The following is a 57,671-nucleotide window of genomic DNA, read 5'->3' on the forward strand; positions in this document are numbered from 1 at the left end:
GACCGGTTTACGTTATTGTCACAAGGCATTACCCAAGGATCCCGGCAACGTCTGATGAAACAATTCAAACAGCTCGATGCCTGTCTTCTGTTCGGGACGGCGAGTTTCTGGGAAGGGGTCGATGTACCGGGTGACGATTTGAGTTGCCTTGTCATCGTTCGTCTGCCGTTCGCCCCACCCGACCAACCGATCGTCCAGGCCCGTTCGGAACAGATTGAGCAACAAGGAAAATCATCCTTTTTTGAATACAGTTTACCGCAAGCAATCATTCGCTTTAAGCAAGGATTCGGACGTTTGATTCGGACGACAAACGACCGGGGTGTCGTGTTCGTCTTTGATCGGCGGATTGAAACGACCCGCTACGGAAAACGGTTTGTGTCGAGTTTACCAAGTGTGCCAGTTTTAGCGAAACCGTTGGATGAACTGACAGCCGAACTGGAATTGTTCTTAAATGATACGGATTGAGTCTATCCAGATAAGCATTATCGCATTATAATAGATGTAGAAAAATGAGGGAGGACAATAAGATGGATTCGAAAATCGAGACGCTAGCAACAGTCAAGGTCAATCGCCATGATGATACGTACAAGATTGTAGATGTATTGAATCGCACGTTAAAAACAGAGGATTTGATGTTTGGTCTGGCACTGGACGAAAAAGATAAGGAGCAGATGGTCTTTACCATCTACCGCACATGAATTGGAAGATCGTCCTCGGTCTTGTCGGCTTCATCCTTCTCGTCACGTTAATCGGTACAGGGATTTATCAATTTACGGTGGCGGAAGCCAAAGACCGTGAACAAACAGTTGTCCAGGAAGCGGAAACACGTTTGAAAAAAGAGATCGCACCCGACGAAATCAAGTTTGAACATGTATTCAACGGTGAAACCCAATACAGTGTCTTTACGATTCAGCAAGACGGAGAAGCCTTGCGGGCATTCGTTCCGAAAAAAGGAAAAATCGAAACGAGACGGGTGGCGGATGGGATGAAGATTGCAGACGTCATCCAAAAAGCCGGTAACCCAGCAAACATCGTCTCGGCCAAATACGGGTTCGACCAACGGGCATTGATTGAAATCGTCACCAAAACGAAGTCAGGATACGACTATTCGTATTACACCTATCAAGAAGGATCGTTCCTGAAACGATTACGGATCAATTAAAAAAGGAGTGTGCGAGATGTTATCAAAACGTGTACAACAATTGACACCGTCAACGACATTGGCGATTACAGCAAAAGCAAAAGCCTTACGGGAAGAAGGACAAGACATCATCGGTTTAGGGGCTGGAGAGCCGGACTTCAATACACCGGAATTCATCATCCAAGCAGCGTTTGCGGCGGCTGAAGCCGGAGATACAAAATACACGCCGTCCGGCGGAACCGTTGCCTTGAAAGATGCCATCATTGAAAAAACGCGTCGCGACCTTTGGTTATCGTACGACCGTTCGGAAGTGATGGTTGCGTCAGGAGCAAAACATGCCTTATCGACGTTATTCCAAGCGATTCTCGATCCGGGTGACGAAGTGATTGTCCCGGCACCTTACTGGGTCAGTTATCCGGAACAAATTAAATTAAGCGACGGTGTTCCTGTCATTTTAGAAACGACGGAACAGTCACGGTTCAAAGTGACACGCGAGTTGCTCGAGCAACACATTACACCCAAAACAAAAGCGCTCATCTTGAACTCTCCGTCTAACCCGACCGGAATGGTCTATACGAAGGAAGAACTCGAGATGGTGGCAGATGTGGCGATGGCGCATAATCTGCTTGTGATCAGTGATGAGATTTACGAAAAGCTGCTTTACAATGGTGTCACGCATCTATCGATTGCGACGTTACCGAATATGCGCGAACGGACAATCATCGTCAATGGGGTGTCGAAATCCCATGCGATGACAGGATGGCGGATTGGTTATGCGATTGGACCAAAAGACATCATCAGTGCGATGACGAACCTTGCGAGCCATTCGACATCAAATCCGACATCGATTGCCCAGGCAGCGTCTGTTGCCGCCTACGCCGAAGGAGACGCTCCGGTCGAGGCGATGCGGGTCGTGTTCGAAGAACGCTTGGAGCAGATTTATGATCGGTTGATTCAAATTCCCGGTTTAACGTGTCTGAAGCCGGAAGGTGCTTTTTATCTGTTCCCGCATGCATTGCGGGCAGCCGAAATGTGCGGTTTCTCAAACGTTGACGACTGGTGTACCGCTGTCTTGTCGGAAGCGAAAGTCGCCTTGATTCCAGGGTCCGGCTTTGGCGCACCAGAATATGTCCGGTTATCATATGCGACAGACCCGAAACGGGTGCTGGAAGCATTAGACCGGATCGAAGGATTTATCACGGCGCATACGGCCGTTTAATAGAGAGAGGATGTTGACTTTTGAAAGCAATGATTCGTGATGTAGAAAAGCACGTCGGAGAAGAAATCACGATCGGATGTTGGTTAGCAAACAAACGATCGAGCGGTAAAATCGCGTTTCTTCAATTACGTGATGGTTCCGGCTTCATGCAGGGAGTCGTCGTGAAGGAAACGGTTGGCGAAGAGTTATTTAAGACCGCTAAAGGATTAACACAAGAGTCTTCGATGTGGGTGACAGGGGTCATCAAATCAGATGGGGGACGGACAGCGATTGGTCATGAGATGGAAATCACGGCAATTGAAGTGATTCATGAAGCGATCGATTATCCGATCACACCAAAAGCACACGGAACGGACTTCCTGATGGATAACCGTCATCTTTGGTTGCGTTCAAAACGCCAACATGCCGTCATGGTCGTTCGAAACGAACTGATCCGTGCCACATACGAATTCTTTAACCAAGAAGGATTCATCAAAGTCGACCCGCCAATCCTGACAGGAAGCGCACCGGAAGGAACAACGGAATTGTTCCATACGAAATACTTTGATGAAGATGCGTACTTGTCACAATCAGGCCAGTTATACATGGAAGCGGCTGCGATGGCGCTTGGAAAAGTCTTCTCGTTTGGTCCGACCTTCCGTGCTGAAAAATCAAAAACGCGCCGTCACCTCATCGAATTTTGGATGATGGAGCCGGAAATGGCGTTTTATGATCACGAAATGAACCTGGAAGTCCAAGAAAACTACGTCTCGCATCTCGTCCAGTCGGCACTGACAAACTGTCGTGCTGAACTGGAGTTGTTGGAACGGGACTTGACAGTCTTGGAAAACATCAAAGCGCCGTTCCCACGCGTCACGTATACAGAAGCAATCGCGATGTTGAAAGAACAAGGTTTTGACGACATTGAATTCGGAGACGATTTTGGTGCGCCGCATGAGACGGCAATCGCCAACACGTTTGCGCGTCCGGTCTTCATCACGCATTGGCCAAAAGACATCAAACCGTTTTACATGAAAGAAGACCCGGAAAACCCGGGATTCGTCTTATGTGACGATTTGATTGCTCCTGAAGGATATGGTGAAATCGTTGGTGGTTCACAACGCGAGGAAGATTTCGAGAAGTTACGTGCCGGCATGAAAGCACATGATTTAGATGAGACGGGTGCCTATAAGTGGTATCTGGAAACACGTAAGTATGGATCGGTCCCACACAGTGGTTTTGGTCTTGGACTCGAACGGACAGTGGCCTGGATTACAGGTGTCGAACATGTACGTGAGACGATTCCATTCCCACGTCTGTTGAACCGTTTGTATCCGTAATAGTGATTAAAATCGACCCATCCCTCGGACGGGTCGATTTCTTGCTTATCATAAAGAATCGAGGAAGAGCCATGGATCATAATTTAATTCAGCTCTTTGAGGAAGGAACGGTTGTGCTTCCCAAACGGCTGTTTACGGAAGCAAAACGCCTCGGCATCAGTTTCGTTGAATTTACATTGATTGGACAACTGTTTGCTTGTCGCGCTGAAGGCATGGAAATGCCTTCGCCGGAAGAGTTAAGTAATCGGCTTGGATTATCCGAGACGGAAACCATCGAGACGACGCTGGGTCTCTTGCAAAAAGGATTGCTGGCGATGGAGAACATCGGAGGATCAGAACGGTATTCATTGGTTCCGTTATATGAAAAACTGATGGCGCCACCTGAACAAGAAGCACCGAACTTTGATACGATCAATCCGTCCGTTTTCCAACACTTTGAGCGAGAACTGGGGATGATGTCACCGTTTCAGATGGAGCAAATCATCCAGTGGTTGACGATTGAGAACATTGCGGAAGAACTTGTTCTCGCGGCCTTGCGGGAAGCGGTCTACCATAACGTCCGGAAGATGACGTATATCAATCAAATTCTGCGGACATGGGAACGCGAAGGGATTAAAACACTGGAAGACTTAGCGACGAGAGGGAGCTGACGGGGATGTTACGCAAAGCAGAGATTGAACGAATTGAATCGACCCTGGAGGAGATGTTTCCGGAAGCTTTCTGCGAACTGGTTCATCAAAATCCGTTTGAGCTTGTCGTTGCGGTTGCCTTAAGTGCGCAGGCGACAGACGTTTTAGTCAACAAAGTGACACCGGATTTGTTTGCTGCATTTCCGACACCCGAACGATTAGCCGTTGCACCAGTCGAAGAAATTGAAGCAAAAATCAAACGGCTTGGTCTGTATCGCAATAAAGCGAAAAACATCAAAGCATTGGCCGGACAGCTGCTTGCGTTACACGATGGTGAAGTACCGACCGACCGGGCGGGGCTTGAAGCGCTACCGGGCGTCGGGCGGAAAACGGCGAACGTCGTGTTGTCTGTTGCGTTTGACGTGCCGGCATTCGCCGTCGATACACATGTCGAACGGGTCTCGAAACGACTGGGTATCTGCCGCTGGAAGGACAATGTCACCCAAGTCGAACAGACATTGATGAAACGGTTTAAACGGGAAAGATGGTCGAAATTACACCACCAATTTATTTTTTTCGGCCGCTATCACTGTAAAGCACAACGTCCAAATTGCTTGGAGTGTCCCTTGCTGGATATGTGCCGTGATGGAAAAAAACGGACAAAAGGACTGGTTCCGCCTCTTGAGAGCGAATAACAAAAAGCGTCCCGCAATTCACTGCGGGACGCTTTTAGGTGTGGATCATCCGTTCCAGGGCGTATCGGACCATTCACGCCGTTTTTTCGTAATCGGGACTTTTTTGAAACCCCAGTTCCGGAAATCTTGATCGGGACTGTCCCGACGAATGTAAATCTTGTTTTTAATCGCTTTAAAAATTCGGTTTTCGTCCCCGTAATGGACAAACCGTGGTTTTACCTCAATGACTCCACGACGGACGCGGGAGAGGGGGAGGCAGACAAGATCGGCAATCTCAAGACCGGATTGGTAGAGATCGCTGTCTTTTTCAGCAAAAATGAAACCTTTGATCTTTTGACGGCTCTTCTCCACGTCGAGATGCACCGTTCCGGAATTAAAAATATCGAAAAATGCTTTTTGAATCAGCAGGTTTTGATAATCATCCCGACTTTCAAGGACGACCCGGGCACTCGTCGCTTCCGTTTCTTCTAAAAACGCGTAAAATGATTTCATCAGATGGGCAAAAGCGACGACATAAGGATCTTTTGGCGTTGAGTAAAATTCTTGCAACTTTTGTTTATCGACTTCGACGCTGACGATCGTACAGTCGATATCGACCAAGAAGTCCGGCAAGGCGACCCAGAAATGACGCAACATGTCGATTGTGATACCATCTTCTTTTCCGTAAGGATGCTCTGCTTTTAAAATTTCTTTGAGATGAAGCGGGATGTGCGGATCTTCAAATACCGACGACTTGAATTCCATCAATCGTTTACGCAACGGACTTGGTTCCCCCGTTTCATCCGAATCGATGGCGTACTTGTATTCCATTAAAACACCCGTCAAATTAAACTGTGTGTTCCCTTTTGGCGTTCCAGTCTCGTCGACGAACATGACGTACTTTTTTGCCGTTGGATTCGACGCCCGAGGAATCAATTTTGATTCGTGGCGCGAATTTGATTTTGATGTGGCCAATCCTACTCCTCCTCGCACGGTTCGGCAGGAACAGTCCAAGCTGTCTGCTACCCTAACTCATTGTTTACGACAAGTGTAACAAAATTTCCTGCTCAGAAACAGAATTCATCGGATTATTGCATCAGCTGGTCGATATAACGAACCGATTTGATGGTCTCATTAAATCGTTTTAGGCTGGTTTTGGGTTGAAACGCTTGAACGGAAAGTTGTTTCAGTTGATCGACGGCACTTTCGACCATCGCCGGACGTAAATACGGACTGTTCTGTGCATTTTGCTGCCAGGCTTCAATCAGGATGTCTGCTTGCTCCACGAAGGGAATGACGTCTTTTTGAAAGTCGTATTCGTGACCATTCCGACCTGCTTGATAAATACGTTCGATATCTTGAAGTAACGGTTCTATTGTCATTTGTTTTTAACTACTCCTCTCGGCCGATACGATACAATCACATATCATGGTACAATAAACGCGTTAGGAGGGGAATCCTTTTGAATTACCCGAATGGTAAAAAATTTCAAAAACCGGTTGAACCGCATGGTATTGCCATCCAAAGTGCACGTTCAACAGGTTCGACATTCTCGAACCGGGGAATGAAGCTCGAAAAACTCATTAATGAAAGCAATATGTTTTATCTGACCCATAATCGGGCAATCATTCACAAGAAACCGACCCCCCTTCAAATCGTCCAAGTCGATTATCCGAAACGGTCTGCTGCCGTCGTCAAGGAAGCCTATTTCAAGCAACCGTCGACCACCGACTACAACGGCGTATACCGTGGAAAATATATCGATTTTGAAGCGAAGGAAACCAATCATAAAACGTCTTTTCCCCTGAAGAACTTTCATCCGCACCAAATTGAACATATGCGTCAATGTGTGGCACATGGAGGAATTTGTTTTGTCATCATTCGATTCAGTATGTATAATGTGCAATATGTGTTGTCTGTCGAGCATTTGTTCCCCTGGTGGGAGCAATTGGAAACCGGAAGAAAGTCGATTCCGTTGGCAGACATCGAACACCACGGGATCAAATTAGAGACAGGTGCGTTTCCTGCGATTGATTATTTACCAGCAGTGGACGAGTTATATTTCACTTGAGAAACTTTACAGATTGAAGGAGAAGGATAGCATATGGAAAGAAGTCGTGTCGCGCGTCGTGAAGAAACGAAGACGTCAGCCAAACAAACGAACCGGACAAAACGTCCGAAAAAGAAAAAGACAGGCGGAGCCGGTGGAAAAGGACCGCTTTGGAAAAAGTTATTACTCGTCGCCACCGGATTATTTATCGTCATGATGTTAGCGGGTGGCGGATTTGCCGCGTATGCGATTGCCACAGCACCGGAGCTCGATGAATCAAAGCTTCGGGATGCCCTTCCGTTGAAAATTTACGCGAGCAACAAAGAAGAGATTAAAAAAGGCGGAACGAGTCGAGAATATGTATCGATCAAAGAAGTCCCGGATGTCGTCAAAGACGCATTCATCGCGATCGAGGATCGACGTTTTTATCAACATAACGGGATTGACTTCCGTCGACTAGGCGGCGCCATCATTGCCAACATTACAGACGGTTTTGGATCAGAAGGTGCTTCGACCATCACGCAACAGGTCATCAAGCAGTCTTTCTTGAGTTCAGATAAAACCATCACCCGTAAAGTACAGGAACAATGGTTGGCGATCCGTTTAGAACGGGATTATACAAAAGAACAGATTCTTGAAATGTACTTGAACAAAAACTATTACGGTCAAGAATCGTACGGGATTCAAACGGCCTCAAAAGCGTACTTCAACAAACCCGTTGATAAACTGAACTATGCGGAAGGTGCGATGCTTGCGGGTCTGCCCCAGCGTCCGTCTGCCTACGATCCGATCAACGGTGACCCGAAGTTGACGAAAGGACGCCAAACACAGGTCCTCGATGCGATGCTGACGACCGGCGTCATCACACAGAAACAACGTGATCAAGGCGTCGAACAACCAATTTCGAAATTGATTGATCCGGCACCAAAATCGACGGATGATGCCGCATACGACAGTGTCATCTTCGACATGGTCTCGCAAGAATTGGAAGATGTGTTTGGTCTTGAAGGAAAAGACATCTACGGTCAAGGATTAAAAATCTACACATCGATTGATAAACCGATGCATGATTACATGAACGAAGCAATCAAAAAAGACCAAGTTGTTCAGTTACCGGATTATGCGGAGGCTGCTGCGACTGCTGTTAATACACAAACAGGTGAGATTCTAGGGATCGTAGATGGTAAAAATCCCGGGACAGGCACGTCGCGCCGTAACTTTGCCAAAGAACCGCATCAACCTGGATCATCGGCAAAACCATTTTTCGCATATGGACCAGCGATTGAAAATGAGAAGTGGTCAACGGCGAAAATGTTGACGGACCAAGAAACCGAAGTCAACGGGAAAAACATCGGGAACTACTACGATGGATACCGGGGAACAAACACGATTCGGAACTGGCTCAAAATTTCAGCCAATACACCGGCAATTCAAACGTACCAACAAATCGGAGACGATGCGGTGGAGAGTTTCGCTGCTAAATCCGGATTGAGCTTAAAAGAGGATGAATCGATTTCACCGGCATATGCGATCGGTGGGATGAAACACGGATTCAATACGACTCAGATGGCGTCCGCCTACGCCACACTCGGTAACGGCGGAGATTATATCAAACCGCACATCATCAAGACGATTGAATACAGTGACGGCTCAAAAATCAAATCACCCGTCAAACCAAAAAAAGCAATGGAAGATTATACGGCATACATGTTAACGGACATGTTGCGTGATGTCTTAAAACCAGGTGGAACCTTCCCAAGCGCTGCGCTTGCGTTTGACGCCGCCGGTAAAACCGGAACGACGAATGCTTATAAAGATGTTTGGTTCGCCGGTTATACGTCGGATGTCTCGATCAGTGTTTGGACCGGAACAACTAAATCCGGCAACAACAATGAGTTAGGATTAAGTGGACCAACCAACAGTACGATGGCTCAAAACATTTGGAAAGATTTCGTCACGAAAACACGTGATCGGACGCCGGCACCTTTCGAACAACCAAGTTCGGTTCTCAGCATCGGTGATGAACTGTATGTCAAAGGAACAAAAGAACCGGTTGTCGAAAAAAAGGCCGTACCAGCTCCGACTGGCTTACAAGCATCTTACAATGAAGAATCGGAGTCTGGTGAATTGACTTGGAGTTACAATGATTCAGCATTACGGACAAACGGCTACGACAGTGTGTCATTTGAAGTATCGATGACGGATCCCGACGGACAGCAGTCGGTTCTTGGTACAAGTTCAACGAATCGAATCGGCATCAGCGGACTGGATCCGGGACGGACGACGTTTACCGTCGTCGCTAAAGCATCCGGCGAGCAGTCCGGACCGGTCTCGACGACAGTGACAGTTGCTGAAGTCGAAACGGAAGAGCCGACAGAGGACGAACCAACGACGGACGAACCGGCAACGGACGAACCGGCAACGGACGAACCAACGACGGACGAACCGACGACGGATGAACCGACGACGGACGAACCGACGACGGATGAACCGACGACGGATGAACCGACGACGGACGAACCGACGACGGATGAACCGACGACGGACGAACCGGCAACGGATGAACCGGCAACGGATGAACCAACGACGGACGAGCCGGCTGATGATGAAAACAGTGGAGCATCCACGCAATCAGAAAACAATCGTCCGGCAAATGGAAATCAAGGTCGGGGCAATGATAATGCACCGGCACCGGAAGAAACCGAATAAGCAATTGAATATTGACAGGTCAAATGACCCGTTAAGATGAACAAGACCGAAGAAGCGAATGAGTTTCTTCGGTCTTGCTTCTTTTTTTTTGTATAATGGGAAAGAGGAAGGACGTGGGGCAATGGAATCGAGACAATCACTTGTCACCTATTTAGAAGAGTTAAAAACCGATCGCGCCTTCATGGAGCGCGTCACATATATGAAAACAATGGAAGCGACACCCGGTCGATACGCTGCATTTCCAAACGAAATGCCGGAACGCTTGCGGCAGGCTCTAGAAAAGCGGGGCATTACGTCGTTGTACCGTCACCAAGAATTAGCTTTCCGGACTGTACAAGGTGGGGAATCAACCGTAATCGTCACACCAACGGCATCCGGGAAGACGTATTGTTTTAACTTACCGATTTTAAGTCATCTGTTAGCGAATCCGAATGCCCGGGCGTTGTATCTGTACCCGACCAAAGCTTTGGCACAGGATCAAAATAGTGAACTGCTCGAACTGATTGATGATCTCGAAGCTCCAATCCGTTGTTTTACGTACGACGGCGATACTTCCCCGACAATCCGGACAAAAGTTCGGAAAGCCGGCAATATCGTCATTACGAATCCGGATATGTTACACTCGGGCATTTTGCCGCATCATACGAAGTGGATTGAGCTGTTTGAAAACTTATCGCACATCGTCATCGATGAACTGCATACGTACCGAGGTGTCTTCGGAAGTCATGTCGCCAATGTCATTCGCCGGCTCCGCCGCATTTGCCGTTATTACGGGAGTGATCCGATTTTTATCATGACAAGTGCGACGATTGCCAATCCACAAGAGTTGGCAGAACGATTGACCGAAAAAAAGGTTCAGTTGATTGATGACAATGGAGCGCCGACCGGACGGAAACATTTTATCGTCTATCAACCGCCCATCGTCAATGCCCAACTCGGGATCCGGCGTTCGGCCACACTTGAGACCAAGCAGTTGGCTTCCCGCTTCATCAAAAAGAAATTTCAGACGATTGTTTTTGCCCGGTCCCGTGTCCGGGTCGAAGTGTTGTTGACGTATTTGCGAAGTCTCATTCGCCACGAACTCGGTCCGAAATCGATTGAAGGATACCGAGGCGGTTATTTGCCGAGTGAACGTCGCGATATTGAAAGACGTCTTCGCAAGGGTGAAATCACCGGAATCGTCTCGACCAATGCCTTGGAACTTGGCGTCGACATCGGTCAACTGCAAGTCTGTATCATGAACGGATATCCCGGAACGATTGCTTCCTTGTGGCAACAGGCGGGACGAGCAGGGCGTCGTCAGGACGATGCGTTGATTATCTTAGTGGCATCGTCCGGAATTCTCGATCAATACGTTGCCGAACGACCGGAACTCTTTTTAAATCAATCACCGGAAGCTGCTCGTTTGGATCCGGACAATTTAATCATTGCCGTCGATCATATCAAGTGTGCGGCATTCGAACTCCCGTTTCGCCAAGGCGAATCATTTGGTACCTTGGAGACGGAAGATATCTTGGAATATCTCGTGGAGGAACGTGTCTTGAATCAACGGGGAGAACGCTATTATTGGATGAATGACGCGTTTCCCGCGCATGGCATTTCGTTACGCTCGAGTGATCAGGAAAATGTCGTCATCGTCGATCAAACCGATGTCCCGAATCGTGTGATCGGCGAAATGGATACGTTTAGTGCGATGACATTGTTGCACGATGAGGCGATTTACCTTCACGGCGCCGACCAGTATCAAGTCGAGGTCTTGGATTTTGAGGAGAAAAAAGCATTTGTCCGTGCCGTAGATGTAGATTATTACACCGATGCCAATTTTTCCGTCGAGTTGTCTGTTTTGGATGAAGATGAAAGTTATACGAACGGAGCGTTCAGTGTGGCGCGGGGAGATGTCAGTGTCCGGGGAATGGCGACGATGTTCAAGAAAATCAAGTTCGGAACCCATGAAAACATTGGCTCTGGACCGATTCATTTGCCGGAGCGGGAAATCCACACGACCGGCGTCTGGTTTTCATTGCCGGAAAGTGCGACATCAAGCACGGAACTGGAACAAGTGCTCGAAGGAGTGGCCAACAGCCTGCGTCGCGTTGCCCCGCTGTATTTGATGTGTGATGCAAGTGACGTTTTTGTCGTTCCACAAGTCAAGGCAACGCATACTCAAAAACCGACGATCTATCTGTATGACCGTTATCCGGGGGGAGTCGGTCTCGCCGCATCGATATACAAGCAACGTCACATCATGTTACGGGCAGCACGGGACTCGATTGAAACGTGTCCCTGTCAGGATGGTTGTCCGGCGTGTATCGGGATGATCGGTCTCGCTGACGAAAAAGAACGGACGATCCGAATGCTTGCTGAAATGGAGACGGAATTATCATGAAAAATAAACTGAGACGGATGTTGAAGACGACGGAGTCAGAACCAAAAGAAAAACCGTCACCGACGAAACAGGAACAACAGGCAACAGCGGAACAAGCGGCTTGGTTGGAAAAAGGAGCCGATATTCTCACCTTTGAAGAGGAATGGATCGTACGCATTGATCACCGTTATCCGCTGACAGCTCAGCATGGACATCGTTCGTTTGAAGCGGTGTTTGAATCCCTTCAGCTTCCGCATCCACCACTCGCACTCGATGTCCCGCTGGAACAAGTCATTTTTTTCGATACAGAAACGACCGGATTAAAAGGGACCGGCACAACGATTTTTTTACTCGGCTTCGCACGTTTTGAAAAAGGCGACTTGTTGATGCGGCAATATTTTTTACCGCATCCGCATTATGAAGCGGCTTTGTACCACCATTTTCTGCATGATATCGGGGAAGATGTTCGCTTTGTGACCTACAACGGAAAGAGTTTTGACTGGCCACAAATCAAGACCCGTCATGTATTTGTCCGAGAACGGGTCCCCCGTCTGCCGAAAGTAGGACATTTAGACTTACTTCACGTCTGTCGGCGGATGTTCAAAGGATTGTACGATTCGTATCGACTGACACGGATGGAGGAACGAATCGGATTTGAACGGACAGATGATTTACCTGGATTTCTGGCACCGATGCATTATTTTCAATATGTCGAACATCAAAATCCGGCAATCATGGAGGGCGTTCTCGAGCACCATCTCCATGACTGCCTGACTTTAGTCAGTCTGTACGATGAATGCAACCGGCTCGTGACGCACCGGCAAGACGCGTCGTCACAAATCCGGGAGAACATCGCTGTCTGGTTAGCCGACTTAGGCATCCATGAGCAATCGGTCAAACACTTTGGACAGGCGGAAGAACTGACGGCTCAAGGGTGGTTGCGGCAGGGTTTTTTATACAAGAAACTCCGCCAATACGAAGAAGCCGTCGACTGTTTTCAAAAAAGCGAGACATATGAAGGGTATATCGAACTGGCCAAATGGGCCGAGCACATTGCAAAACGACCCGACGTTGCTTATGATTATACTGAACAGGCAAGAAAGATGTTAGAGCAGCACCAGTTATTGTCTTCGCGACGCGAACGCTTGATCACGGAATTGAATCATCGAAGTTTACGTCTGCAAAGGAAGTGTCAGCAATGAATGTTGTGGCAGTCTCCGGCTATAAGCCAAACGAACTGGGGATATTTGATCAAAAACACCCCGGGATCAAGATTTTAAAAGCCGCCTACCGGGAACATCTGATCCGTTTGATTGAAGAGATGGGGACGACGTGGTTTATTACGAGTGCTGCGCCTGGATGTGAGCTGTGGGCATGTGAAGTCATTCTTGAATTGAAGGAAGATTATCCGGACATCCGTCTAGGGATTTTGTTGCCGTTTCTGGAACAAGAGGCGAAATGGAAAGAACCGGTTCAAGCGCAATATCGTGCCGTGTTAAATCAAGCCGATTTTGTGGATGCGATCAGCCAGAAGCCTTACGAAAATCCTTCTCAGTTTCGAAATAAAACCGAATTCATGATTCAAAAGAGTCAGGGATTGTTATCCGTGTTTGATGAGGAACACGGAGGGTCCGCTAAGTATTTGGTGGAACGTGCTAAACTAGAGATGGAACGGTCCGATTATCAGCTGTTCTTGATCACACAAGACGACTTGGCGATGATGGAGCAGGAACAGAACTACAATGATCAATGGGAGTGAAGCGTATGTATAAGCCGTTATTGACAGCAGATGATATTTACAAAAAGGAATTCAAGACAGGGCTTCGAGGGTACGTCATCGAAGATGTGGATGGTTATTTGGATCAAGTCATTAAGGATTACGAAGGGTTTGAGCGAGAAATCGATCGTTTAAAACGTGAATTGGAAGAAACGAAGGCGTCTTCTTCTGTCGGGATCAAACGGGAAGAGCGTCGTGTTGAACCAGAAGTGGCGCCGGCACCTGCCAATCCCTCGAACTACGACATGTTACGCCGGATTTCGAATTTGGAAAAAGCCGTGTTCGGTCGTCCGCACAACGAAGAATGATGGCGGTCTTTTCCGCGACACGCCAACAACCAAAAAGGACTTCTCGATCAGGCGAGAAGTCCTTTTTGGTTCGCCTTACGATCGATTGAGAAGATCCTCTGCACGAGGTAAATCTTCTTTCACGACATAGACGGCAACCCGATCATCTAAATTTTTGCTGAAGCGGCGGAAAAGAAAAGACGTTTTGATGCCACGTTCGATGCGTACTTCAAGACCGGCTTGATCCAACCGGTCATAGTCACGTGCCAAGCGTTCCCCTTTTTCTCCAAATTCTTCACCGAGCAGAACCCAACGTAACGATTCTTTTGTGCGTCGCAAAACGATCACAAGAAACGCAAGAACAAGCACGGCAATCAATATTAAACGTATTGTGTTCACATCCATAAATCTCTTCACCTCATCTTTATCATACGTCCTTAACGGGCATAAAGTAAACGTTCAAGATAACGCGAAAATGGATTGATTTTTAATCCTTGTTGACGATACGCAATATATCCATCCGGACGAATCAAATAAAGTCCCGCTTGTTTAATCCCGAACTTCCGTGCGAGTTCACCGCCTTGATCGACGACACCATCGTCCTTCAGCTCTTGATGAATGGGGACGGTTTCGAACAAATCGGGATAGGAATAAGCCAGTTCTTTAAACGGTAGAAGGGTCGCGTCATCCGATTGACGCGGTAAAAAGAGCAACAGCAGGAAATTGCGGTCCGCCCGTCGTAACAAAAGTTCATTTTTTTTCGTTCGCGGATTCACGACTTCGCTGTACGGCATCGGCTCACCGGGACGTGGTGTCAGAAGCGGGAACCGTCCTTGTGTGACGAACAGGTGGGACGCTTGGTAGTTGCTGTTGAGTTGCGCGATTCGATTGGTGACATAATGATGGAGTGGCGTGATTTTTAAACTGTTTCGAATGACTTTTTCTTGTAAGGGCAATAAAAAAGGCACATTGATTTGCAACAGTTCGGTGGCGAGATTGGTTGAGCGTAAAATACCGCGCGCCGCTTCCCTGCGTTCGACACTGTAAGAATCGAGTAAAGGAAAACTGGCCTTAAACCGGTGAACACACCATAACTTCCATGCCAAGTTCATTGCATCGGCAATACCGGTATTCATGCCTTGCCCGCCGACGGGCGAATTGATGTGGGCGGCATCTCCAATTAAGTAGATGCGGTGGTGACCAAACTTCTCAATAATTCGATTGTGGACGCGGAACATGGAGTACCAGTGGACTTTCTTAAGCGTAAAAGGTACTTTAGCCCGGTTTTTCAAGAAATCTTCGATGGCTGCGTGGTCGGTTGGAACCGCTCCATTCGATAAGTTGCCGGTAATTCGGAATAAATTGGATTGGAGCGGGAACGATTCGATGACACCATGATCGGAAAAGAAGATATGCACTTCTTCAGACGACAACGGCCAATCGACCTCGATGTCCGCAAGTGCCCACGACTCTTTAAAGGATTTGCCGCTGAACGGCAGTCCAAGTTCACGCCGGACAAAGCTGTTGGCCCCGTCCGCTCCGATGATAAAGGAAGCATCGACGGTTTCGGTGACATCGTCTTTTCGAATCGAGGCACTGACGAACGTCGGGAACTGTGCAAATCCGGTCAATTCGGTTTCGCGTTCCACCTGATGTCCATCTTCTTGCAAGCGTGTTTCAAGAATGCGTTCGGTTTCACTTTGAGGCAATAAGGTAACGAATGGAAACGGTGTGTTTAAATCGGTAAAGTCAAGCTTCGCTTGCCAAGCCCCGTTAACGTATAAGTTCCCTTGATTAATTTTAATAGCATTCTCCATTAGAGCATCGGCTACACCAAGACGTGCGAACAATTCAAGCGACCGGGCCTGAATACCGATGGCCTTTGAAACGACCGACGGACCGCTTGCCCGTTCGATGATGCGAAACGTCAATCCATACCGTGACAAGGCAAGCGCCAATGTCAAACCGGTTGGTCCAGCACCAATGATCAAAACATCTATTTTTTTCTTCACGGATAGCCCCCCTTATTTTACTTCTTAGCCAAAACTCGCTACCATTAAACTATCGACTTGGCGGGCAACCGTCTGAAAGGATGAGACCAGTGAACGAGCAATTATTTACGACAGAACGATTGATGAGCAACTTCAGAGAATACACACGCCAAAACGAAGCCCACATGACAACCATCCAAGCCCTCAATGCCTATTATAAGGTAGTGGCGGGATCGATTTTAGCCGACCGAATTGCTAAAAATGCCGATTTGATTGTCCGGATGCGTCATTTGGAAGAGGCTTATCAGAAAGTCGCGCAGGAAACACGATGAGTGACTTTCAGCTCAGTGATGTCAAACGAGCTTTTGAATCGTCGACGGAACGGCTCCCGAAAAACGCAGCAGCGGTATTGGTCCCACTGATCGAACGAGACGGGGAAGTCCATGTCTTGTTTCAAGTCCGTGCCAAAACGTTACGCTCGCAACCCGGTGAGATTGCCTTTCCGGGCGGACGGATTGATCCCGGAGAACAACCGCGGGAAGCGGCCGTGCGAGAGACAACGGAAGAGTTGAACCTAACGGAAGAAAACATCGAAGTCATCGGCACACTTGAACCGTTGGTCACACCCAACCGTTCAATCATCTATCCCTATGTCGGGATACTAACGGCGACGGACATTCACCCGTCACCGATGGAAGTCGATCATATCTTCTTCGTATCGCTTGCCGATTTACTGGCAGCAGAACCGATTCAGGGAGAGATGGAGTGGCGGATTCGTCCGGGCAAGAAAGTACCGACCGAACGGATGGCGAATCGTGACGCTTATTTGGACCGGACATACAAAACCGTTGAACATTTTTATGAACATGAAGCCTATTTGATTTGGGGACTGACGGCGAAAATCTTGCGGCAGATGTTGCGGACCTTAACGCAATACTAGCTTTTTCAACAGTTCTTTTATATGATTAAGAATATCTGAACGTGTCAGGAGATGAGTGAGATGGAAGAAGAAGAGCTATTTGATTATATCGTCGGTGATATGGTGAAAACAAAAGAAGGATGGGTCGCAGAAGTGACGGCAGTCTTGACGAATACTGTCGTAGGAGACCTTTCGCATACGAAAAACTTTGAATCACTTGGTTTTGAATTCGAGAAACAAGTTCTGATCAAATCGGAAATCGAATTATTAGAACGGAAATCAAAATAAGTAAGGAACCGGACAGATTGTTTCTGCCGGTTTTTTTTGTTGTCTGAAGGAAGGAAAAGCAGGTTTCATAATAGGAAAATGAGGGAAATTTTACAAAGATAATAACGAACTCAGATGAAATGTGTTTACAAACTAAAGATGGTGGAGGGATCGTGTGTGATTGAATTCAAGGAAGTCGGTAAAACCTATCCAGACGGAACAAAAGCGGTCCAAAAATTGAATTTTACAGTTGAAAAAGGCGAGATTTTTTGTTTGATTGGACCTTCAGGTTGTGGCAAGACCACGACAATGAAAATGGTCAATCGGTTAATCGATCATACGGAAGGCCAGATTTGGATTAACGGGCAACCGATCATGTCGATTGACGAGCATGAACTGCGCCGCCAAATTGGTTATGTCCTGCAACAGATTGCCTTGTTTCCGCACATGACAGTCGAAGAAAACGTATCGGTCGTCCCGCAATTGTTGAAGTGGGATAAAAAGAAGATTGACGAACGTGTCAAAACCCTGTTTCATCTGACCGGTCTGACTGAAAACCTGAGAAAAAAATACCCGAGCGAACTGTCGGGTGGTCAGCAACAACGCGTAGGTGTCATGCGCGCCTTGGCAGCGGAACAAGACGTCATTTTAATGGACGAACCGTTTTCTGCGCTCGATCCGATCTCACGGGATCAATTGCAAAATGATTTATTACGGTTAAATGATGAGCTCGGAAAAACGATTCTGTTTGTCACGCACGATATGAATGAAGCGTTGAAACTCGGAAGTCGGATCTGTCTGATGAATGACGGCGAAATTGTCCTTATTGGAACAAAAGAAGACATTTTAGCAAGTGAAGACCCGTTCGTGAAGGAATTCATGGGTCAAGTTAGGGGGATCGTTCAATGACAGGTTTGTTGGAAACGTATCAAGACCGGAAAGCCGAACTGTTGCAAGCCTTGATTGAACATATCCAATTATCGGTCCTATCCCTCGTGATTGCCTGTTTAATTGCAATTCCACTTGGCATTTATCTATCCCGTAACAAAAAAATGAGCGAATGGTCGATTGGAGTCACGTCTGTCATTCAGACGATTCCTTCGCTCGCTTTGCTCGGTCTGATGATTCCCCTTGTCGGGATCGGGACCGTTCCTTCGGTCATCGCCCTTGTCTTATATGCACTTTTACCGATTGTCCGCAATACGTATACGGGATTAGCAGAAGTGGATCCTTCGATCAAAGAGGCGGCACGCGCGTGCGGGATGACACCGACGCAAAGTCTGTTGAAGGTTGAACTTCCGCTCGCGTTACCGGTCATGATGGCCGGGGTGCGAACAGCGATGGTCTTGATCATCGGGACAGCGACGATTGCAGCACTGATCGGCGCAGGAGGACTGGGATCGATCATCCTGCTCGGGATTGACCGCAATGACAACTATCTGTTATTGCTAGGGGCGATTCCGGCAGCATTGTTAGCCCTTTTATTTGACGGTTTATTACGACAAACGGAAGTGGCGACGAAGAAACGCCAAAAAGGGCGCTTGATTGTCGCGGTTGCTTTAATTGCGACGCTCATCATCACACCGTTTGCGCTTGGACGTACGGAACGACCTGACTTGGTCGTCGCCGGAAAACTGGGCGTTGAACCGGAAATTTTGATGAACATGTATAAATTGGTCATCGAGGACGAAACCGATTTAAATGTTCAAGTAAAACCGAATTTCGGAAAAACAACTTTTGTTTATAAAGCCCTGCAATCGGGTGACATTGATCTGTATCCGGAATTCACGGGAACGGTTTTAGCCAGTCTGACAAATGAAAAACCGGTTTCAAATGAAAAGCAAGCTGTTTTTGAACAAGCACGGGACGGTCTGGTCAAACAAGACTTGGCGTTACTCCCGCCGATGAATTACAACAATACGTATGCGGTAGCCGTTCCGAAAAAGGTTGCCGAACAGTATGACTTAAAAACGATTTCTGATTTACAGCAAGTTGCCGGACAGTTAAAAGCCGGATTTACGTTAGAGTTCAAAGATCGTCAAGACGGATACAAAGGAATCCAAGAGAAGTATGGCGTCAACTTTGAAGAAGTCGTGACGATGGAACCAAAATTACGCTACAAAGCGATTGAGTCGGGGGATATCCAAGTCATCGATGCCTATTCGACCGATCCTGAGATTGCGAAGTACGATATGGTCGTATTAGAAGACGATCAACAGTTGTTCCCGCCGTATGAGGGGGCGCCGCTGTTACGACAAGAGACACTGGATGAATATCCGGAAGTTGAGCAGGCACTGAAACAGTTAGACGGAAAGATTTCCGATGCCGAGATGTCACAAATGAATGAAGCTGTAGCTTATGGCGGAAAAACAGCCAACCAAGTGGCACGCGAGTATCTCGAGAAAGAAGGAATCATCCAATGAAGTTATTATTGATCAGCAATCCGATGGCCGGAACCAATCGGGCCGGATTGCTACAAGAGGTGATTGATCCCTTGGCCGCCATGTTTGATGAAATTGTCATCCGACAAACGAAACAGGCGTTGGACGCCCTGCAATTTGCCGAAGAATCAAGCGACTTCGACGCCCTCGTTGTCATTGGTGGAGACGGCACGGTGTTTGAAGTCATCAACGGAATTGCGAAACTGGAAAAACGTCCGATTCTTGGCATTATTCCAGGCGGGACGTGTAATGATTTTGCAAGAACGTTAGGGTTGCCAATGGTGCCACGGCTCGCCGCGGAAATGATTGCGACCCAGCAAATCGTTGAGGTGGACCTTGGACAAGTAAATGATACGTATTTCCTGAACTTCGTCGGCTTAGGCCTCGTGGCAGAGGCCTCGATCGGCATTGATACGGAAGAAAAGGCGCGTCTCGGGAAGATGGGCTATTATCTTTCGACCATCCGTTCGAGCATGGAAGCTGAACCGTTTTCCTATGAACTGGAGTTAGCGGAAGGACAGAAGATGACCGGAGAGGCTGTCTTGATTTTAGCGGCGAACGGCGAATCGTTAGGCGGGATTGAAACGAACTTATCCCAAGGCGCCTACAACGACGGGAAACTGGATCTTGTAATCGTTGATGAAGTCAATTTGACGACGATCCGTGACGTCATCCTGCAAAAAATTGGTTTAACCAATGAACCATCCTTTACACATCTGTTGACGAGCGGATTTACCTTAAAAACGGACTCACCCAAAGTCATTGATACGGATGGTGAAAAAGCGATGCATTCACCGATTGAAGTAAAAGTTTTGCCGGAATTCTTAAAGATGTACAGTGGACGTGTCAGTCCTTTGAACTAAGGTGAGGGGAGTAAAAGCTTCACCATCACACAACCGGAGACCCTTGTCAGTCAGACAGGGCGTCTCCGGTTTTTTGATTTTTTTACGGAAATAAGAATGATTCATCGCGAATACGCGGTTATGCTTTGACGCTTTAAAGAAAATGTTTGATAAAGGATGACTTCCGGCGTGAACTTTTGTACAATGGAAAAGTATTTTTGAAAAGGAGGTCGAGCACCATGAAAGGAAATGCATGGGCTTCGAAAGTCGGTTTTATTTTAGCAGCGGCAGGATCAGCAATTGGTCTGGGGGCAATCTGGAAGTTCCCGTATACGACAGGAACAAACGGTGGGGGCGCATTTTTATTGCTGTTTTTAGCGTTTACCTTGCTACTTGGATTACCTGTTCTGATCGCTGAGTTTTTAATTGGACGTACAAGTGGGAAAACAGCATTACGTGCCTTCTCCGAACTAGGTCATAAAAAATATACCTTCATTGGTGTTCTTGGCGTCATTGCTTGTTTTTTGTTGCTTTCATTCTACAGTGTCATCGGAGGATGGGTTTTGATCTACACGGTCCTCGGTTTTTCCGGCAGTCTGACCACGATGAACGGCGAGGCCTTAGGAGAGTTGTTCGGAACAATTTCCGCTTCTCCGCTGTACGCCATCACCGGACAGTTGGTTTTCCTGATCATCACATGTGTCATCGTCTTACGCGGCGTCCAAGCTGGAATTGAAAAAATGAGTAAAATCATGATGCCGTTACTGTTTCTCTGTTTCATCGTTCTTGTCGTCCGCTCGTTGACGCTTGAAGGAGCAGGGGCAGGTGTCCGTTTCTTCATTGAACCGGACTTCTCAGCGCTCAGCCGGACATCGGTCCTTAGTGCGTTGGGTCAAGCGTTCTTCTCCTTATCATTAGGGGTGTCAGCGATGCTGACATATGCCTCTTATATGAAAGAGCGGGGACAAATCAATCGTTCGGCAGTCTGGATCGTCTCGCTGAACATCGTCGTCTCATTGTTGGCCGGATTTGCGATTTTCCCGGCTGTCTTCGCATCGGGTCTCGACCCGGCGGAAGGACCGGCGCTGTTGTTCATCGTGTTACCGACGGTCTTCAGTCAAATCCAATTTGGTTCGATCTTCTTGTCGCTGTTTTTCCTACTATTCGCCTTTGCTTCGATCACGTCGTCGATTGCGATGTTGGAAGTAGTCGTCTCGTCCATTACAGACCGGAAACCGTCTGCGACGTTTAAAGACAAAAAACGCAATACGATCATTGCAACCGGATTGATTGCGCTCATCGGGATCCCTTCAGCACTTTCCTTTGGACTCGCAAGTGAGTTGACATGGATGGATAAAACGATTTTTGATTGGATGGACTTTACGGTCTCGAATATCCTGATGCCGATCGGTGCGTTGCTGATTTCGTTTTTTGCCGGATTCAAGTTGGACCGTGCCTTGGTCGAACAGGAGCTGGTGACGAGTCCGATGATGAAACGGATGCTTCCTTTCTGGCGTTTTAGCGTCTGTTACCTGAGTCCGATCGCGATTTTGATCATCTTAATCTGGCCGTTGTTCGGTTCGTGATACTTCAAGAAAAAAAACGTGTTCCAACAGCTGATCTGCAGTTCAAGCAGATCAGCTGTTTTTTTTTTGTCTGCCTACGCACCGGCTCTCAGAAATCAAACTTGAGACGGATGTAACGGTGGATAGATTATGGTGAAATAAGAATAGCGGGAGGACTAACATTTCGCGAAAACGGGAAACTTTTTGTTATATGATCCGTAATGGTAAGATATAAGTAACGACACATCTAACACACAGGATAAATAGATGGATCAACTGAAAGAGGTGATGAGATGAAGTCTTCTACATGGTGGGTACTTGGTTCCATCGGTCTGATGTTCGTGTTTCTTCAAGTTGCAGATGCACTGGACTTCTCCGGTATCTTCATCGCGTTAGGATTGTGGTTCATTTGGAGCGGATACCGTGCGAAACCGGGCAAACGTTACCGGACAGAGCGAAAATCAACGGAACTTAAACGAAAAAACGTCAAAAAGAAATTACTGTTGGATGATGAAGATGAGTTTGTCGGCAGTGTCATCTTAAAACCGGAACAGGCGACGCGGCGATTTGAAGAAACGGATGATCTGGAACTGCAAGTGTTGCAGCGTACGGTCGAGGAAGGATTTGTCAAACTACAGTCGTTTGATCAACTGATTCCGTCCATCCGTGACAGTGAAGTCCGTTCTGAAATGCGAATCGTATCCCGTGAGGCGCACGTCTTATTTGAAGAATTGTTCACCTCGCCACGTGAAGTGAAAAAAGTCCGGGACTTCTTTACGTTTTATCTGGATTCCTTACTCTCGATTTCCGAAAAATTCGCGGATTTGGAACGACGTGGAGCACAAGTTCAGGTCGACACGCGGGAACAATTGCAATCCAACCTCAAAATGATTGCCCAAAAATTAAAACAACAACAATCGCTCCTTTTGGAAGGAGATACGGTTGATCTAGAACGTGAATTGTTGACGATTGAAAAAGTGTTGGCACAAGAGTCCGAACAACGCAAACAGGAGGAGAGTTATAAACATGACCCATTCTGATAACAACAGTTGGCAACAATGGCCAGATGAAGAACAGTCGACACAACCTACGATTTCCGATCCCTCGGTGGACGTTAACCTTGCGGAAGCACCGGCTCATCAAGCGGTGCCAAGCCGACCGGTCGAAGAAATGATTCCAAATGATGTTCCGGCAGAGCAACGTCAAAAAATCGAGCGGCTGCTCCAAGTGATCGACTTGAAAAAATCGGATGCCGTCATGCAGTTCGGGGCACCGGTTCAGCGAGAATTATCACAATTCTCTGATCAAGTCTTAAGTGAAGTGAAGATGAAAGATGGCGGCGATGCCGGAAAGCTGCTGTCAGATTTGATGCAACGAGTTCGTCAAATGGATCCGGACACCTTACAAGAAAAGAAAAGTTTTTGGTCGAATGTGCCGGTCATTGGACGAGCGAAGAAAAAAGCCGAAACATATTTCTTACAATATGAAAAAATGAGTGCTTATCTGGAAGAAGTGGTACACAATCTGGATCGTTCAAAATTTGGTCTGATGAAAGATATCACGTTACTCGATCAGATGTATCAAAAAAACAAGCGATACTTTGAAGAGTTGAACTTGTATATTGCTGCCGGTGAAACGAAGATTGCACATGTTCGAGAGCATGAGATCGAACCGTTGCGGATGGAAGTCGAACGAACGCGTGATCAGACACGGCTCCAAGAGTTGAATGACATGATTCAACTGGCGGATCGGTTCGAAAAGAAAATCCATGATTTAAAATTATCGCGGACAATCAGTTTGCAGATGGCACCTCAGATTCGCGTCATCCAACAAAACAATCAAATTTTGGCGGAAAAAATTGAGTCGGCAGTCGTCAATACGATTCCACTTTGGAAAAACCAAGTGGTGCTGTCACTCAGTCTATCAAGACAAAAAACGGCCCTGCAAATGCAAAAAGATGTCACGAATACGACCAATCAATTATTGGAACAAAATTCTCGTCTCTTAAAAGATTCCTCGATTGAAATTGCAGAAGAGAATGAAAAAGGAATTGTTTCGGTCGAATCGTTAAAAGTCGCCCATCAAAACTTAATTGAGACATTAGATGAGACGCTTCGTATTCAACAAGACGGAAAACAAAAACGTCGGGATGCGGAACACGAACTGGAACGCATGGAAAACGAATTAAAACAAAAAGTGATTGAAGTTGCTTCGAAAAGTCGGGAGTTGCCAAATCGACCTTACTAAGGAACACGTTTACGTGTTCCTTAATGGTTTACATAAAGGGGAGAACAGCGTGCAGAAACAACAACAATGGGATACGACGTGGCTTTTATTTGCGCGGATGATGGCGGATCGTCATTCGAAATGTGCCTCGAAGTCTGTTGCCTGTGTCATCGTAAAAGACGAAAAACCGATTTCAATCGGAATCAACGGGACACCAAGTCAACACGTCAACTGTAACGAGATTTATTTAAAACAAGCAGGGGTTTTATATAAAGCTTCGATCGACGAGGTCAAGGATACCGAGTCCGTTTTACATAATGGGCGGATGTTTTACCGCTGTACCAATCAAGAAGAACATCATGAGTGGTCCAAGCTGAACGAAATCCATGCCGAAATCAACGCGCTTGGAAAACTGGCGGCGGACTCGACGAGTGCCCGTCATGCGACGGCGTACGTCACGCACAGTCCGTGTCATGCCTGTAGTCTGGCTCTGATTGCGTCCAAAATTGATCGTGTCGTCTATTCAACAGGATATGAATACGGGGATGGATTGACGTTAATGCGGCAGAGTGGAATTGAAGTCATCCATCGTCCTTTGACGGAAGAATATTTTCTTGAAAGAATTTTCGATAAAGACTTGTAAACGCTTCCAACGCGTTGTATGATGAAATCAAGCATTGCCATGGTAATTATTCACTCTTCCATTCGGGATGATCTCTACAGAGATTGTCCCACTTTTTTTGAAAAAGTATTTGACACTCTTCCAAAATTCTGCAATGATGTATATAGAATATGACGAAGCGGAATGCCGCATTTTCATAAGAAATGCCCATCAAGGAGCTGGAATGCCAGGTCGTTGAAAAAAAGTCCTGACTCACTCGAGTCAGGACTTTTTGTATTATAAGGTAACAGTTAATGAATCGTGAAGGCGTGCCGCCCGTGTCTTGCATTTATTGGCGGTGGCACCTGCTAAGACATTCATCAAACGTTGGCAGATGATATCATCTTGTGTTTGGTGAAGAAATAACTGTTGAATGAATTGAGAAAAGACAACGTCATGTGTTGTGATTTGGCGCTTTAGAGTAGTCGAAGACATGCGATTCAATTCATCGACATCAAAACCGGCATCCGAACGGAAGGATGAGAGCACCAATAGTTTGACTTGATCACTGTGAACGGTTAACCCAATCGACTGGACGTAACTGCACGCCGATGTAATCTCTTGCCGGATCAACTCGTGCAGCAAACAAGGGTCCTTAGAGATAAACGGATCGTATGCCGAAACGGCTTGACGAATTTGTTCACGTGTCATGACATCAGGTCGGGAGAGCTCGTCTGATGCGACAACATCGTCATAACAAGCAGATAATGAAGTAATCATCCCAGTATTCCTCCTTATAGTGGATAATTTGTATGCTACTGTCATCTTAAAACATAAATGAAGCGCTTACAATGATTGTTTTGACATTCCATCGTGAGATTAGATTTGATATGATGGAAAGCAGAGCAAACGAGAGGGGAATTGACGATGATTCGATTATTTAAAGCCATTCCTGACTATGAAATGCCCGCTTATCAAGGTGAACTTTATCAGTTGGAAGTTCCTGAATCGGCTGTTGGATTTTTAATTGCAGATCATGTCCCGGGTGAACAGGTGGAAGAGACATTACTCGTCGCCTCTGCTGAAATTAAGACCGGTCAAACCGGACGGCAATGGTTACAATTCACGTTCAACTCCCCGAGTGGAACGTGTAAAGGAAAACAATGGTTAAACCAAGGAACGGCAGAAGAAGCCATGCGTCCGTATCTCGAGACGGGAATCGTTCATGTCAAGGCAAAAGTGGAAGAGTACCCGGTGGACTCAGGTAATAAATCCTTGACGGTCCAGCGTGTTCAAGCCGTCCATGATGTATCCGGAGCGATGTTGTTACCGCAGATGCCGGCTTCAGAATCACCTAGCTTGTACCGTGATCAACTGATCGGATTGATTGATCAGATGGAGGAGCCGCTGCGGCAAATCGCACATCGTGTCTTGGAAACGTATTGGTTCGATTTTTCGACCCGTCCGGCAGCACTCTATCACCATCATGCCTATATCGGTGGATTACTGAAGCATACAGCTTGTATGATGACGATTGGATATGGGATCTGTCAGTCTGAACGCCCCAATTTAACATTGCTTCAATGTATTCAAGAAGCAGAAGCTGATCATAAAAATGACTTATTCCAAGCGAATGATCGGGAAATGCGACAGTTTGCTTGGGATGACAGTTTTGACGCCTTGTACCAAGCGGCCCGATCAATTGCTTTGTTAAATGAAACACCGCATCAAGACGAGTTATTACTGGGAATCTTATTGCATGATATCGGAAAAATCTTCGAATATACGCATCTGGGTGCATCATCCGATCGATTTGCGCGTTTGCTTCAAATTGAAACGGAAGAAGACCAGGTATCCGGCATTGCGCTTGATCCAAACGGTGTTCTGGTCGGGCATATGCCCTACGGCTGTTTCGTGTTGGAACAGGCGCTTCAGCAACTGGCCATTCGATTACCGGTTCCACAATACCATCGATTGATGCATATGATTTTATCGCATCATGGTAAAAAAGAATGGGGTTCAAGCGTTACACCACAGACAACCGATGCCTGGTACTTACATGCAATTGATCTGTTGGATGCGCGAAAAGAAAAGTGGAGACAAACCCAACAGTCTTAAGGAGTGGAAGCATGTCAGAACGTATTCGCACGACACTGATTACCGGATTTTTAGGAGCCGGAAAAACAACATTATTAAACCACATCGTCACGGATCCAGTCGAAAAGGTAGCCTTGCTTGTCAATGAAGTCGGCGCCGTCCATATTGATGAAGCTTTGATTGAACGAAGCGATGAAGAAGTCATCGAGCTGACGAACGGCTGTATCTGTTGTTCGATTCGCGGAGATCTACGTGATGCCCTGTTGCGGATCGCGAAAAAAAGACGGACGGGAGACATGACCTTTGATCGTTTGATCATTGAAACGACCGGCATCGCAGATCCGGGACCTATTCTGCAGACCTTTTATTTTGAGCCGGCTATTGAACAGCAGTATCAACTGTCGAGTGTCATTACCGTCGTGGATGCTTTCCAATTGGAATGGCAGCTCGCATTTGAAGAAAATGTCCGGCAAATCGGATTTGCGGATACGATCCTGTTAAACAAAGTCGACTTGATTTCTGATTCTGAAGTCGATCTAGTCACGGAACGATTAGCGGGTCTGAATCCGACAGCATTGATTCTTCCGACGATTCAGTCGAAGACGGATCTCAAACCATTATTTGAGACGTTCCATTTTCCAAAACAAGAAGAGGAACGTCTGGCACAACAAACAGACGGTCTGCAAAAAGCGGCGGAATCGTTTACGGCATTGACGATTACGGAACGAATGCCGCTCCATCGGCAACGTTTTGGAGCCGTTCTTCGGGAAATCTTAGAAGCCTATGCGGAGGATTTATACCGGTATAAAGGAATCATTCATTTTGCCGATACGAATCAAAAAATTGTTTTACAAGGAACCGGTATGATTTATGGAACGGCAGCACGGGGTGAATTTGAAGGAGAAAAACAAACGACATTGGTGTTCATCGGAAAAAATCTAGATGAACAAGCGATTCGAACAGGCGTAAAGGCGGCGATAGCACATGGTTGAGTTATATTTTGACGGAGCGGTCCGACCATCGAATGATGATGCGGCAGTCGGGATTTTTTGCAAAAATTCAGAAGGACAGGTGATTGAACGGACTTTTAGAATCACGGCTGAGAATAATCATGAAGCCGAATTTCAGGCGTTTTTAAAAGCTGTTGAATTGGCAGAAGAACTGTTGTCACAAGGCGAAAGTGTTTTCTCCTTCCGGACGGATTCAGAAGCAGTTTCCTTGGCAGTTGAACGCGAATTCGCCAAAAACAAACGGATCCAAATTTATTTTGATCCTGCATTCGAACGGTTTAGCCGGTTGCCACTCGCTTTTGTTAAGTGGATTCCACGGTCAGAGAATAAAGCGGATCGTGTAGCAAAGGATGCTTTAAACGAATATTGATTCAAAAAACCGGCACGGTCTGTTTAGACCGTGCCGGTTTTTTATGACGACGTTTCGCCGTCCGTCGTCTCATGTGGTTCGATTAAAATTTGATCAATCCGTCGCCCGTCCAGATCGACGACTTCGAAGCGGTATCCGTTGCTGACGACATGACTGCCTCGGACCGGAAATTCGCCGAGGAGATATAAGACGAGTCCGGCAACCGTATGGTAGCTGTTTTTTTCCTCACCCGGCAAATCTGTTTTGATGCCAATGGTCCGTTTTAAATCATCAATATGCAGTAATCCGTCGGCAAGATACGACCCGTCACTCCGTTGTACGAGCTCGGGTTCTTCTTCGACAGTCGAAATTTCACCGACAAAGGCTTCGAGGATATCAAATAAGGTAATCATTCCTAAAAACCCGCCGTACTCATCCAGTACAAAAGCAATTGAGACGGTCTCTTTACGCATCCGTTCGAGCAAGACCGTTGCTTGTAATTGTTTGGGGACAATAAGCGGTGTCCGGATTAACGATTCGATGACGGTAGTCGGTTGATCGGCAGCCAAAATTTCTTTTGCATCGATATAGCCGACAAAATGATCCAAATCACCATGTCCAACCGGAAGATTCCGGTGTTTCGCTCGTCGTAAATCGCTTAAAATCTGTTCCGGAGAGTCCGTCAAATCAATCCATTCGGTCACGGTGCGCGGTTCCATCAGCTCATAGGCCAGCTGATCGTGAAAGGCGAACACACGTGAAACTTGTTCTGCTTCAGAGGTCGCAAAGGTTCCTTCTTTTGTACCGCGAATCAAAAGTTGTTTGACCTCATCTTCCGTTTCATCTTCCGTTTGAAGTCGATCCAGACCAATCAGTCGAAAAATAACACTCGTTGATTTACTTAAGATGAAGATGAACGGTTTTAAAACATTTGAGAAAAAACGCATCGGCTGAGCCAAGACCATCGTGACACGCTCCGGACTGACAAGAGCAATCCGTTTTGGGACAAGTTCACCGATGACAAGCGATAAATAGGTGATGATCGTAACGACAACCATATAACCGACGGTGCTCGCGTAAGGGGCAAGCCAGTCAAAACCGGACAACCAGTCAATTAAAGGGGCCGACAAGGCAGCACCACCAAAGGCACCGTTGATGATACCGATCAACGTGATACCGACTTGTACAGTGGATAACAGGTCCGTTGGACGTTCGAGGAAATCAAGCGCGATTTGGGCCGACTTTTTTCCGTCGTCCGCATACTGTTGGAGTTTTTGTTTTTTTGATGACAGCAAGGCGAGCTCCGTCATTGCAAACACACCGTTTGCCAAGATCAAAACGAGGACAATCATTAAATTAATTAACCACATCAAGCATTCACTCCTTTTCGATAACAAACTATTCCCCAAACTCGCCTCCATCATTCCCATTCGGACCGGTTTCCGTTAAACTATTAATGTATCAGCAGATAAAGGGGGACTTTAACATGGAATATCGATTAGAGCGTGACACGATGGGGGAAATTCGTGTCCCACAAGCACAAGAATGGGGAGCACAAACACAACGGAGCTTGGAAAACTTTAAGATTGGAACGGAAAAGATGCCAATCGAAATCATCCGGGCGTTTGCAGTTCTAAAAAAGGGAGCGGCGTTAGCCAATCGTGATTTAGGTGTCCTTGATGCGGAGAAGGCGGAAGTCATTGCGGAAGTGTGTGATGAAATCATCGCTGGACATTTTGACGATGAATTTCCACTCGTCGTCTGGCAAACGGGGTCCGGCACACAGTCGAACATGAACGTCAATGAAGTCGTAGCGCGTGTCGCGACACGAAAATTAAGTGAACGTGGAAGCGAGCAAGTCATTCATCCGAATGACGACGTTAACAAATCACAAAGCTCAAACGATACATATCCGACGGCGATGCATATCGCAGCGAAGACAATCGTCATCGATCAGCTGTTGCCGGCCGTTGATGCGATTCAGGCGACACTCGATGAAAAGGCAAAAGCCTTCTCCGACATCGTCAAGATTGGACGGACCCACTTGCAGGACGCGACACCGATTACGTTAGGTCAAGAAATCAGTGGATGGGTCCGGATGTTGCAATTATCGAAAAAGATGATTGAGTTGACGTTAGAGCCGTTGACGGAGCTTGCGATTGGCGGAACGGCAGTCGGAACCGGAATCAATGCCCATCCGGAATTCGGAGACCGGGCGGCCGAAAAGATGAGCGAGGAAACGGGGAAATCGTTTGTCAGTGCGGAAAATAAATTCCACGCCTTAACAAGTCATGACCAACTCGTCTTTTCACATGGTGCGATCAAAGCGCTCGCCATGGATGCAATGAAAATCGCCAATGATGTCCGGTGGTTAGCATCCGGTCCACGTGCGGGAATCGGTGAAATCACGATTCCGGAAAACGAACCCGGCAGCTCGATCATGCCCGGGAAAGTCAACCCGACGCAAAGTGAAGCCTTGACGATGGTCGCGGCACAAGTACTTGGAAATGATGCGACAATCGGTTTTGCGGCGAGCCAAGGGAATTTTGAATTAAATGTCTTCAAACCGGTCATCATGTATAACTTCATCCAGTCTGTCCGCCTGATGACAGACGCTCTGCATTCGTTTAACGATCACTGTGCAATCGGCATCGAGCCGGAACGGACCATCATTGCCGAAAACGTCGAACGATCATTGATGCTGGTGACAGCGCTGAATCCGCATATCGGCTATGAAAATGCAGCTCGGATTGCTAAGGCGGCGCATAAACAGGGTACAACCTTAAAAGAGGCGGCACTCGCAACGGGTCTTTTGACAGAAGAACAATACGAGCAATGGATTGTTCCAGCTGATATGGTCAGTCCAAACTTAAAAGCTTGATCGAAAACGAGGGATTCCCTCGTTTTCTCTTCAGTCGAATTTGCTGTTTTTCGACTGTATAGAAAGAGGGGGAAGGCTCGTGGAAACCGAACAAAAAGAAACTGAAAAGCAAATTCATCAAACCATTCTCATGGTGGAACGGCTGCTTCGGATGAAATCTGTTCCTAAAGCAGAATTACTTGTTTTTTCGCAGTGGTTAAAACGATTTAGCAAACAAGATCAAGCTGACTTTTTTGAACGGCAAGCCGCGCGATGGGCGATTGAGCTGGAGGATGAAACGGAAGAAGTCACACACGAGCAAATCGAGAAACTGCTTGCTCCGGTCATCGATCATCTTTCGGCACGGAGCCGTAAAAAAGTCATTCGGAAAGAGATGATTCTTTCCGTGACCAAACGGTTTTTAGATAACATTCAATGGAAGAAGGCGCTCGAAAATGAACGGTATATGACACGTTTTTTCGGTTCAATCGAAGATACACTCGAAGTGGGTTATGACTTACATGTCGATGCGATGCTCATCGACCATGATATCATCCGGACGACCGATGAGGCTCTAGTTCACAAATTGATTAAAAAAGTCGAAGCTTCTTTTATCCCACTGATCATCATCGGGCCAAATGACGCATCTGTCCGCCAATCATGTTACGCACTCGGGACAGACGATTACTGGGATGAGACCGTACAAATCGAGGAGCGGCAGATTCGTCTGAAGCGACTTTTGCGGAAATTACGAACGGTTTCTTCGACGATCTTAGTCGATGAACTGACCGGAGCGTTTAACCGGAAATATCTCCAAAATGCGTACCGACGGCGCACATCGCGTCTTGAACGGGACGATCAATTGTTTGCTTTGGCAATCTTTGATTTGGATCATTTCAAGCGGATTAATGATTTACATGGTCATCCGACAGGAGATTTAGTATTGGCGGAACTCGCTGTCTTAACGAAGCAAGCCATCCGGCAAGAAGATGAACTGATCCGTTTTGGCGGCGAAGAATTTATGTTGTTGTTCAGTGCAGATCATGCGGACCACGCAGCCGATATGATGGAAAAAGTCCGGGCGAGGATCGAACGGCATACGTTCCCGAACGGCTTGAAAATCACCGTATCGATCGGTCTGACAGTCATCGACCATCCGACGATGGATTTAGAAGAAATGACATCGGAAGCGGATGAGGCGCTTTATCAAGCCAAACGAAACGGCAGAAATCAAGTGGCAGCGTACACGACGTCGACTGCAAAAGAAAAAATCACGGCATTGATTAAGATTGAGTCACAATCATTTGAACAGTTGGCGCCACTTGCGTTGCCGGATCATGCGAAATATCATTTTCAGGTCACACCTTACGAGGAAACGACCTGTGCCCCGCTTCAACTGTGTGTGTTACCGTTGCATCAGTTGGCGGCAAATGACTTCAAACTGCTCGATGAATGGAAACAGTCCCGAGAAGGAATCATTGAAGCGATTGCGATTGCTCCGGAAGAAAACCAGGTATTGGGACACGCCTTGGAACGTGGTGTGACGGACTATTGTCTCTCGCCACTCGACCGTGATCAATTGGAAGAACAAATCCGCCAATGGATCATTCGTTTACCCTGAATCAAAAAGAATCCAGACCTCCTGAGAACAGGAGTCTGGATTCTTTTCGTATCGTCCGTCATGTCAAACGGTTCGAATCAGGGCAGATGGCCGTCATGTCCGGTCGTAACGGTTAATGACAAACGAAAACGGATTTTGGTCATCTTTGGTGTATGACGTTTTTTCTGCCAGCCTGAACGTGTCCGGCAGCGGCGGGTAATAGACGTCTCCTGCGATGACGGCATCAATTTCCGTCGCATAGATCCGACTCACACGTGACAACGTTTGATGAAACAGTTCACCGCCCCCAATCAAAAACACTTCTTCATCCGTATCGACGTACGCATCAAGTAACGACAGATCATGCCATATGGTCACGCCGTCTGCGTGGAAATCAGGGTCCCGGGTGATGACGATGTTTTCACGTCCCGGTAACGGACGTCCGATCGAGAGGAACGTTTTTCGTCCCATGATGACCGGCTTGCCGTACGTCGTTTTTTTAAAGTGTGCCAAATCGGCCGGAAGGTGCCAAGGCATATCGTTATCACGACCGATGACCCGATTTGTCGAATAGGCGACGATATGAGAAATCATACAGCGACCACTCCTTTGATGTGTGGATCCGGATCGTACCCTTCGATGATGATATCATCGAACGTAAAATCTTCAATTCGTTCAACATCCCGGGCGAAACGAATCGTCGGCAACGGTTTTGGTGTCCGGCTCAATTGAAGATTTACCTGATCGAGATGATTCGAATAGATATGCGCATCCCCTAACGTATGCACGAAATCCCCGACTTCAAGCTTACAGACATGAGCAATCATGTGCGTCAGCAAAGCGTAAGAAGCGATATTAAATGGAACACCTAAAAAGACATCGGCAGACCGTTGGTAAAGCTGGCACGACAACTTTCCGTTCGCGACATAAAATTGAAACAGCAGATGGCAGGGCGGCAAGGCCATTTCTTCTAATTGACCGGGATTCCAAGCACTGACAATCAGACGACGAGAATCCGGATTCGTCTTGATTTGCTCAATGACATCGGCCAACTGATCAACCGTCGATCCATCCGGTTTCGGGAAAGAACGCCACTGGGCGCCATAAACCGGTCCGAGATTCCCGTCTTCGTCCGCCCACTCGTTCCAAATCCGGACGCCGTTTTCTTGAAGATATGAAATGTTGGTGTCACCCGAGATAAACCAAATCAACTCATGGATAATCGACTTCATATGTAATTTTTTCGTCGTCACCATCGGAAATCCATCCTGCAAAGGGAACCGCATCTGATGACCAAAGATACTGGTCGTTCCGGTTCCCGTGCGGTCTTCTTTTTTGACGCCGTTCGTTAAGATTTCGTGGCAAAGTTGATGGTACTGTTTCATGAATACAATCCCCCTATAAAAGCTATCTTCCTATTGTAGCCGAATCCATTGGGGGGAATCAACCGGTTGGAGGGAATCAAACTTCGGACGAAGTCGGAAGATGACGGCGGAACAAATAACTGAACAAACCGAACAACGGCACGACGTCCCGCCAACCGAGCTGATTGTTTTGTCGAACTCGAATTCGGTGCAGCATGAACAGTTGCAGGATGTAGAACATCACGAGATCGACGGTCATCGTCCGTACGAACTGATTGGTCATGAAGTAAATCTGAAAAATCGACCAGTCGGACCGGGCGAGTGCGAGCCAAATGACGACTGCCGACAGAATGGCAAGAATAGCGACGAGATAGGGGATGAATTTTCGGCGGCGAAACGGCAAAAATGTTTTTCGCGGAATCGCCAGTGCCAAATACGGCATCAAAATGAATGAGCCTAATACGAAAGCACCAAAACTCGCCAGCATCGGAGAAGGCTTCAAGAAACGCTTTTCGTCTAAAAAGAGCATAAAAAAGGCAGCCGGATAAATGCCGAGTAATGTAAATAAGCTCAGAGCGGATGTATCAAATTGACTTTGATCAAAACGCAAAAACGATAACAGGAAACCATCGGGGAAAACCCGGTTATTTCCGAAGACGACAATAAATACGATGGCGATGGTCCAAACTAGAAATAATAAATAGCGGCGGTACATGACGGAACGCCTCCCTTCTTCAATCATTTTTCCTCAATGGCAGGGATTCAAACGTCACTCGCCACTTGAGTATATGTTCAGTATACCGTATGGAAATGAGGGAATCTCCTTGTTCTCGTCATGTCGTTCGTGATACGATGTCGATGAAATAAATGGAAGCGCTTTTAAAAATAAATGCAATCGCTTGCATTAATCGTTCACAAGGGAGTCGATCAAGCAATGGAACGTAAATGGTGGCATGACAGCGTAGTTTATCAAATTTATCCGCGCAGCTTTAATGATTCCAATGGTGATGGTATTGGGGATCTGGTCGGAATCATTGAAAAACTTGATTACTTAAAAGAACTGGGGATTGATGTCATCTGGTTGAGTCCGGTCTATGACTCACCGAATGATGATAACGGGTACGACATTCGCGATTATGAAGCTATCATGGATGAATTCGGAACAATGGCGGACTTTGACCGTCTGTTGGATCAAGCGCATGAACGCGGCATCAAAATCGTGATGGACCTCGTCGTCAATCATTCTTCCGACGAGCATGCCTGGTTCGCGGAGTCCCGGAAAAGTAAGGATAACCCGTACCGCGATTACTACATTTGGAGAAGTGCCCACGAAGACGGGACGTTGCCAAACAACTGGGGATCAATTTTTTCAGGACCGGCGTGGGAATTGGATGAAGCGACAAACGAATATTACTTACACCTGTTCTCGAAAAAACAACCTGATTTAAACTGGGAAAATGAAAAGTTGCGCCAGGAAGTGTATCAGATGATTACACGATGGTTAGATCGTGGCATTGACGGTTTCCGAATGGACGTCATCAATTTGATTTCGAAAACACCGGGTCTGCCGGATGCGACCGTTCCTCCCGGTGCGTTGTACGGAGAAGGGGGTCAACACTACATCAATGGTCCACGCATTCACGAGTTCCTGAAAGAGATGAACGATGCCTCGTTTGGTAATTATGATGTGTTGACAGTCGGAGAAATGCCGGGGGCGACGACGGAAGACGCGATTCTCTATACCGATCCGGCACGAAAAGAAGTCAACATGGTCTTTACGTTCGAACACATGGACTTGGATTCCGGTCCAGGCGGAAAATGGGACGTCCAACCGTTTGATCTGCAGAAACTGAAGCAGAATTTCACGAAGTGGCAAGTCGCCCTCCATGAAAAAGGATGGAACTCGTTATACTGGAACAACCATGACCAGCCACGTGTCGTCAGTCGATTCGGAGAGGATACGACATATCGGGTCGAATCGGCTAAAATGTTAGCGACATTGCTCCATTTGTTGAAAGGAACACCGTACATCTATCAAGGAGAAGAAATCGGGATGACGAATGTTGCGTTCGAATCGATTGAGGAGTACGAAGACATTGAAATTCGGAACATGTGGAAAGAACGGACCGAACAAGGAGCTTCACCGGCGGAACTCCTCCGATCGATTCATGTAAAAGGGCGCGACAATGCACGGACACCGATTCAATGGGATGCGACTGAGCACGGAGGATTCACGACGGGAACGCCTTGGCTGAAGGTGAATCCAAACTATCCGACCATCAATGTTGAAAAGGCTTTACAGGATCCTGACTCGATTTTCTATTATTACAAACAACTGATTGCGTTGCGGCATCAACATGATTTAATCGTCTACGGAGAATATGCCTTGATTTTAGAAGACGCGCCGCACATCTATGCGTATACACGCACATACGAAAATCAGACCTGGTATATCTACTGCTCATTTGCGACGGAAGACACAATCGTGCCGGTGACACACGATTCTTCAGATCGAGTCATTGGAAACTACAGCGATGCACCACATGTGACAGACGAGCAACTGACGCTCCGACCGTATGAAGCGATTGTTTACCGGACCCATCATTAAGAAACAATAACCCGAGCGACGTTATGTCGTCTCTCAAAGACAAAGCCCGCTTTTCTTCCTTCGACGGACAGAAAAGCGGGCTTGGTTGTTTGGATCAACGTCCAACGTGCGAAAAGGAAAGGAGGCAGACCTTGAAGATCTGCCTCCCTGCCTAAATGTTTGATTAAGACGACTAATGAGGTTGAGTTTACTGTGTCTGCTTGACGATTTGTTTGATCGCCTCGATAATTTGTTGTTGCTCTTCTTTTGTCGTCTCGAGATGTAAACCATACAGACGTTGTGCCGAGACCATTTTTTCATGCAAAATGCGTCCGGTCAATTTAAGTGGTTCGGTCCCGCTGAGTAAGGAAAATTCGACGACAATCGAAGTGGAGCGAGTGAGCGGGAGCTTCAAAGGGGTTGCAATGGCGATGCCGCTCGGAGAAATGTTGTGGATTTTCATTAATCCAGCGGGTGTCCGGCGCCCTTCTTTGACAAGATAAAATTCACCCGTGATGGGTTCGGTGAATTGGTAACGAAACGACTCATTTCGTTTGATTTTCAAGAAGACCACCTCCTATTTTCCATTATCCGTCAAAAACGCATTTTCTTCTAGACGAAATTTAAGGAGGAGGCAACAAATCACATGATGGAGCAATTACGCTGCTGCATCTTTTGCTGGAGGCGTCGGATGAATTCGTTTGGCGACATACATGAACGGCGTCGCGACCCAAGCGATGACGAACTTCGCAAGATAGGTCGTCACAAAAATCTGCCACCAAATCTCAAACGGTAAGTTATGAAAAGCGATGGCGCAAAATGTCAACGTATCGATGAACTGACTTAAGACCGTCGAGCCGGTCGTACGTAACCAAAGTTTCTTTTCGCCCGTCTTTTGGCGAATTTTGGAGTAGATGAACACATCAAACAGTTGGGAAACAAGATATGCGGATAAACTGCCAAATGCAATCCAAGGCAGCAAACCGAACAATAGATGCAAGGAGTTCGACATATCGTCAGCCAAGGCATCATTGAGCGGGGTATACAGTAAGCTGTATTGCATTAAAAGAGTTGTCGTGATCAAGGAGAAGAACCCCATGTACACGCCTTGTCGCGCCACCTTTTTGCCGTATTTTTCATTTAAGATATCGGTCGCCAAGTAGCAACTGCCGTAAACGACATTACCTAATGTGAAAATATAAGAATAAAGTTCGACTTGTTGGGTGACTTGAATATTTGCAATGATCGTTGCGATGGCAATCCACATCAACAGACCGGTTTTACCGAACAGACGGTAACTGAGCAATAACAATCCCATCGTAATTAAGATGGAAGGAAACCATAACCATTCATTCATGTGCGTACTCCTTTCTGATTCATACAAAGAAAAATTCTACGCTCTTTTTGATAATCTGTCAAAAAAAGCCGACGTCAATAGGCGTCGGCTTAACATCAAGGGCGTTGAAGCGAATAACGCTTGCGGCGTCCTTTGCTAAAGTAGTGTTCTTGTTGTACAAATCCGTTGGTCGTAAGGATGTGATAAGCAATTTCTTTATGGGGTGATGTCGGCAAAACACGTGCACGTACTTCATAAATATCAAGTGCACCGGACTCTTGCAACGCAAGTTGAACGGCTTGTGTACCGTAACCGCGCCCACTGAAGGAGTCAAAAATCATCAAGTCCAGTTGAAAGTAATGTCCCATTTTCAACAAGAGGATCCGGCCTACCAGTTGATCGTCGACAAGAATATCGTAGTAAAAGTCTTCCGAATAACTGTGTTCAACAGAATCAAAAGCACGTTCAACCCCGAGTTCATGATCGTAACCTTGAATTTCTTGGCGGGTTAATCCATACGCCTGTTCGCCGTATTTTAAGAAATGTTCGAATTCAATCTGGTCGACGTGACGCAGCGTTCGACGTTTTAAATCCATGACGTTGTCCTCCTCTGATCGCAATTCATTCTGCTCATTCATTATAGCGACTTCAGGAAAGAAATTGCAAAAGATAGCCGGAATGGAAGATGAAAGGAAGAAGGACACCCGACATACGAAATAACCAAGTTGTAAACGGATTGTGATTGTTTTATTTGGCGGTGGATATGGTAAAGTAATGATGTAGACATCTGTATACTGGAAGGGGTTGGGAAATGTGTTCACTGAACGGGATGGCATCAAATTACGCTTAGAGCAAATTGAACGTTTATATTCCGATTTAAATCGGGAAGCGAAACAATTGACGGAACGTTTACGCCAACTGGATGAACAAGGTGATGAAGTTCGTCACGATCTCGCATTAAACAAAGAAGATCGTGATCACCTGAAATCAAGCATCGACGAAACGTTGCAAGCCTTGTTACAACGGACGACCGTTGACGCAAAAGTCGAACAAGAAAAGCAAGAAGACTTGATTTCTAAAAAAGCACTCATCGAAGACATCGAAGGGTTATTGAAGAAAAAGAAATAAGCTAGCCTGCGCTAGCTTATTTTTTTCTGGGAGTGAATCGTTTTGACCAAAGAACAGATTGTATTAACAACATGTCTCAGACCAACCGACGATGTAAGAACTCGATTACAGCACTTGGCTGCAACGGAACAGGACATGGATTTTCAAATCGTTGCACGGAAAAAGCTGAGTCTGCATGCGCTTCAGGAAATGTATCACTGTCCTGTGCTCGTCGTCGATAAAAACCGTTTGGAGTATTATCCGACCGGAGCGGAAAGTTCATTTTTCTTTCATCCGTCCAGTGCCGTCTTCCGCATCAAACAATTTGATGCGAACGGACATGATCCATTGATTGCGATCGCCCGTTTGACGGAAGGCATGACGGTTCTTGATTGTACATTGGGACTCGGGGCGGATGCGATTGTCATGAGCCATGCGGTCGGAGCATCGGGTCAGGTGACCGGGATAGAAAGTAAGGCGGCGACCGCTCTGATCGTGCGGGAAGGGTTACAGCAATGGGTGGAGGGCTATCCACCGATTGTTGAGGCGATGCGGCGCATCGAGGTGCAACAACTGGATCATCTCACCTATTTAGAACAGTCTTCAAGCAAGTCGGTTGATGTGATTTATTTTGATCCGATGTTTGAAAAAACCGTCTCGGAATCCACTCATCTGGATGGATTACGACAGCTGGCGAATTATGAGACATTGACAGAACAGGTAATGAAGGAAGCCAAGCGTGTGGCACGTCAACGCATCGTCTTAAAAGCGCATTTTGAAAGCGATCTGTTTGAACGGTTCGGTTTTGTACGAATCAAACGAAAATCGTCAAAGCTTCATTACGGGGTCATTGAATTATAGGATCAAAAAAGCTCTTCGCAATCTGCGAAGAGCTTTTTAAGGAACATCAGTTATTCAACAGCTTCTTTTAGTTCTTCTTCCATATCGTCAAACTTGTCTTGAACCGATTCAACCGGTTGCTTCGTTAACAGACTGACGACGACGGTAAAGAGTAAGCTTGTAAAGAATCCGGGAACCATTTCATACAGCGTCGTACTGAGGCCAAGTTGGACCCACGCGATGACCGTAATGGCACCTGACAACATACCGGCAAGCGCACCTTGTTTCGTCATTCGTTTCCAGTAAAGTGAAAGCAGGATGATCGGACCGAATGCTGAACCGAAACCAGCCCAGGCATAACCAACCAGCGACAAGATGGTCGCTGACGGATTCCAGGCTAAAACGGAACCGATGACGGCGATCACTAAGACGGCAATCCGTCCAGTCAAGACCAACTGTTTATCCGTCGCTTTTTTATTTAAGAACGTTTTATAAAAATCTTCTGTCAAAGCACTTGATGTGACGAGGAGCTGTGACGAAATCGTCGACATGATTGCCGCCAAAATCGCGGCCATCAAAAATCCAGTGATATACGGGTGGAATAAGACATCAGAAAAACGGATGAAGACGGTTTCTGGGTCGCCGAGACCATTTCCTTGTCCCTCAAAGTAAGCAATTCCGACCAGTCCTGTCATCATGGCACCGAGAATTGAAACGAACATCCAACCAATTCCGATGCGACGTGCTTTTTTCAAATCTTTGACCGAACGAATGGCCATAAAGCGGACGATGATGTGGGGTTGTCCGAAGTAGCCGAGTCCCCAAGCGAGGAATCCGATGATTCCAAGGAAAGTTGTTCCTTTTAGTGGATCAAATAATGTCGGATCTAAGTTCTCTGCATAGCTGTACGCCCCATCGATACCGCCGACGTCTGTCAAAGCAACAATCGGTACAAGGACGAGTGCGATGAACATGATACAACCCTGGACGAAATCGGTCCAACTGACTGCGAGAAAACCGCCAAACAACGTGTAGGCGACGACGACCGCAATCGTCAAGAGCATACCATAGTGGTAATCAAAGCCGAATGAGCTTTGGAACAATTTACCGCCGGATACGATACCAGCTGATGTGTAAAACGTGAAGAAAACGATAATAACGACTGCAGAAACAGTCCGTAAGACACGTGACGTATCTTTGAAACGATTTTCTAAAAAGTCGGGAATCGTAATCGAGTCATTTGCCATTTCCGTGTAAAGACGAAAACGTGGGGCAAGAATCAAATAGTTCACGTAACACCCGATCAATAAACCTAAGGCGAGCCATAGAGCGGATACACCGGTCGCATACATCGCTCCAGGTAACCCCATCAACATCCAACCACTCATGTCGGATGCTCCGGCAGATAGTGCCGTGACACCCGGTCCTAAATCCCGACCACCTAACATATAATCTTCTGTGTTTGTCGTTCGCTTGTAGGCAATGTAGCCGATGGCAAGCATCATGACCAGATACAAGCTGATTGAAATCCATTCTTGCGTCATAACAATAAAGCCTCCAATAATCTTTTTTTTGCGCTGTTCATTCATCTGTCAAATAAGCACAATCGATTTGTTCCCCACCTTACAGGGTCCAAAACAACAAAGCAAGTCTTCACAATCTCGCCAAAAGTGGCTTCAGCCCTCATCTATCAAGGGATAGGGACACTTTACGTCCCTCTTAATGTTCTATTTTTCTGAATTCGGTCATGAAAATGTCGTCAAATGGAAAGGGAATTGAAATGAAGAGTGTTATTAAAAAAGGTATAATTAAAAAATTTGATTTTTATTCCATGCAAAAAAACGCGAGACGACTGACCTGAGAAGGTTGTCGTCTCGCAACAGATTAATCGGTAAAAACAAGCTTGTCATAGGCAACACGAAGGCGGTTGAGAGCTTCGTCGAGTTGACTGCGGGGGCAACCGAAATTCAAACGTTCAAATGCAAGTGCGGTATCTCCGAAGGGTTGACCGTGTGTTAAGGCTAATCCGGCCTGCTCGACCAGCCAGTCGGCACGCTCCGGTGCGTCAAACGGCAAAGCGTGACAATCGATCCACAGTAAAAACGTCGATTCCGGTGCAATGACCGTCAAGCGGGGCATTTCAGATTGGATCCGGTGCACCGCATGATCCCGATTGGCTTCCAGATAAAGAAGTAACTCCTGGAGCCATCGTTCACTGTCTGGATCCGTATAGGCCGCAACGATGGCTGTTGCCGCGAAGGCGTTCGGATGCACAAAGTGTGCTTGTTGCACTTGTTCGATTTTTCCCCGCGTCTCTGCATTGGGGACGATCAAATAAGAAGCATACAGACCGGGGATATTAAAGGTTTTTGAGGGCGCGCTGACTAAAACCACCTGTTCATAATCAAAAGCGAGAATCGGATGATGGGTCGATCCGGAAAAAATCAAATCGGCATGGATCTCATCAGATAAGACATAAACGTCGTGCCGCTTCGCCAGCGTAATGATTTGCTCCAACTCGGACCGGCTGAAGACACGCCCCGTCGGATTATGAGGATTACATAAAATGATCATACGAGCTGTTTTCATTTGTTGTTCGAGCAGTAAAAAATCGATTTCGTATCGATTGTCCACCAATCGAAGAGGGTTTTCGATCAGTTTACGGTTGTTTGCCTGCACGACATGGTGAAACGGCGGATAGACCGGCGTTTGAATGATGATTTCATCTTGTTCCTCGGTCAATGCCAATACACTGTGCGCCAGTGCCGGTACAACGCCACTCGAATAAAGAATCATCGACGGGTCGACCGGCTGATCGTACCGCTTTACAAACCATTGTTGAATGGCAGACTTCGCCTCGTCTTCAAATAAGGAATATCCGAAATGGCCGCTTGCTGCCCGTTTCGTCAAGGCTTTTGTGATGGAGTCGGCCGGACGGACATCCATGTCGGCGACCCACATCGGAATCAATTGATCGGATCCGAATAATTGTTCCAGCCCGTCCCATTTGGCGGATCCGGTCTTTCTTTTCTCCAACACTTCATCAAAGGAGTATTCTTGCATCTGTCTTCATTCCTTTCGAAATAGAATTGCTACTGTCTTCACAGTACCGAACGGGCTTCATTTCGGCAAGTTCGAAAAATAAAGGTTTTAAACGGAAGAACGTTGGGAAAATTCAATATCGTACACAAAAAAAAGGACGGAGTGGATTTTATGTTACATTCTAAAGTGTTAGTAGGACGATCACCGGAAGAGCTCGAAGAACGACTGAACCAATTCTTTGAGGAAAATGGTGTCGGGTCAAATTCGATCATCACACTCAAATTCTCGACATTCGTCGCGTCGAAAGCGGATGAACATTATTCTGTGTTGATTGTTTTTGATAACTCATTAACCAAAACAGTCCTTTAATTGCAGGAACAGTTACGGGAAGCAAGATTTCCTGTAACTGTTCTTTCTATTTTCTTGAAAAAAGTTGAAATTGAAAAACGGATACGTTATACTAATATTAGAAAAAAACAGGCTTCCGTAGGTTAATGGCAGACCTCAGCAATGGTAATGCTGCAGTGCGAGTTCGATTCTCGCCGGAAGCATCAAAATAAACAGGTCTTCCGTCACAAGTCAATCACTTGAACGGAGGACCTGTTTTCGTTTGGAAAAGGAACTGACCTTGAAGGAGAAATCGATGAATTCATTAAACATTTCGATTGGCAACGAGATCAAGCGGATCCGGCAAGAGCGGAATTGGACACAATCTGAATTATGCCGGGGAATCTGTAGTCAGGCAGAAATCAGTAAGATTGAAAATGGACGAAATTCACCGACAGTGGATTTGTTGCAGCAAATTGCTGAACGGTTACATATTCCGGTCTCAGCTTTTTTTATCAATGAAAAGCAAAAAATTAATTTTCAAACGATTGATCAAGATTTAATCCAATTGATGCGCCTAAATCAATATCCTGAAATGCTCCAGCGAATTGATCAATATTTGATGGAGGCTGTGGATAATAATGTTATTATTTTATTGCGTTACCATAAACTGATTGTTAAAGAAACAACAAAGATAATAGATTATCGAACATGTATTACACAATTGCTTAATATGACAGCAGATGAAAATATGATTGAAGAATCATTTTTGATGTACTTAAGAATTCAAATGTCGATCGCAATTTTATACACGAATAATGGTGAATACCGTCATGCGGATGCAATCTATTTGTCGTTACTAAAGGACGAATATCAGACCGTTGAGTATAAAAAAATAAAATTTAAAATTGTATACAATTACATTCGAAATCTGATTAAACAAAAGGATTTTACAGAGATTTTAAAAGAAACCGAGATTGCGATTAATGAAAGTAACCATTTAAGAGATTTAAGTTATCTAGGGCACTTTTATTATCAGCGGGGATACGCTCTGGAACAGTTAGAAAGTCCCTTAAAATGGATTCAAGAATCCTATACACTTGCGTATGGAATTTTTCTGGCGACAGAAAACACTTCGTACGCGACTATATTAGAAGATCATTTAACAGATCTGATGTATTTTTCATTGAAATGAGTCCAGAAACTAGTTGTTTGACAGCAGTCAGAAAGCAGTAGAAAGGTAAATTATGATGACATCATTGCCCCATATGATCGGAAACGAAATCAAACGGATCCGTAAGCAAAAAAAAATGACACAAAAAGAGTTATGCGATGGTATATGCAGTCAAGCAGAAATCAGTAAGATTGAGAATGGACGTAATTCGCCGACAATCGACTTGTTGCAACAAATTGCCAAACGTTTGCGAGTGCCACTGTCTTTATTATTTCGGGACCAGCTTGAAAGTGACGCCTTTCGAGAGGCGGATAATCACTTATCGAGTTTGTTTCGCGAGCAGAAGTATCTAGAAATGCGTCAAGAATTATCACAGTCTGATGCAACGCATCATAATGAGATTCTTTTGTTGAGAGCATACTTTACAATTCTGTTAGAGGTAAAGACGGACAAAATCGATTACCGTACGGCTTCAACATTACTCTCACGATTAACGGATCAGGAAGATATTTGGTATGAATCCCCTAAAATGTACATTCGAATTAAAATGGCAATTTCGAATTTATATGCTGAAAATGAACAGTATCATTTGGCGGAGAGAGTTTATGAGGAATTAGAACAATTACCATATGATACGGAAGAATTAAAGAAACAACTGATAAAAATCTACTACAATCATTCACAGTTATTAACGTTCGAGAAAAAATATGAAGCCGGCTTAAAAATTACCGAAAAAGGGTTACGTTACAGTTTGTCACTTAATGATGCCTCTTTTATCGCTCATTTTTATTATCAACGTGGTTATTACCATGAGGTGATGCAAGGAGATACGTCAGCAACCCGGTCCGATTACACGATTTCATATGCACTTTTTCGGGCATTCCATCTCGAAACCTACGAAAAAATCGTTCTTAAAGGAAAAGAACGATTTCTCTTATTCTCATTTTAAAATCGTTGCCCGGCCTTCTCGCAAGCAGAGAGGGCATTTTTTATGAGTTCATCGGCCCGGTCCGGATATTGTTGATGACCTTCAAGAATTACTGATTCGACATCTTCGATTCCAAAAAAGCGAAGGATGTCAATCATGTAGCGGACGGCGTGATCCGAGCTGACTTTGTCAGGTGTCGAGTAATCACCGCCACGTGAATGGAGCAACAAGACATGTTTCCCCGTTACGAGTCCAACAGAACCTTCAGACGTATAACGGAATGTCTGACCGGCCTGTGCCAAGTAATCCATATAATTATGGAGCGGGGCAGGAACGGTCAAATTCCACATCGGGAAGGAAAAAACGATTTTATCCGAGTCGAGAAAACCGGTCAGGTACTCCTGTAACTTTTCAACCGGGACACTTTCTTCAGCGTCCAGAGATTCCCCCCAAAACAGTTTTGCCGCAGATGTGGCGAGTTTCAGATCAAAAAAAGGCAGGCGTTCTTCGAATAGATTTAAGACGACAATCTCATCTTCCGGGTGATGTGTCCGATAACTGGACAGAAACGTTTCGTTCATCTGTGAACTGATACCTTTTGATTGATGGGTGCTGTCATTGGCTTCGATAAATAATAAACGGCTCATAGGATGGCGCTCCTTTCATTCTTTAGTATTGAATTACCCGAAAGAGACACTCCTTAGACGTCACCCAAGCAACCAGTTTCGTGGAGGATTTAGGTTTTAATTCCAGCTGGATAAGGAAAAAGAGAGGAGGAAGAAACGGAAAAGAGGGGATGATATGAAGGCGCACGATCGACCTTCATCAGCAAATCTTCACTATCATCGCGAAGTGAAGGCAAATTACCGACTATTCGGAATGATCATCTTTGTATTGACCAGTTGCGGTTCCGCTTTATACGTCTTCTCTAGTGCTTTAAGCCGATCGGGGCTTGAATGGTCTGATGGTTGGCGGGCGGGTTTAATTTTCATTGTCGGATTGGTTCAGCTCCTGATTGGAAAAAGTAATCTGTCAGACCAGTTGAAACCACACGTCATGTCGAGTGTGTTCTTGTTGATTCCCTTCATCAATTATCCTTACATCGAAAGTGGAGCACAAACAGTCTGGGCGGCATCGTTGTTATTTTTATTGACGTCACTCGTCGTCATCAACCGGACGATGTTGCTGTATGCGACCGGCATCAGTATTTTATCCTTGCTGTATATCTGGCTCGAGGCACCATCTGGAACGTCTGTATTTACGGCGACGGATCACATCGCCCGCATCGGCTTGATTTTGATTGCGACATTAATCAGTTTATTGATTCACACACAATACGTGACACGACTCGAACGGAATATCGATTATTTGACACGCTTGAAGGAACAAGCCTTTTTTGATCCGGTCACGGAACTTGCGAACCGCTCTTTTTTTGTGATTGAAACGGAAAAAAGGGCAACGTCAGGAGACCTGATTTGTTTGATTGATCTCGACGATTTCAAAACGGTGAATGATGCATTTGGTTACCGAACAGGGGATCGTGCCCTTCATGTCATCGGGAGTCGATTGATGACGCGGTTTTCGGATTGTATTGTGGCGAAAGCGAGCGGCAGTGCATTTCTATTGCATGCAGACGCACATCATTCGGCACAAGGGTTATGCGATGAGATTTTATCCAGTATCTCGGAGCGCGTCCAAATCGACTTTAAACAAATCAATTTAACCGCCAGTATCGGTGTATCCTTTGTGAACGGGGAATCGATTGATCATGTGATCAACGATGCGGAAATCGCATTGTTTACCGCTAAATCCAATCGAAAAAATACATTTGCCATTACGGATCAAGCGACCCAAAACGAACGGAAACGGGCGATGCAATTGACGCGTGACTTATATGATGCGGAACTCGATCGAGACTTTTTTGTGTTATTTCAGCCGCAGGTCGGAGCGAGCAGTCATCGGATTACGGGAGCGGAGGCGCTCGTCCGCTGGAATCATCCGAAATATGGTCTCATTTCGCCGCTCGAATTCATTCCGCTCGCAGAACGGACACGATTCATTGAAACACTTGGCGGGTGGGTGATGCGTAAAGCCTGTTTACAAGGAAAACGTTGGCTTGAACACGGTCGAAAACCGATTACGATTGCCGTTAATGTATCGCCTTGGCAATTACGTCAGCCGGATTTTACGGAAAAGGTCCTTGAAATCTTAACGGATACGGGGTTTCCTCCTCAGTTGTTGGAAATTGAAATGACGGAACATATCTTCGTCGAGGGGACGATGCAGATCATCGATACATTAAATGAATTACATCGACACGGCATCCGGATTGCCCTGGACGATTTCGGAACCGGGTTCTCATCGATGCAGACACTCGTCAAACTGCCGTTTGATCAATTGAAAATTCCGAAAGAAATTGTTCAAGAAGCCATCGATTCAGAAGAAAAACGCGCCATCGTCGAAATGATTATCCAACTGGGAAAACGTCTGGATATGACGATTGTTGCAGAAGGCGTCGAAATGACAGCGGAAGCGGAGTTGTTGCAACAGCTAGGGTGCCACACGCTTCAAGGCTATTTGTTTCACAAACCATTGGAGGCATTATATATCGAACCGTTACTTGATCGACATGCTTAAAAGAAAAAGCTCAACTGGTTTCTTGAACGCTTCGTGACGTTCATGAAAAACAGTTGAGCTTTTTGGTTACAGGTAACGTGCGAAACGACGTTCCAGCACTTCTTGTCCGGCAGCGATGACGGCACAAATGCCCCAGTAAATGAATGCAATGACAAAATAAACGGTCATATAATCAAATTCACGTCCACCGACGATTTTGGCACGTTGGAAAATCTCAGGAACCGTAATCATGGCAGCCAGAGAAGAGGCTTTAACCAAATCGAGCAAAACGTTTGATAACGGCGGGATGGCCAGTCGGACGGCTTGCGGTAAAATGATTCCCACAAACACCCGGTAACGTGAGAGCCCCAATGATTGAGCGGCCTCCCGTTGACCACGATCGACCGACAAGAGCGAGGAGCGGATGATTTCTGCCATATAAGCGGCACTGTTTAAGCTGAACCCGGCAACGGCAGCCGTGAGGGCGTCCAGTTGGATGTTGATGACCGGCAGTCCAAAATAAAGCATGAAGAGTAAGACCAAGATCGGTACGCCCCGCATGAATGAAATGTAGAGCGTGGCAACGATACGCAACACCCGGGACGTTGATAGCCGGGCCAAAGCAAGCAATAAGCCAAGCCCGAGACCAATCGCCATGCTAAGCAGTGAAATCCAGAGCGTGTGACCAAGTCCCCCCAAGATGTAAGGGAAGGCATCAACCGCTAATTCGGGATTAAAGACGGATCGCCATTCAATCGTATCGAAACTAATCAATTCACATCGACGATTGTCGTTTTGACATCAGGCATTTTTGAAACGTCTTTGTCGGCATAAAAGGTTTTAGATAATTTAGCGAGTGTTCCGTCTTTTTTCATCTCATCGATTTGCGCATTGATGTTTGATTGCAATTCTTTGTTGTCCAGATCCATGATGAGACCGACTTGGCTCGGATTGTAGGCAATATCAGGGTGAATCGTAATATCAAAGTCCTTGAAGAAATCGATTGCGAGGCTTTGGAGATAATAATCATTTAAGATGACATCCGTCCGACCGTTTGAGACATCACGTAAATACTGGTCATTCGTTGCATTGTCATACGTGACTTCTTTTGCTCCGTATTGTTTTGCGATTTGCATATACGTCGTCGTGGCTTCACCGGCGGCTTTTTTGCCTTTCAAATCCTCGAGTGATTGGATGCCGGAAAGGTCACTTTTACGAACGATGGCCGTGCCGTACGTATATTTGTACGGTTTAGAAAAGGCGAACTTTCCTTTTCGTTCTTCCGTGATGGTGATATCATTGGCGGCCAAATCAACTTGACCGGTATTCACACTTGTCAACATCCCGTCAAACGACATTTCCTTGAATTCGACCTTCAAATCTAGTCGTTTAGCGACTTCCTTCACGACCTCGACATCAAAGCCGGTCAATTTATTGTTTTTTTCTTCATGAAATGAAGTCGGATATAAAGTACCGGCCGTCGCGACCGTTAATGTTCCGTCTTTTTGAATTTTATCGTATGCGGTCAGCTGTTTTTCCTCTTGACCACACGCACCGAGGAACAGGGTGGTTCCTGCAATCAAGAGCCCCGTCCATTTTACAGAGTTTTTCATCGTCTAATTTCTCCTTTTCCTACAAGCAGAGGTAAGTTACTTTCTATTTAAAAATACCATGGAAGAATCGATTGGCGCAAAAAAGAATACCGACTGAAAATTATTTTTTGTTAAAAAGAAATATAAGGAAATTATTCATCTATATGTAAGCGTTATCATAATTGATATCACGACCATCAACGTCTTTTTGAGAGATGGATTCAAAAATATACATGGTAGCGAATAAACATAAAAGGGTGTAAAGTATATTTTAACTGAATATACAGAAAATTTAGAATGGGTAGGAGCGTGGTAATATGTCATTTCATCAAATGCCGCAACGGCAAGGGCTTTATGATCCGAATCAGGAACACGATGCGTGTGGAATCGGTGTTTATGCTCATCGGACGGGACGAGCGAGTCATGAAATCGTTCAAAATGCCTTAAACATGTTGTGTCAGATGGAACATCGGGGCGGTCAAGGGAGCGATGCGAAAACAGGAGACGGAGCAGGCATCCTGACGCAACTGCCGGATCGTTTATTCCGTCAAGCTCTTCGGAATGTCAGCCTGCCACCTAGCGGAGACTATGGAGTCATGATGATGTTTCTTCCCCGGGAAGATCGTTTACGTCAGCGGCTGGAACGCGCTTTGGAATCGATTATTTTATCAGAAGGGCAACGGTTGATCGAATGGAGAACCGTTCCTGTCTCGAATACAGTCATCGGTGAAAAAGCCCGTCAGACAGAACCCGTCATTCGTCAATGCTTTATTGAAGCTAAAAAGGTGGAAGGGCTCGCGTTTGAACGCACGCTGTTTTTGATCCGCCGGTTGTTCGAACGGGAAGCGGAACGACTTGGGATTGAACAGTACGTGCTGAGCAGCTCGAGTGAAACGATTGTCTATAAAGGGCTAGTGACAACGGATCAACTCGGCTTGTATTTTGATGATTTACAGGATGAGCGGTATCAATCTGGTTTTGCCATCGTCCACTCCAGATTCAGCACAAATACATTCCCGAGTTGGAAACGGGCCCATCCAAACCGCTATTTGATTCACAACGGAGAAATCAACACGTTGCAAGGGAATATCCGGGCGATGCGGAGCCGGGAAAACAGCTTGGCAAAAACGACGTATGGACGCCGAGCCCAGGATGTATTGCCGATTCTTGATGAATCGGGCAGTGATTCGTCGATGCTTGATAATGCGTTTGAGTTTTTATACTTGTCGGGACTGACGCTGGCTGAAACAGCGTTGATGCTGGTACCTGAACCATTTGAGCATGCAGAGGTCCGACCGGCAAAACGCGCGTATTACGAATACCACAGTACGATGATGGAGCCTTGGGATGGTCCCTCGGCTATTGTATTCACGAACGGAAAACAAATTGGGGCGACACTTGACCGAAATGGATTGCGGCCGGCACGGTACATGATGATGCGGGACGGACATTTCATGTTGTCTTCTGAATCAGGTGTCCTCCCGATCCCGGAACATGACATCCTGTTCAAGAAACGACTTGTTCCGGGTGAGTTGCTGTTGCTTGATTTTGCTTCCGGTCAATTGATGTCCGACGAAGAAGTCAAACGGGAACTCGCCATGCGTCATCCGTATGCGGAATGGTTGGCGGAAGAGTTGGTGACGTTGCCGGCAGATGTTCCTAAAGAGGATGTCGTGAACCTCGGGACATTACAGCGTTTGTTCGGCTATACCCGAGAAGATATCGATCAGTATTTGATTCCTTTAGTCGAGGAGAAAAAAGATCCGCTCGGAGCGATGGGGACGGATATCCCCTTAGCCGTCTTAAGTGAACGTCCGCAATCGTTGTTCCGGTATTTTAAACAGTTGTTTGCGCAAGTAACAAATCCGCCGATCGATGCGTTGCGCGAACAAATCGTCACCTCGACGATGACGTGGTTAGGTCAGCAGGGGGAACTGTTGACCCCGAACCGTCGGAATTGCCGCCGGATTCGACTCGCTTCCCCGATCCTCATCCCGTCGGAAGGAGCGGCCTTAAAACAAACCAAGCTGGTTTCGAGAACACTGTCGACATTATTTGAAGGTTCGCTCGAAGAAGCACTGGAAACGTTGCTGGAACAAGCAGTCCATGCCGTCCAGGGAGGCTGTGAACTGCTGATTCTCTCCGACCGGAACGTGCGGCCGGGGGCAGTACCGATGCCGATGCTTCTTGTGACAAGTGCCGTCCATCATCACTTGATCCGGGAAGGCTTACGGACAAAGGTCAGTTTGATCATCGAAGGCGGAGAAGTCCGTGAAGTCCATCATTTTGCAGCGTTGATCGGATACGGGGCGGATGCCGTTCACCCATATCTGGTCTATGCGACCTTACAGGATGCCGTGCCGGAAACAATGACGGATTACGAAGAACGCTACCGCGCTGCCGTGACGGAAGGCGTCGTTAAGGTCATGTCCAAGATGGGGATTTCGACGGTCTTCAGTTACCGCGGTGCCCAAATCTTTGAAGCAATCGGCATTTCCGAGCAAGTCATTGATCGCTACTTCACGGGAACGGTCTCACAATTGGGTGGTCTTTCGCTTGCCTTGATTGAAGAAGAAGCGGTCCGCCAACATGAAGAAGGCATCAAACGGACACACCTCGAGTCGGGCAGTGTATTCCGCTACCGGCATGACGGGGAGCATCATGCCTTCAATCCGGCGACGATTCATCTGTTGCAACATGCTTGCCGGACTGGACGATATGAGTTGTTTAAAACCTATTCGGCCCGGATTCAAGCAGAGCCGGCAACGTTTTTACGTCATTTGATGACCTTTCAGGAGACAACGCCGATTCCGCTGGAAGAAGTCGAACCGGTCAGTGAAATCGTGAAGTACTTTAAGACAGGAGCCATGTCTTACGGTTCTTTATCAAAAGAAGCCCACGAGACGTTGGCGATCGCCATGAACCGTTTGGGCGGGAAAAGCAACAGCGGTGAAGGCGGCGAGGAGGAAGAACGTTATCAGTTGGATGAAAACGGGGATTCACGAATGAGCCGTATCAAACAGATTGCGTCCGGACGATTTGGTGTGACCAGTCATTACCTCGTTCATGCCGATGAACTGCAAATCAAGGTGGCCCAAGGTGCAAAACCGGGCGAAGGCGGACAGTTACCGGGTGAAAAAGTTTACCCGTGGATTGCCCGTGTCCGAGCATCGACACCGGGTGTAGGGTTGATTTCACCACCGCCGCACCATGATATATATTCAATCGAGGATCTGGCACAACTGATCCATGATTTAAAACGAGCCAATGATGAGGCGCGGATCAGTGTCAAGTTGGTTGCCAAAGGTGGTGTCGGTACGATAGCGGCAGGTGTCGCAAAAGGATTGGCTGATGTCATCGTCATCAGTGGTCATGACGGGGGAACGGGTGCTTCGCCGAAGACGAGTATCCAGCATACGGGATTACCGTGGGAATTGGGGCTGGCTGAAACGCACCAGACGTTGGCCTTGAATGGTCTGCGCGAACGGGTCGTTCTGGAGACCGACGGCAAACTGTTGACCGGACGTGATGTCATCATCGCGGCGATGCTTGGGGCGAACGAGTACGGCTTTGCGACGGCACCATTGATTGCCGTCGGCTGTATCATGATGCGGGCGTGTCACCTCGATACGTGTCCGGTCGGTGTTGCGACACAAGATCCGAAACTGCGCGAGAAATTTACAGGATCGGCGGATCACGTCGTACATTTCATGGAATTCGTCGCGGAAGAAGTCCGGGAATATTTAGCGCAATTAGGCGTTCGGCGTTTGGCTGATTTAGTCGGACGGACTGATTTGCTTCAGGCATCGGACCGATTGACGTCGCACTGGAAAGCGTCGAGTCTCGACTTGTCCCGTCTGTTCGTCATGCCGGACTATTCGGCGGCAACACAGGAATTTCAGCAGCATCACGTGACGGCGTCATTTGACGGACGAGAATTGGCAACACTGGTATCCGATCAATCCTTTGCCGAGCCACAAACGTTTACGTTCCCTGTCACCAATACGGACCGCGCAATCGGAACGAATACCGGCGCACGCCTGACCCGACTGCACGGGGCGATGGGACTTCCGTCGGACCGGTTGACGCTCCAATTGAATGGATCGGCCGGTCAAAGCTTAGGTGCGTATGTCCCCCGGGGCATGACCTTGAATGTCGTCGGAGATGCCAACGATTATGTCGGCAAAGGGTTGTCCGGAGGAATCATTACGGTCCGACCACCGACGAAATCAAGTTACGTCTCGTCAGATCAAGTCATCATCGGCAACGTGGCACTTTACGGAGCGACGAGCGGCGAACTGTATGTCAACGGTCAGGCCGGGGAACGGTTTGCTGTTCGGAACAGCGGGGCAACAGCAGTCGTCGAGGGAATCGGGAATCATGGTTTGGAATACATGACGGGAGGAAGTGTCGTCATTTTAGGAGACGTCGGATTGAATTTTGCGGCAGGAATGTCGGGCGGCGTTGCCTACGTCTTGCCAAAAGACACGGCGCGATTCCAAGCACGTGTCAATCGGGAGCTCGTGACGACGGGAGCGGTCACTGATCCGGAAGAAGCGACCCGACTCAAAACCTTTATCGAACGACACGTCGCGCGGACGAACAGTGAACAAGGTCATGCGATTCTCGCCAACTGGGATCACGTCCTCAGCTCGTTCATTCGTGTCATTCCGACGACGTATCAAACCGTGACGACTTTAATGGCAGGCTATGCACAACAAGGACACAATACAGAAGAAGCGATGTTGTTGGCATTTGAGACGCACATCGGACGTGGAACAGGAGGGAAACAATGAACAGACGAGATCAATTCATGCATGTTCCCCGAAAGTCTGGAACTGAACGGGCGAGCAGTGAACGCATCGGTGACTTCGAGGAATACAAAGAACGATTTTCGGAGGCGGAAGCCTCTACTCAGGCCAGCCGGTGCATGGACTGCGGCACTCCGTTCTGCCATGTCGGGGAGACGTACGGTCAAGTCAAGATTGGTTGCCCGGTCTACAATCTGATTCCGGAATGGAACCTTCTTGTGGAACAAGGGAATTTCCAAGAAGCGCTCGTCCGATTGCAACAGACCAATAATTTTCCGGAGTTTACGGGGCGGGTCTGTCCGGCTCCGTGCGAAGGATCGTGTACCCTCTCGATCAATGAACCGGCTGTTTCGATCAAACACATTGAACGGACGATTATCGACATCGGTTTTGAGAAAGGGTGGGTACAACCCCGGATTCCGACCGTCAGAAGTCAATACCGGATTGCGATCGTCGGTTCAGGACCTGCCGGCTTAGCAGCGGCAGATCAATTAAACCAAGCGGGTCACCAGGTGACGGTATTCGAACGGGAAGACCAAATCGGCGGGTTATTGACGTATGGGATTCCGGCCATGAAACTCTCAAAAGACGTTGTTGCCCGCCGTGTTCGTTTGCTTGAGACGGAAGGCATCCTGTTTAAAACCGGAGTGACGATTGGTCTCGATGTCTCACTCGATCAATTGAAAGCAGATTACGAAGCCGTCATCCTCTGTGTCGGAGCGACTGAACCAAGAAAACTCTTGGACGTTCCGACAAGTGGTGTCGGATATGCGATGGACTATTTAACCAGTGTGACGCGTCAGCTGTTGACCGGTCAACCCGTTCAGGATCAGCATGAGATGAAGGGGAAAGACGTCCTCGTCATTGGCGGCGGCGATACGGGAGCTGACTGCGTCGCAACGGCGCTTCGCCAAGGCTGTCGTTCGGTCGTTCAGTTCGGGAAACACGAGATGCCGGGAACGGTTCGGGCCACCGATAACATGTGGCCGGATACACCGAATCTTTATACACTTGATTACGGGTATGAAGAAGCACTTGCTCAATTTGGACGTGACCCACGGGAATATCTGATCGCCATCGAACGGTACACGACCAGCGAGACCGGGCAATTGACTGGTGTTTGGACGGTTCACAATGAAAAAATCCGCCATCCGGACGGTCGCATTGAATTTCAAGCGATTCCAGGTACCGAAAAATATTTTCCGGTCGATACGATGTTAATCGCGATCGGGTTTAGTGGGGTTGAACAAGACGTCTTGCGTCATCTGGCAGTTGAGACGCACAATGGAAAAATTAAGACAACATCTTATGCGACCAATCAGGAAGGGGTCTTCGCCGCTGGCGATGCCCGCCGTGGACAATCACTGATTGTTTGGGCAATCCGCGAAGGGCGCGAGGTTGCAGAAGCGGTCGAGCACCATTTACGGGCTTTACAGCAAACCGGTTGATTGATGTGACGACAAAAATGTTCGAGACTCCGTTGTTTGGAGAATCGAACATTTTTTTGTATGTCCAAAATCGCAGCCAATCTCCAAAAAAGAAATCGGATAAACCGGTCTGTCCTCTATCCATTTTGAAGTCGTATCGGCTAGGATAAAGAAGAAGGGGTGATCAGGATGCAAGCCATTAAAATTATGTTTGTCTGCGACTCGGGGTTAGTCGGCAGTATCATGGGGGCGAAAGTTTTACGTGAACGTATCCGTCAGGAACAGTTGCCGGCAACTGTCGATACGTGCCGGGCACAAGAAGTGCCGGACGATACCAGATTTCTCGTCGGACCACGACGGATCGTGTCAACGGTTCAGACACATGCGACCTGTCAGACATTTGGTGTTGACGCTCTCCTCGTGGCGGAGGCATACGACGAGTTGATTCAGGCAGTCAGAAATGAGCGGATGTGCCATGACTGAATTTACGACACGGGAACGGGAGATATTGTTTTATCTCCTGACGAAAACGGAACCGATTCAAATACAGGAAATTGCAGAGGCACTCGAGACGTCCGAACGGACGATTCAACGGGAACGGGAACGGCTTGCCCAAACCGTGGCGCCATTTGATCTGACATTATCATATATTCGCGGTCGTGGCTTACAGTTAAGTGGTGACGAACGACACAAACGGGAACTCCGTGAAGCCTTGTTGTTATCACATCGGCAGTTGCCGTCAGCGGACGACCGACAAGTTGAACTGGCTTACCGCCTCTTACAGGAGCAAGGGATGATTAAGTTACAGGCTCTAGCCCACGCGATGTACATCGCACCGAGTACGATCACTCAAGATTTGGAACGGATTGACGAGTGGTTTCGACACTATGCGCTGGAATTACGACGGAAAAAGGGGTTAGGGGCGGAAGTCCTCGGGGAGGAAATCAATAAACGGCGATTGATTGTATCGTTGATTTTTACTCAGTGGGATGTCCTGACCTTCTATCGTTTTCTTCAAGGTAACATCCATCAATTGCCTCAGCTGTTGCAAAGTCAGCAAACCAAGTGGGTGGAGGCGATCAACCAAGCGTACGCCGTTCTCGCCCCTTTGACGAAACAACAAGATCTCAGTGATCGTCTGATCATGCGGGCGACCTTAAGTCTTGCCGTCCAGACGATACGGATGGACGAGTTCCCGATGGTCTATGAACTCAAGGCCTATCCGATTGAGGTCTTACACCATGTCGATACGATCGAGCAACGATTGCCATATCCGCTGTCGATCGCGGAACGGCAGTGGATTTCAGAGGAGTTGCGAAGTTTTCAGCAAGGTCAACAAGAGACGGGTGAGGAACTGGTCATCCGTTTGCGGGTCAAACGACTCATCGAGCAAGTCTCTTTACTGTACGGCGAAGCTTTTGTGGAGGATCGGGCGCTCGAGCAGGGACTCGTCAGCCATATCATGTCGTACACCAAACAAAATATCGTCAATCCGTCGTACGTCATTAAACAGATTGAACGCGAGTATCCCCGTTTGTTTGATGCCGTTAAACAGGCGGCCGAATCCGTCTTCAATGATCAG

General features: G+C 46.9%; 56 protein-coding genes and 1 tRNA gene (2 of these 57 cut by a window edge). 40 read left to right on the top strand and 17 right to left on the bottom strand.

Annotated features, from left to right (window positions below; all coding sequences use genetic code 11):
- From dinG to nth, 7 genes are all read left to right on the top strand, one after another.
- A protein-coding gene (gene dinG / locus P397_RS0107620) for an ATP-dependent DNA helicase DinG (RefSeq protein WP_028106067.1) crosses the window boundary here: on the top strand, positions 1 to 465 show its 3' portion. Its footprint begins 2,349 nt before the window's first position; the window shows 465 of its 2,814 coding nt (coding positions 2,350-2,814); its start codon lies off the left edge, out of view; it ends in the stop codon at positions 463 to 465.
- A gap of 62 nt (positions 466 to 527) precedes the next feature.
- Complete coding sequence (locus tag P397_RS17770) at positions 528 to 698, top strand: YpmA family protein (protein ID WP_064506551.1); 171 nt, start codon at positions 528 to 530, stop codon at positions 696 to 698.
- Entirely contained in the window at positions 695 to 1,162 is a 468-nt protein-coding gene (locus P397_RS0107630; protein ID WP_028106068.1) for a hypothetical protein, read from the top strand. Before P397_RS17770 ends, P397_RS0107630 begins: the two co-directional genes overlap by 4 nt.
- A gap of 16 nt (positions 1,163 to 1,178) precedes the next feature.
- The gene (locus P397_RS0107635; protein ID WP_028106069.1) at positions 1,179 to 2,360 is read left to right on the top strand and encodes a pyridoxal phosphate-dependent aminotransferase; all 1,182 of its coding nucleotides are present in this window, start codon (positions 1,179 to 1,181) and stop codon (positions 2,358 to 2,360) included.
- A gap of 29 nt (positions 2,361 to 2,389) precedes the next feature.
- The gene (gene asnS / locus P397_RS0107640) at positions 2,390 to 3,679 is read left to right on the top strand and encodes an asparagine--tRNA ligase (RefSeq protein ID WP_119923378.1); all 1,290 of its coding nucleotides are present in this window, start codon (positions 2,390 to 2,392) and stop codon (positions 3,677 to 3,679) included.
- 71 nt (positions 3,680 to 3,750) lie between these two features.
- Positions 3,751 to 4,329 carry a DnaD domain-containing protein gene (locus P397_RS0107645; RefSeq protein WP_026832725.1) on the top strand — a complete coding sequence of 193 codons (579 nt, stop codon included), beginning with the start codon at positions 3,751 to 3,753 and terminating at the stop codon, positions 4,327 to 4,329.
- A gap of 5 nt (positions 4,330 to 4,334) precedes the next feature.
- The gene (gene nth / locus P397_RS0107650; protein WP_028106071.1) at positions 4,335 to 5,003 is read left to right on the top strand and encodes an endonuclease III; all 669 of its coding nucleotides are present in this window, start codon (positions 4,335 to 4,337) and stop codon (positions 5,001 to 5,003) included.
- Between the two features lie 45 nt (positions 5,004 to 5,048).
- On the opposite strand, the gene P397_RS0107655 is transcribed toward nth, so the two are convergent.
- Positions 5,049 to 5,957 carry a DUF3800 domain-containing protein gene (locus P397_RS0107655; protein ID WP_026832727.1) on the bottom strand — a complete coding sequence of 303 codons (909 nt, stop codon included), beginning with the start codon at positions 5,955 to 5,957 and terminating at the stop codon, positions 5,049 to 5,051.
- Positions 5,958 to 6,070: 113 nt separating this feature from the next.
- Positions 6,071 to 6,364, bottom strand: a complete 294-nt coding sequence (locus P397_RS0107660; protein ID WP_026832728.1) for a DUF1798 family protein — start codon at positions 6,362 to 6,364, stop codon at positions 6,071 to 6,073.
- Positions 6,365 to 6,438: 74 nt separating this feature from the next.
- Here P397_RS0107660 and recU point away from each other — a divergent pair, with 74 nt between their 5' ends.
- From recU to gpsB, 6 genes are all read left to right on the top strand, one after another.
- A complete protein-coding gene (gene recU / locus P397_RS0107665) occupies positions 6,439 to 7,053 on the top strand; it encodes a Holliday junction resolvase RecU (RefSeq protein ID WP_028106072.1) in 615 nt (204 codons plus the stop codon).
- A gap of 33 nt (positions 7,054 to 7,086) precedes the next feature.
- Positions 7,087 to 9,741, top strand: a complete 2,655-nt coding sequence (locus P397_RS0107670) for a transglycosylase domain-containing protein (RefSeq protein WP_028106073.1) — start codon at positions 7,087 to 7,089, stop codon at positions 9,739 to 9,741.
- Positions 9,742 to 9,862: 121 nt separating this feature from the next.
- The gene (locus tag P397_RS0107675; protein WP_028106074.1) at positions 9,863 to 12,127 is read left to right on the top strand and encodes a DEAD/DEAH box helicase; all 2,265 of its coding nucleotides are present in this window, start codon (positions 9,863 to 9,865) and stop codon (positions 12,125 to 12,127) included.
- Positions 12,124 to 13,308, top strand: coding sequence for a ribonuclease H-like domain-containing protein (locus P397_RS0107680; protein WP_028106075.1), 1,185 nt, complete (start codon positions 12,124 to 12,126; stop codon positions 13,306 to 13,308). Before P397_RS0107675 ends, P397_RS0107680 begins: the two co-directional genes overlap by 4 nt.
- Positions 13,305 to 13,865, top strand: coding sequence for a DUF1273 domain-containing protein (locus P397_RS0107685; RefSeq protein ID WP_028106076.1), 561 nt, complete (start codon positions 13,305 to 13,307; stop codon positions 13,863 to 13,865). The genes P397_RS0107680 and P397_RS0107685 overlap by 4 nt, the downstream gene beginning before the upstream one ends.
- Before the next feature lie 5 nt (positions 13,866 to 13,870).
- On the top strand, positions 13,871 to 14,191 hold the full coding sequence (gpsB, locus tag P397_RS0107690; RefSeq protein ID WP_051523913.1) for a cell division regulator GpsB: 321 nt from the start codon (positions 13,871 to 13,873) through the stop codon (positions 14,189 to 14,191).
- 75 nt (positions 14,192 to 14,266) lie between these two features.
- Here gpsB and P397_RS0107695 read toward each other — a convergent pair whose 3' ends face one another.
- Both P397_RS0107695 and P397_RS0107700 read right to left on the bottom strand, forming a co-directional pair.
- Positions 14,267 to 14,575: a hypothetical protein gene (locus P397_RS0107695; RefSeq protein ID WP_026832735.1), complete on the bottom strand. Its 309-nt coding sequence runs from the start codon at positions 14,573 to 14,575 to the stop codon at positions 14,267 to 14,269.
- A 32-nt stretch (positions 14,576 to 14,607) separates the two neighbouring features.
- Positions 14,608 to 16,182, bottom strand: coding sequence for an FAD-dependent monooxygenase (locus P397_RS0107700; RefSeq protein WP_028106078.1), 1,575 nt, complete (start codon positions 16,180 to 16,182; stop codon positions 14,608 to 14,610).
- Positions 16,183 to 16,262: 80 nt separating this feature from the next.
- Between P397_RS0107700 and yvfG the strand changes: the two genes are divergently transcribed.
- From yvfG to P397_RS0107750, 10 genes are all read left to right on the top strand, one after another.
- Positions 16,263 to 16,493 carry a protein YvfG gene (gene yvfG, locus P397_RS0107705; RefSeq protein ID WP_235183954.1) on the top strand — a complete coding sequence of 77 codons (231 nt, stop codon included), beginning with the start codon at positions 16,263 to 16,265 and terminating at the stop codon, positions 16,491 to 16,493.
- The gene (locus P397_RS0107710; RefSeq protein ID WP_026832738.1) at positions 16,490 to 17,101 is read left to right on the top strand and encodes an NUDIX hydrolase; all 612 of its coding nucleotides are present in this window, start codon (positions 16,490 to 16,492) and stop codon (positions 17,099 to 17,101) included. Before yvfG ends, P397_RS0107710 begins: the two co-directional genes overlap by 4 nt.
- Before the next feature lie 60 nt (positions 17,102 to 17,161).
- Positions 17,162 to 17,368 (top strand): hypothetical protein, encoded by a 207-nt coding sequence (locus P397_RS0107715; RefSeq protein WP_026832739.1) that lies wholly within the window; start codon positions 17,162 to 17,164, stop codon positions 17,366 to 17,368.
- Positions 17,369 to 17,524: 156 nt separating this feature from the next.
- Entirely contained in the window at positions 17,525 to 18,256 is a 732-nt protein-coding gene (locus P397_RS0107720) for an ABC transporter ATP-binding protein (RefSeq protein WP_026832740.1), read from the top strand.
- Positions 18,253 to 19,770 (top strand): ABC transporter permease/substrate-binding protein, encoded by a 1,518-nt coding sequence (locus P397_RS0107725; RefSeq protein WP_028106080.1) that lies wholly within the window; start codon positions 18,253 to 18,255, stop codon positions 19,768 to 19,770. Before P397_RS0107720 ends, P397_RS0107725 begins: the two co-directional genes overlap by 4 nt.
- Positions 19,767 to 20,651: a diacylglycerol/lipid kinase family protein gene (locus P397_RS0107730; protein WP_028106081.1), complete on the top strand. Its 885-nt coding sequence runs from the start codon at positions 19,767 to 19,769 to the stop codon at positions 20,649 to 20,651. The genes P397_RS0107725 and P397_RS0107730 overlap by 4 nt, the downstream gene beginning before the upstream one ends.
- A gap of 218 nt (positions 20,652 to 20,869) precedes the next feature.
- Positions 20,870 to 22,216 (top strand): sodium-dependent transporter, encoded by a 1,347-nt coding sequence (locus P397_RS0107735; RefSeq protein ID WP_028106082.1) that lies wholly within the window; start codon positions 20,870 to 20,872, stop codon positions 22,214 to 22,216.
- Between the two features lie 272 nt (positions 22,217 to 22,488).
- Positions 22,489 to 23,235 (top strand): 5-bromo-4-chloroindolyl phosphate hydrolysis family protein, encoded by a 747-nt coding sequence (locus P397_RS0107740; protein WP_028106083.1) that lies wholly within the window; start codon positions 22,489 to 22,491, stop codon positions 23,233 to 23,235.
- On the top strand, positions 23,222 to 24,442 hold the full coding sequence (locus tag P397_RS0107745) for a toxic anion resistance protein (RefSeq protein ID WP_028106084.1): 1,221 nt from the start codon (positions 23,222 to 23,224) through the stop codon (positions 24,440 to 24,442). The genes P397_RS0107740 and P397_RS0107745 overlap by 14 nt, the downstream gene beginning before the upstream one ends.
- 49 nt (positions 24,443 to 24,491) lie before the next feature.
- Complete coding sequence (locus tag P397_RS0107750; RefSeq protein ID WP_026832746.1) at positions 24,492 to 25,064, top strand: deoxycytidylate deaminase; 573 nt, start codon at positions 24,492 to 24,494, stop codon at positions 25,062 to 25,064.
- 255 nt (positions 25,065 to 25,319) lie between these two features.
- On the opposite strand, the gene P397_RS0107755 is transcribed toward P397_RS0107750, so the two are convergent.
- A complete protein-coding gene (locus P397_RS0107755; protein ID WP_028106085.1) occupies positions 25,320 to 25,802 on the bottom strand; it encodes a hypothetical protein in 483 nt (160 codons plus the stop codon).
- A gap of 147 nt (positions 25,803 to 25,949) precedes the next feature.
- Here P397_RS0107755 and P397_RS0107760 point away from each other — a divergent pair, with 147 nt between their 5' ends.
- From P397_RS0107760 to P397_RS0107770, 3 genes are read left to right on the top strand one after another with little or no spacing between them, the layout of a single operon-like run.
- Positions 25,950 to 27,140: an HD domain-containing protein gene (locus P397_RS0107760; protein WP_051523915.1), complete on the top strand. Its 1,191-nt coding sequence runs from the start codon at positions 25,950 to 25,952 to the stop codon at positions 27,138 to 27,140.
- 11 nt (positions 27,141 to 27,151) lie between these two features.
- Positions 27,152 to 28,111 (top strand): CobW family GTP-binding protein, encoded by a 960-nt coding sequence (locus P397_RS0107765; RefSeq protein ID WP_028106087.1) that lies wholly within the window; start codon positions 27,152 to 27,154, stop codon positions 28,109 to 28,111.
- A complete protein-coding gene (locus tag P397_RS0107770) occupies positions 28,104 to 28,499 on the top strand; it encodes a ribonuclease HI family protein (protein ID WP_028106088.1) in 396 nt (131 codons plus the stop codon). Before P397_RS0107765 ends, P397_RS0107770 begins: the two co-directional genes overlap by 8 nt.
- A 41-nt stretch (positions 28,500 to 28,540) precedes the next feature.
- Here the strand turns inward: P397_RS0107770 and P397_RS0107775 are convergent, their stop codons facing one another.
- Positions 28,541 to 29,848 (bottom strand): hemolysin family protein, encoded by a 1,308-nt coding sequence (locus tag P397_RS0107775; RefSeq protein WP_028106089.1) that lies wholly within the window; start codon positions 29,846 to 29,848, stop codon positions 28,541 to 28,543.
- Positions 29,849 to 29,964: 116 nt separating this feature from the next.
- Here P397_RS0107775 and fumC point away from each other — a divergent pair, with 116 nt between their 5' ends.
- Positions 29,965 to 31,359, top strand: coding sequence for a class II fumarate hydratase (gene fumC, locus P397_RS0107780; RefSeq protein ID WP_028106090.1), 1,395 nt, complete (start codon positions 29,965 to 29,967; stop codon positions 31,357 to 31,359).
- 79 nt (positions 31,360 to 31,438) lie between these two features.
- On the top strand, positions 31,439 to 32,959 hold the full coding sequence (locus P397_RS0107785; RefSeq protein ID WP_028106091.1) for a GGDEF domain-containing protein: 1,521 nt from the start codon (positions 31,439 to 31,441) through the stop codon (positions 32,957 to 32,959).
- A 93-nt stretch (positions 32,960 to 33,052) separates the two neighbouring features.
- On the opposite strand, the gene P397_RS0107790 is transcribed toward P397_RS0107785, so the two are convergent.
- The 3 genes from P397_RS0107790 to P397_RS0107800 form a co-directional block, all read right to left on the bottom strand.
- Entirely contained in the window at positions 33,053 to 33,532 is a 480-nt protein-coding gene (locus P397_RS0107790) for a dihydrofolate reductase (RefSeq protein ID WP_028106092.1), read from the bottom strand.
- Positions 33,529 to 34,323, bottom strand: a complete 795-nt coding sequence (locus P397_RS0107795; protein ID WP_028106093.1) for a thymidylate synthase — start codon at positions 34,321 to 34,323, stop codon at positions 33,529 to 33,531. The genes P397_RS0107790 and P397_RS0107795 overlap by 4 nt, the downstream gene beginning before the upstream one ends.
- Before the next feature lie 76 nt (positions 34,324 to 34,399).
- The gene (locus P397_RS0107800; RefSeq protein ID WP_028106094.1) at positions 34,400 to 35,017 is read right to left on the bottom strand and encodes a hypothetical protein; all 618 of its coding nucleotides are present in this window, start codon (positions 35,015 to 35,017) and stop codon (positions 34,400 to 34,402) included.
- Between the two features lie 219 nt (positions 35,018 to 35,236).
- Between P397_RS0107800 and P397_RS0107805 the strand changes: the two genes are divergently transcribed.
- Entirely contained in the window at positions 35,237 to 36,910 is a 1,674-nt protein-coding gene (locus P397_RS0107805) for a glycoside hydrolase family 13 protein (protein ID WP_028106095.1), read from the top strand.
- Positions 36,911 to 37,097: 187 nt separating this feature from the next.
- On the opposite strand, the gene P397_RS0107810 is transcribed toward P397_RS0107805, so the two are convergent.
- The 3 genes from P397_RS0107810 to P397_RS0107820 all read right to left on the bottom strand — a co-directional run bounded on the left by P397_RS0107810 (position 37,098) and on the right by P397_RS0107820 (position 38,821).
- Positions 37,098 to 37,454: a PilZ domain-containing protein gene (locus tag P397_RS0107810; protein WP_028106096.1), complete on the bottom strand. Its 357-nt coding sequence runs from the start codon at positions 37,452 to 37,454 to the stop codon at positions 37,098 to 37,100.
- Positions 37,455 to 37,547: 93 nt separating this feature from the next.
- Positions 37,548 to 38,246 (bottom strand): queuosine precursor transporter, encoded by a 699-nt coding sequence (locus P397_RS0107815; protein WP_026832758.1) that lies wholly within the window; start codon positions 38,244 to 38,246, stop codon positions 37,548 to 37,550.
- Between the two features lie 95 nt (positions 38,247 to 38,341).
- Positions 38,342 to 38,821 carry a GNAT family N-acetyltransferase gene (locus P397_RS0107820; RefSeq protein ID WP_028106097.1) on the bottom strand — a complete coding sequence of 160 codons (480 nt, stop codon included), beginning with the start codon at positions 38,819 to 38,821 and terminating at the stop codon, positions 38,342 to 38,344.
- Between the two features lie 217 nt (positions 38,822 to 39,038).
- Between P397_RS0107820 and P397_RS0107825 the strand changes: the two genes are divergently transcribed.
- Both P397_RS0107825 and P397_RS0107830 read left to right on the top strand, forming a co-directional pair.
- Positions 39,039 to 39,353 carry a hypothetical protein gene (locus P397_RS0107825; RefSeq protein WP_012370605.1) on the top strand — a complete coding sequence of 105 codons (315 nt, stop codon included), beginning with the start codon at positions 39,039 to 39,041 and terminating at the stop codon, positions 39,351 to 39,353.
- A gap of 42 nt (positions 39,354 to 39,395) precedes the next feature.
- Positions 39,396 to 40,193 carry a class I SAM-dependent methyltransferase gene (locus P397_RS0107830; protein WP_051523916.1) on the top strand — a complete coding sequence of 266 codons (798 nt, stop codon included), beginning with the start codon at positions 39,396 to 39,398 and terminating at the stop codon, positions 40,191 to 40,193.
- A gap of 50 nt (positions 40,194 to 40,243) precedes the next feature.
- Here the strand turns inward: P397_RS0107830 and putP are convergent, their stop codons facing one another.
- Both putP and P397_RS0107840 read right to left on the bottom strand, forming a co-directional pair.
- The gene (gene putP / locus P397_RS0107835) at positions 40,244 to 41,716 is read right to left on the bottom strand and encodes a sodium/proline symporter PutP (protein WP_035414108.1); all 1,473 of its coding nucleotides are present in this window, start codon (positions 41,714 to 41,716) and stop codon (positions 40,244 to 40,246) included.
- A 340-nt stretch (positions 41,717 to 42,056) separates the two neighbouring features.
- Positions 42,057 to 43,235 (bottom strand): MalY/PatB family protein, encoded by a 1,179-nt coding sequence (locus tag P397_RS0107840; RefSeq protein ID WP_028106100.1) that lies wholly within the window; start codon positions 43,233 to 43,235, stop codon positions 42,057 to 42,059.
- A gap of 150 nt (positions 43,236 to 43,385) precedes the next feature.
- On the opposite strand from P397_RS0107840, the gene P397_RS0107845 reads away from it, so the two are divergent.
- From P397_RS0107845 to P397_RS17570, 4 genes are all read left to right on the top strand, one after another.
- On the top strand, positions 43,386 to 43,583 hold the full coding sequence (locus P397_RS0107845) for a hypothetical protein (RefSeq protein ID WP_012370601.1): 198 nt from the start codon (positions 43,386 to 43,388) through the stop codon (positions 43,581 to 43,583).
- 111 nt (positions 43,584 to 43,694) lie between these two features.
- A tRNA-Thr gene (locus P397_RS0107850) sits at positions 43,695 to 43,765 on the top strand.
- Between the two features lie 92 nt (positions 43,766 to 43,857).
- Positions 43,858 to 44,736: a helix-turn-helix domain-containing protein gene (locus tag P397_RS0107855; RefSeq protein ID WP_152539589.1), complete on the top strand. Its 879-nt coding sequence runs from the start codon at positions 43,858 to 43,860 to the stop codon at positions 44,734 to 44,736.
- Positions 44,737 to 44,788: 52 nt separating this feature from the next.
- Entirely contained in the window at positions 44,789 to 45,664 is an 876-nt protein-coding gene (locus P397_RS17570; RefSeq protein WP_028106102.1) for a helix-turn-helix domain-containing protein, read from the top strand.
- Here the strand turns inward: P397_RS17570 and P397_RS0107865 are convergent.
- The gene (locus tag P397_RS0107865; protein WP_028106103.1) at positions 45,661 to 46,290 is read right to left on the bottom strand and encodes an FMN-dependent NADH-azoreductase; all 630 of its coding nucleotides are present in this window, start codon (positions 46,288 to 46,290) and stop codon (positions 45,661 to 45,663) included. The genes P397_RS17570 and P397_RS0107865 overlap by 4 nt on opposite strands.
- A 154-nt stretch (positions 46,291 to 46,444) precedes the next feature.
- Between P397_RS0107865 and P397_RS0107870 the strand changes: the two genes are divergently transcribed.
- Positions 46,445 to 48,280 carry a putative bifunctional diguanylate cyclase/phosphodiesterase gene (locus P397_RS0107870; protein WP_028106104.1) on the top strand — a complete coding sequence of 612 codons (1,836 nt, stop codon included), beginning with the start codon at positions 46,445 to 46,447 and terminating at the stop codon, positions 48,278 to 48,280.
- Between the two features lie 66 nt (positions 48,281 to 48,346).
- Here the strand turns inward: P397_RS0107870 and P397_RS0107875 are convergent, their stop codons facing one another.
- Positions 48,347 to 49,033 (bottom strand): amino acid ABC transporter permease, encoded by a 687-nt coding sequence (locus P397_RS0107875; protein WP_026832766.1) that lies wholly within the window; start codon positions 49,031 to 49,033, stop codon positions 48,347 to 48,349.
- Positions 49,030 to 49,872 carry a transporter substrate-binding domain-containing protein gene (locus P397_RS0107880; RefSeq protein WP_026832767.1) on the bottom strand — a complete coding sequence of 281 codons (843 nt, stop codon included), beginning with the start codon at positions 49,870 to 49,872 and terminating at the stop codon, positions 49,030 to 49,032. Before P397_RS0107880 ends, P397_RS0107875 begins: the two co-directional genes overlap by 4 nt.
- 296 nt (positions 49,873 to 50,168) lie before the next feature.
- On the opposite strand from P397_RS0107880, the gene gltB reads away from it, so the two are divergent.
- The 4 genes from gltB to P397_RS0107900 form a co-directional block, all read left to right on the top strand.
- On the top strand, positions 50,169 to 54,647 hold the full coding sequence (gene gltB / locus P397_RS0107885) for a glutamate synthase large subunit (RefSeq protein ID WP_028106105.1): 4,479 nt from the start codon (positions 50,169 to 50,171) through the stop codon (positions 54,645 to 54,647).
- Complete coding sequence (locus P397_RS0107890; RefSeq protein ID WP_028106106.1) at positions 54,644 to 56,110, top strand: glutamate synthase subunit beta; 1,467 nt, start codon at positions 54,644 to 54,646, stop codon at positions 56,108 to 56,110. The genes gltB and P397_RS0107890 overlap by 4 nt, the downstream gene beginning before the upstream one ends.
- 168 nt (positions 56,111 to 56,278) lie before the next feature.
- A complete protein-coding gene (locus P397_RS0107895; protein WP_028106107.1) occupies positions 56,279 to 56,572 on the top strand; it encodes a PTS sugar transporter subunit IIB in 294 nt (97 codons plus the stop codon).
- Positions 56,565 to 57,671, top strand: the 5' portion of a protein-coding gene (locus P397_RS0107900) for a BglG family transcription antiterminator (protein ID WP_026832771.1). It continues 927 nt past the right edge of the window; 1,107 of the gene's 2,034 nt are visible here — the first part of the coding sequence; the start codon lies at positions 56,565 to 56,567; its stop codon lies off the right edge, out of view. Before P397_RS0107895 ends, P397_RS0107900 begins: the two co-directional genes overlap by 8 nt.

The sequence above is a fragment of the Exiguobacterium undae DSM 14481 genome, from assembly GCF_000620805.1.
GTDB lineage: Bacteria > Bacillota > Bacilli > Exiguobacteriales > Exiguobacteriaceae > Exiguobacterium_A > Exiguobacterium_A undae.

Coding starts and splice junctions, on each gene's coding strand:
- P397_RS17770 (WP_064506551.1), top strand. CDS start 528: ATGGATTCGAAAATCGAGACGCTAGCAACAGTCAAGGTCAATCGCCAT.
- P397_RS0107630 (WP_028106068.1), top strand. CDS start 695: ATGAATTGGAAGATCGTCCTCGGTCTTGTCGGCTTCATCCTTCTCGTC.
- P397_RS0107635 (WP_028106069.1), top strand. CDS start 1,179: ATGTTATCAAAACGTGTACAACAATTGACACCGTCAACGACATTGGCG.
- asnS (WP_119923378.1), top strand. CDS start 2,390: ATGATTCGTGATGTAGAAAAGCACGTCGGAGAAGAAATCACGATCGGA.
- P397_RS0107645 (WP_026832725.1), top strand. CDS start 3,751: ATGGATCATAATTTAATTCAGCTCTTTGAGGAAGGAACGGTTGTGCTT.
- nth (WP_028106071.1), top strand. CDS start 4,335: ATGTTACGCAAAGCAGAGATTGAACGAATTGAATCGACCCTGGAGGAG.
- P397_RS0107660 (WP_026832728.1), bottom strand. CDS start 6,364: ATGACAATAGAACCGTTACTTCAAGATATCGAACGTATTTATCAAGCA.
- P397_RS0107670 (WP_028106073.1), top strand. CDS start 7,087: ATGGAAAGAAGTCGTGTCGCGCGTCGTGAAGAAACGAAGACGTCAGCC.
- P397_RS0107675 (WP_028106074.1), top strand. CDS start 9,863: ATGGAATCGAGACAATCACTTGTCACCTATTTAGAAGAGTTAAAAACC.
- P397_RS0107680 (WP_028106075.1), top strand. CDS start 12,124: ATGAAAAATAAACTGAGACGGATGTTGAAGACGACGGAGTCAGAACCA.
- P397_RS0107685 (WP_028106076.1), top strand. CDS start 13,305: ATGAATGTTGTGGCAGTCTCCGGCTATAAGCCAAACGAACTGGGGATA.
- gpsB (WP_051523913.1), top strand. CDS start 13,871: ATGTATAAGCCGTTATTGACAGCAGATGATATTTACAAAAAGGAATTC.
- P397_RS0107695 (WP_026832735.1), bottom strand. CDS start 14,575: ATGGATGTGAACACAATACGTTTAATATTGATTGCCGTGCTTGTTCTT.
- yvfG (WP_235183954.1), top strand. CDS start 16,263: ATGAGACCAGTGAACGAGCAATTATTTACGACAGAACGATTGATGAGC.
- P397_RS0107710 (WP_026832738.1), top strand. CDS start 16,490: ATGAGTGACTTTCAGCTCAGTGATGTCAAACGAGCTTTTGAATCGTCG.
- P397_RS0107715 (WP_026832739.1), top strand. CDS start 17,162: ATGGAAGAAGAAGAGCTATTTGATTATATCGTCGGTGATATGGTGAAA.
- P397_RS0107725 (WP_028106080.1), top strand. CDS start 18,253: ATGACAGGTTTGTTGGAAACGTATCAAGACCGGAAAGCCGAACTGTTG.
- P397_RS0107730 (WP_028106081.1), top strand. CDS start 19,767: ATGAAGTTATTATTGATCAGCAATCCGATGGCCGGAACCAATCGGGCC.
- P397_RS0107735 (WP_028106082.1), top strand. CDS start 20,870: ATGAAAGGAAATGCATGGGCTTCGAAAGTCGGTTTTATTTTAGCAGCG.
- P397_RS0107740 (WP_028106083.1), top strand. CDS start 22,489: ATGAAGTCTTCTACATGGTGGGTACTTGGTTCCATCGGTCTGATGTTC.
- P397_RS0107745 (WP_028106084.1), top strand. CDS start 23,222: ATGACCCATTCTGATAACAACAGTTGGCAACAATGGCCAGATGAAGAA.
- P397_RS0107755 (WP_028106085.1), bottom strand. CDS start 25,802: ATGATTACTTCATTATCTGCTTGTTATGACGATGTTGTCGCATCAGAC.
- P397_RS0107760 (WP_051523915.1), top strand. CDS start 25,950: ATGATTCGATTATTTAAAGCCATTCCTGACTATGAAATGCCCGCTTAT.
- P397_RS0107765 (WP_028106087.1), top strand. CDS start 27,152: ATGTCAGAACGTATTCGCACGACACTGATTACCGGATTTTTAGGAGCC.
- P397_RS0107770 (WP_028106088.1), top strand. CDS start 28,104: ATGGTTGAGTTATATTTTGACGGAGCGGTCCGACCATCGAATGATGAT.
- P397_RS0107775 (WP_028106089.1), bottom strand. CDS start 29,848: ATGTGGTTAATTAATTTAATGATTGTCCTCGTTTTGATCTTGGCAAAC.
- fumC (WP_028106090.1), top strand. CDS start 29,965: ATGGAATATCGATTAGAGCGTGACACGATGGGGGAAATTCGTGTCCCA.
- P397_RS0107790 (WP_028106092.1), bottom strand. CDS start 33,532: ATGATTTCTCATATCGTCGCCTATTCGACAAATCGGGTCATCGGTCGT.
- P397_RS0107795 (WP_028106093.1), bottom strand. CDS start 34,323: ATGAAACAGTACCATCAACTTTGCCACGAAATCTTAACGAACGGCGTC.
- P397_RS0107800 (WP_028106094.1), bottom strand. CDS start 35,017: ATGTACCGCCGCTATTTATTATTTCTAGTTTGGACCATCGCCATCGTA.
- P397_RS0107805 (WP_028106095.1), top strand. CDS start 35,237: ATGGAACGTAAATGGTGGCATGACAGCGTAGTTTATCAAATTTATCCG.
- P397_RS0107815 (WP_026832758.1), bottom strand. CDS start 38,246: ATGAATGAATGGTTATGGTTTCCTTCCATCTTAATTACGATGGGATTG.
- P397_RS0107820 (WP_028106097.1), bottom strand. CDS start 38,821: ATGGATTTAAAACGTCGAACGCTGCGTCACGTCGACCAGATTGAATTC.
- putP (WP_035414108.1), bottom strand. CDS start 41,716: ATGACGCAAGAATGGATTTCAATCAGCTTGTATCTGGTCATGATGCTT.
- P397_RS0107840 (WP_028106100.1), bottom strand. CDS start 43,235: ATGCAAGAATACTCCTTTGATGAAGTGTTGGAGAAAAGAAAGACCGGA.
- P397_RS0107845 (WP_012370601.1), top strand. CDS start 43,386: ATGTTACATTCTAAAGTGTTAGTAGGACGATCACCGGAAGAGCTCGAA.
- P397_RS0107855 (WP_152539589.1), top strand. CDS start 43,858: ATGAATTCATTAAACATTTCGATTGGCAACGAGATCAAGCGGATCCGG.
- P397_RS17570 (WP_028106102.1), top strand. CDS start 44,789: ATGATGACATCATTGCCCCATATGATCGGAAACGAAATCAAACGGATC.
- P397_RS0107865 (WP_028106103.1), bottom strand. CDS start 46,290: ATGAGCCGTTTATTATTTATCGAAGCCAATGACAGCACCCATCAATCA.
- P397_RS0107870 (WP_028106104.1), top strand. CDS start 46,445: ATGAAGGCGCACGATCGACCTTCATCAGCAAATCTTCACTATCATCGC.
- P397_RS0107880 (WP_026832767.1), bottom strand. CDS start 49,872: ATGAAAAACTCTGTAAAATGGACGGGGCTCTTGATTGCAGGAACCACC.
- gltB (WP_028106105.1), top strand. CDS start 50,169: ATGTCATTTCATCAAATGCCGCAACGGCAAGGGCTTTATGATCCGAAT.
- P397_RS0107890 (WP_028106106.1), top strand. CDS start 54,644: ATGAACAGACGAGATCAATTCATGCATGTTCCCCGAAAGTCTGGAACT.
- P397_RS0107895 (WP_028106107.1), top strand. CDS start 56,279: ATGCAAGCCATTAAAATTATGTTTGTCTGCGACTCGGGGTTAGTCGGC.